Origin of the sequence: Kitasatospora sp. NPDC057595 (genome assembly GCF_042800875.1) — a bacterium.
Classification (GTDB): Bacteria; Actinomycetota; Actinomycetes; order Streptomycetales; family Streptomycetaceae; genus Kitasatospora.
On the sequence record NZ_JBHVGL010000004.1, the window covers coordinates 1 to 40,955 of the forward strand.

Annotated in this window: 30 protein-coding genes; 23 read left to right on the forward strand and 7 right to left on the reverse strand. The window is 73.2% G+C overall.

The features are described from left to right. Positions 1–135 precede the first annotated feature (135 nt). The 4 genes from ACFU9E_RS08345 to ACFU9E_RS08360 form a co-directional block, all read right to left on the reverse strand. Complete coding sequence (locus ACFU9E_RS08345; protein WP_380681244.1) at positions 136–2,592, reverse strand: transglutaminaseTgpA domain-containing protein; 2,457 nt, start codon at positions 2,590–2,592, stop codon at positions 136–138. After that, positions 2,589–3,911 carry a DUF58 domain-containing protein gene (locus ACFU9E_RS08350; protein WP_380681247.1) on the reverse strand — a complete coding sequence of 441 codons (1,323 nt, stop codon included), beginning with the start codon at positions 3,909–3,911 and terminating at the stop codon, positions 2,589–2,591. Before ACFU9E_RS08350 ends, ACFU9E_RS08345 begins: the two co-directional genes overlap by 4 nt. A gap of 1 nt (position 3,912) precedes the next feature. Further along, positions 3,913–4,962, reverse strand: a complete 1,050-nt coding sequence (locus ACFU9E_RS08355) for an AAA family ATPase (RefSeq protein ID WP_380681249.1) — start codon at positions 4,960–4,962, stop codon at positions 3,913–3,915. 308 nt (positions 4,963–5,270) lie between these two features. Further along, positions 5,271–5,810, reverse strand: coding sequence for a beta-class carbonic anhydrase (locus tag ACFU9E_RS08360; RefSeq protein ID WP_380681251.1), 540 nt, complete (start codon positions 5,808–5,810; stop codon positions 5,271–5,273). Positions 5,811–6,316: 506 nt separating this feature from the next. Between ACFU9E_RS08360 and rsmH the strand changes: the two genes are divergently transcribed. The 16 genes from rsmH to ACFU9E_RS08440 all read left to right on the forward strand — a co-directional run bounded on the left by rsmH (position 6,317) and on the right by ACFU9E_RS08440 (position 24,806). Then, positions 6,317–7,291 (forward strand): 16S rRNA (cytosine(1402)-N(4))-methyltransferase RsmH, encoded by a 975-nt coding sequence (gene rsmH, locus ACFU9E_RS08365; protein ID WP_380681253.1) that lies wholly within the window; start codon positions 6,317–6,319, stop codon positions 7,289–7,291. A gap of 154 nt (positions 7,292–7,445) precedes the next feature. Then, positions 7,446–7,982: a hypothetical protein gene (locus tag ACFU9E_RS08370; RefSeq protein ID WP_380681255.1), complete on the forward strand. Its 537-nt coding sequence runs from the start codon at positions 7,446–7,448 to the stop codon at positions 7,980–7,982. After that, positions 7,979–10,192: a penicillin-binding transpeptidase domain-containing protein gene (locus ACFU9E_RS08375; RefSeq protein ID WP_380681257.1), complete on the forward strand. Its 2,214-nt coding sequence runs from the start codon at positions 7,979–7,981 to the stop codon at positions 10,190–10,192. Before ACFU9E_RS08370 ends, ACFU9E_RS08375 begins: the two co-directional genes overlap by 4 nt. A gap of 6 nt (positions 10,193–10,198) precedes the next feature. Next, complete coding sequence (locus ACFU9E_RS08380) at positions 10,199–11,851, forward strand: UDP-N-acetylmuramoyl-L-alanyl-D-glutamate--2,6-diaminopimelate ligase (protein ID WP_380681259.1); 1,653 nt, start codon at positions 10,199–10,201, stop codon at positions 11,849–11,851. Continuing rightward, the gene (gene murF, locus ACFU9E_RS08385; RefSeq protein WP_380681262.1) at positions 11,848–13,248 is read left to right on the forward strand and encodes a UDP-N-acetylmuramoyl-tripeptide--D-alanyl-D-alanine ligase; all 1,401 of its coding nucleotides are present in this window, start codon (positions 11,848–11,850) and stop codon (positions 13,246–13,248) included. The genes ACFU9E_RS08380 and murF overlap by 4 nt, the downstream gene beginning before the upstream one ends. Continuing rightward, positions 13,248–14,309: a phospho-N-acetylmuramoyl-pentapeptide-transferase gene (gene mraY / locus ACFU9E_RS08390; protein ID WP_350544130.1), complete on the forward strand. Its 1,062-nt coding sequence runs from the start codon at positions 13,248–13,250 to the stop codon at positions 14,307–14,309. The genes murF and mraY overlap by 1 nt, the downstream gene beginning before the upstream one ends. Further along, entirely contained in the window at positions 14,306–15,754 is a 1,449-nt protein-coding gene (gene murD, locus ACFU9E_RS08395) for a UDP-N-acetylmuramoyl-L-alanine--D-glutamate ligase (RefSeq protein WP_380681266.1), read from the forward strand. The genes mraY and murD overlap by 4 nt, the downstream gene beginning before the upstream one ends. Positions 15,755–15,800: 46 nt before the next feature. Next, entirely contained in the window at positions 15,801–17,177 is a 1,377-nt protein-coding gene (ftsW, locus tag ACFU9E_RS08400; protein ID WP_380681269.1) for a putative lipid II flippase FtsW, read from the forward strand. 6 nt (positions 17,178–17,183) lie between these two features. Beyond that, positions 17,184–18,290 (forward strand): undecaprenyldiphospho-muramoylpentapeptide beta-N-acetylglucosaminyltransferase, encoded by a 1,107-nt coding sequence (gene murG, locus ACFU9E_RS08405; RefSeq protein ID WP_355361699.1) that lies wholly within the window; start codon positions 17,184–17,186, stop codon positions 18,288–18,290. After that, positions 18,283–19,056 carry a cell division protein FtsQ/DivIB gene (locus tag ACFU9E_RS08410; protein ID WP_380681271.1) on the forward strand — a complete coding sequence of 258 codons (774 nt, stop codon included), beginning with the start codon at positions 18,283–18,285 and terminating at the stop codon, positions 19,054–19,056. Before murG ends, ACFU9E_RS08410 begins: the two co-directional genes overlap by 8 nt. 366 nt (positions 19,057–19,422) lie before the next feature. Continuing rightward, positions 19,423–20,664 (forward strand): cell division protein FtsZ, encoded by a 1,242-nt coding sequence (gene ftsZ / locus ACFU9E_RS08415; RefSeq protein ID WP_380681273.1) that lies wholly within the window; start codon positions 19,423–19,425, stop codon positions 20,662–20,664. After that, complete coding sequence (gene pgeF, locus ACFU9E_RS08420) at positions 20,661–21,392, forward strand: peptidoglycan editing factor PgeF (RefSeq protein WP_380681275.1); 732 nt, start codon at positions 20,661–20,663, stop codon at positions 21,390–21,392. Before ftsZ ends, pgeF begins: the two co-directional genes overlap by 4 nt. Next, positions 21,392–22,198: a YggS family pyridoxal phosphate-dependent enzyme gene (locus tag ACFU9E_RS08425; RefSeq protein WP_380681277.1), complete on the forward strand. Its 807-nt coding sequence runs from the start codon at positions 21,392–21,394 to the stop codon at positions 22,196–22,198. The genes pgeF and ACFU9E_RS08425 overlap by 1 nt, the downstream gene beginning before the upstream one ends. Positions 22,199–22,426: 228 nt before the next feature. After that, positions 22,427–23,029, forward strand: coding sequence for a cell division protein SepF (locus tag ACFU9E_RS08430; RefSeq protein WP_350544118.1), 603 nt, complete (start codon positions 22,427–22,429; stop codon positions 23,027–23,029). A gap of 92 nt (positions 23,030–23,121) precedes the next feature. After that, positions 23,122–23,403: a YggT family protein gene (locus tag ACFU9E_RS08435; RefSeq protein WP_030301231.1), complete on the forward strand. Its 282-nt coding sequence runs from the start codon at positions 23,122–23,124 to the stop codon at positions 23,401–23,403. Between the two features lie 59 nt (positions 23,404–23,462). Then, the gene (locus tag ACFU9E_RS08440; protein WP_380681280.1) at positions 23,463–24,806 is read left to right on the forward strand and encodes a DivIVA domain-containing protein; all 1,344 of its coding nucleotides are present in this window, start codon (positions 23,463–23,465) and stop codon (positions 24,804–24,806) included. A 145-nt stretch (positions 24,807–24,951) separates the two neighbouring features. Here ACFU9E_RS08440 and ileS read toward each other — a convergent pair whose 3' ends face one another. Then, on the reverse strand, positions 24,952–28,083 hold the full coding sequence (gene ileS, locus ACFU9E_RS08445) for an isoleucine--tRNA ligase (protein ID WP_380681282.1): 3,132 nt from the start codon (positions 28,081–28,083) through the stop codon (positions 24,952–24,954). A gap of 580 nt (positions 28,084–28,663) precedes the next feature. On the opposite strand from ileS, the gene ACFU9E_RS08450 reads away from it, so the two are divergent. The 6 genes from ACFU9E_RS08450 to ACFU9E_RS08475 all read left to right on the forward strand — a co-directional run bounded on the left by ACFU9E_RS08450 (position 28,664) and on the right by ACFU9E_RS08475 (position 35,342). Then, positions 28,664–29,182: a TraR/DksA family transcriptional regulator gene (locus tag ACFU9E_RS08450; protein ID WP_380681284.1), complete on the forward strand. Its 519-nt coding sequence runs from the start codon at positions 28,664–28,666 to the stop codon at positions 29,180–29,182. Positions 29,183–29,315: 133 nt separating this feature from the next. Further along, complete coding sequence (lspA, locus tag ACFU9E_RS08455) at positions 29,316–30,026, forward strand: signal peptidase II (RefSeq protein ID WP_380681292.1); 711 nt, start codon at positions 29,316–29,318, stop codon at positions 30,024–30,026. 79 nt (positions 30,027–30,105) lie between these two features. Further along, positions 30,106–31,044 (forward strand): RluA family pseudouridine synthase, encoded by a 939-nt coding sequence (locus tag ACFU9E_RS08460; protein WP_355361682.1) that lies wholly within the window; start codon positions 30,106–30,108, stop codon positions 31,042–31,044. An 11-nt stretch (positions 31,045–31,055) separates the two neighbouring features. After that, the gene (locus tag ACFU9E_RS08465; RefSeq protein ID WP_380681286.1) at positions 31,056–31,517 is read left to right on the forward strand and encodes a GNAT family N-acetyltransferase; all 462 of its coding nucleotides are present in this window, start codon (positions 31,056–31,058) and stop codon (positions 31,515–31,517) included. Between the two features lie 109 nt (positions 31,518–31,626). Next, entirely contained in the window at positions 31,627–34,479 is a 2,853-nt protein-coding gene (locus ACFU9E_RS08470) for an alpha/beta fold hydrolase (RefSeq protein WP_380681288.1), read from the forward strand. Further along, positions 34,476–35,342, forward strand: coding sequence for an ABC transporter permease (locus tag ACFU9E_RS08475; protein ID WP_380681290.1), 867 nt, complete (start codon positions 34,476–34,478; stop codon positions 35,340–35,342). The genes ACFU9E_RS08470 and ACFU9E_RS08475 overlap by 4 nt, the downstream gene beginning before the upstream one ends. Before the next feature lie 103 nt (positions 35,343–35,445). Here ACFU9E_RS08475 and ACFU9E_RS08480 read toward each other — a convergent pair whose 3' ends face one another. Then, positions 35,446–38,265, reverse strand: coding sequence for an LPXTG cell wall anchor domain-containing protein (locus ACFU9E_RS08480; protein ID WP_380688321.1), 2,820 nt, complete (start codon positions 38,263–38,265; stop codon positions 35,446–35,448). Positions 38,266–38,413: 148 nt separating this feature from the next. After that, positions 38,414–40,048, reverse strand: coding sequence for an alkaline phosphatase D family protein (locus ACFU9E_RS08485; protein WP_380688325.1), 1,635 nt, complete (start codon positions 40,046–40,048; stop codon positions 38,414–38,416). A 190-nt stretch (positions 40,049–40,238) separates the two neighbouring features. Between ACFU9E_RS08485 and ACFU9E_RS08490 the strand changes: the two genes are divergently transcribed. After that, entirely contained in the window at positions 40,239–40,823 is a 585-nt protein-coding gene (locus ACFU9E_RS08490; RefSeq protein ID WP_380688323.1) for a dienelactone hydrolase family protein, read from the forward strand. Positions 40,824–40,955 lie beyond the last annotated feature (132 nt).

Sequence of the window (40,955 nt, forward strand, 5' to 3'; positions counted from 1 at the left end):
GTTTTTTGTTTTATACCCCCCGGGGTTCGGCCCCCCACCCACCGGCACCCCCGGGCAAACCCCCCCACCACCCGCCGGGCGGGCCGGGGGGCGGGCAGTCGAACGACTGCCCGCCCTCGTCACGTCCGTACGCCGTCAGGACTCCTTGCCGCCGCCCCCGCGGCGCGACCGGCGCCGGCCCAGCACCCGGCGGACCGGGCCGGTGACCGCCCCGGCCGCCCGCGCCAGCCGCGCGCCGACCCCCAGCCGGGCGGTCAGCAGCGCGTCCGAGATCCGCCACCGCAGCTGGGCGGAGGACGGCGGCAGCAGCAGCGCTCTGATCCGCTCCCGCCGTCCGAGCCGCGCCCGCAGGCCGTCCCGGGCGGTCCGGACGTCCGCCGCCAGCGGCTCGCCGACCTGCGCGGACCGGGCGTAGAGCACCCGCTCGGTGGCCAGCGCCACCCGGCCCGCGGCGGCCGCCGAGGCCTCGTCCAGCTCGCCGGTCTCGGTGATCCGGCGGACGGCGGCACGCGGAGTGCGCGACTCGTCCGGCGGGATGCCGAGGTCCCAGGCGGAGTCGATCAGTTCGTCCCAGGCGGCCAGCACCTGCGCGTCGGTGAGCCCGCCGGGACCCGGTCCGCCGGGGTGCCGACGCCCGGCGGTGCCGAGCCGGCGCCGGCGCAGCAGCGCGCGCCAGACCATCGGGGTGAGCAGCAGCACCAGCAGCAGCACGGCGACGGCCAGGGCGGCCAGCGTCTTCCCGGAGGGCCAGACGGACTGCCCGCCGGCGCCGGCCGCGTGGTCGCTGCGGTCGCCGCAGTCGCCGGTGCGGCGCAGCTTCGCGTCGCAGTCGGCGCTGGTGGACGGCAGCGGAACCGGCGTGGTGGCCTGCGGCTGCGGGGCGGGCGCGGTGGTCGGCTGGGTGGCCGGGGAGGAGATCGGGTCCGAGTAGTCGGGCTGGACGCCGCGGTTCGGGGTGGGCTCGAAGCGCAGCCAGCCGTAGCCCTCGAAGTAGAGCTCGGGCCAGGCGTGGTACATCGCGTCGGTCACCGAGTAGACGTTGCCGCCCTTGGTGTTGCCGGGGGTGAAGCCGAGCGCGACCCGGGCGGGGACGCCCAGGGTGCGGGCCATCACCGCCATGGTGGAGGCGAAGTGGACGCAGTAGCCGCGCCGGCGGGCCAGGAAGTCCGCCATCGCGTCGCCGCCGTTGTCGGGCTTGATGGTGGTGTCGTAGGTGAAGTCCGGCCCGGTGAACCAGGTGCGCAGGGCGTCCATCTTGTCGTACGGGGTCGGCGCGTTCTTGGTGATGTTGGCCGCCGTCTGCCGGACCACCTCGGGCAGGTCGGAGGGCACGGCCAGGTACTGCCGGGTGATCCGCTCGGGTGCCTTGGGCGCGCTGCGCAGGCTGGAGGCGGTGGGCTGGACGTCCATCCCGGTGGCCGTGTACTTGAGGCCCTTGATCGCCTTCTCCTTGGCGGGGAGCACGCTGGCGGTGACCCGGTCGAGCTGCCAGGCGGAGTTGTCGCGCAGGTTGACGTTCCGTGCCGGGTAGGGCAGCGGCAGCCAGGCGTCCTCCAGCCGGTTGCCGATCATGACCTCGGTCTTGGCCTCGGGCACGTCGACCGATCCCAGCCCCTCGGGGGCGGGCAGGACGCCGGTGAACGGCTCGGTGTCCGAGGAACCGCGCTTCCAGGCGGTGCCGTCGAAGGCGTCCAGCGCGCCGGTGCGCAGGTAGGTGGAGCCGGCGGACGGGCTCTCCGTCGAGTACGTGAACAGCTCGACGTTGCGCGGGTTGGGCAGCGACCCGGTCAGCGCGACCATCGGGTCGAGGCTGCTCACGCCGCCCGCGCCGCCGTGCCGGCCGGAGGCCGCGGCGGGGCCGGTGTGCAGCAGTCCGGTGCTCCAGCGCGGCAGGAAGGCGGGCAGCAGCAGGGCGAGCACGAGGGCCACCACGCCGACCTGGCGGCCGTTCTGGCCGAGCGCGCCGAGGCCGTTGCCGCCCTCGCCGCGTTCGGCGCCGCGGAAGACCCGGCCCCAGCGGGAGACCCGGTCCTGGCCCTCGGCGAAGAGCAGCACCAGGTAGCCGGTGGCGGCGGTGGCGAACCAGAGCCAGCTGCCCTGCCCGCCGGCCAGGCCGTTGCCGACCGAGTAGAGCGCGAGCAGCGGCAGTCCGGCCAGGGCCGAGCGGCGGTAGGTGACCGCGACGGTGTCCACGGCGACGGCGATCAGACCGACCGAGGCGACCAGGATCAGCCGCAGGCCCGGGTTGGGCGGGGCGGGGATGGCGTAGTCGCGGACGTCGGCGAACCCCTGGCCGAGGACCCGGCCGAGGGCGCGGACCGACTCGGTGCCCGGCACGACGCCGCCGAAGACCGCCGAGGAGGAGGCGAAGCCGAGCAGCAGCATGACGAAGAGCGCCAGCAGCTGGCCGACCGGGACGGTCCACCGGTAGAACGGCGTGCGCCGCAGCCCGGCGCCGACGGCCGCGACCACCGTCACCACGAGCAGGGCGTGGCCGATCCAGCCCCTGCTGGTCAGCAGCGGGGTCAGGCAGAGCGCGGCCAGGAGGGTGGCCAGCGCCGAGTACACGGTCAGTTTGGCCCGGGTGGTCACGCGCCGGCCTCTTCTCGGTAGGGGGAGGGCGACTCGGTCCCCTCGGTGGCCCGCCACAGCTCGGGGACGGAGTCGCCGGCGCGGACGGTGAGCACCGTCCAGCCGGCCTCGCGCAGTCGGCGGGCCCGGTCGCGGAACTCCTCGCCGCCGGTGTCCGGGGCGAGCATGCGCAGGCCGGCCCAGGTGCCGGTGTCGAGCAGGAAGACGACGGCGCCGCCGGTGCGGCTGCGCAGCCGGGCGAGCCGGGCGGTCTGCTCCTCGTCGAGCTCGCCGAGGACGGCCACCAGCAGGCCCTCGCCGCCGGCCCGCAGCGGGTCCTCGGCGCGGGAGAGCCCGGCCCCGTCGGAGAGGTCGACGACGGCGAGCGCGTCCAGGATGACGCCGGAGGTGTCGGCGGCGCCGTGCCCGCCGTCCACGCCGAGGCCGGGGACGGCGTGGCCGGTGTCGGTGAGCAGGCGGGTCTGGTAGCCGCGCTCCAGCAGGTGCGCGGCGACGGAGGCGGCGCAGCTCACGGCCCATTCGAAGGAGGAGGCCGGGCCGCTGCCCCGGTGGGCGGTCTCGCGGGTGTCCAGCAGCACGGTGGCGCGGGCCCGGCGGGGCTGCTCCTCGCGCCGGACCATCAGTTCGCCGTAGCGGGCGGTGGACTTCCAGTGCACCCGGCGCAGGTCGTCGCCGGCCCGGTACTCGCGCAGGATGACGTCGTCGTCGCCGGCCAGCGCGAGGGAGCGGGTGTGGCTGTCGCCCTGCCCGGCCCATTCGCCGCTGAGCCGCACGTGCGGCAGCGCCAGCACCTGCGGGACGACGGTGAGCACGTCGGAGGCGGCGAAGGAGCGGTTCAGCTCGCACATCCCGAACGGGTCGGAGAGCCGCAGCTGGAGCGGGCCGAGCGGGTAGCGCCCGCGCAGGTCGGAGCGGACCCGGTAGGAGACCTCGCGGTGGCCGCGCGGCTCGACCCGGTCCAGGACGAACCGAGGGCGCGGCCCGAGCACGTACGGGACCTTGTCCTCCAGCAGCAGCAGACCGGTGGGGACCCGTGAGACGTTGTCCACCCGCAGGTGCACCCGGGCCTCCTGACCGGCCACCGCCCGGCGCGGGGAGAGCCGGCGGCCGCTGGCGACCCGGTAGCGGGTGTTGGCCAGCAGCAGCGCGGCGGCCAGCGGCAGCACGGCGAGCAGCACGCCGACGCGCAGCAGCGCGTCCTGGCCGAGCAGGTAGGCGCAGACCACCGCGGTCAGTCCGGCGGCGAGGAAGGAGCGGCCGCGGGTGGTGAGGCCGCGCAGGCCGGCGCGCAGGCCCGACGGTTCGTCGGACGGGCCCACCTCAGCCCCTCCGGACGGCCGTGCCGCCCTGCTGCGGGCGCGGCAGCGGCAGGCGGGCGACCAGGTCGGTGACGATCTGTTCGGCGGTGCGGCGGCTGAGCTGGGTCTCGGCGGTGGGCATCAGACGGTGGGCGAGCACCGGGACGGCGAGGCGCTGCACGTCGTCCGGGGTGACGTAGTCGCGGCCGTCCAGGGCGGCGGCGGCGCGGGCGGCCCGGACCAGGTGCAGGGTGGCGCGCGGCGAGGCGCCCAGCCGCAGCTCGTGGCTGCTGCGGGTGGCGGCGACCAGGTCGACGACGTAGCGGCGGACCGGGTCGGCGACGTGCACGGCGCGGACCAGCTCGACCAGCTTGAGGATGTCGGCGGCGTGCGCGACCGGCTGCAGGTCGTCCAGCGGGCTGGCGCCGGCGTGCACGTCGAGCATGGCGAACTCGGCCTCGGGGCTGGGGTAGCCCATCGAGATCCGGGCCATGAAGCGGTCCCGCTGGGCCTCCGGGAGGGGGTAGGTACCCTCCATCTCGACCGGGTTCTGGGTGGCGACCACCATGAACGGCGAGGGCAGCACGTAGCTGGTGCCGTCGATGGTGACCTGGCGCTCCTCCATCGACTCCAGCAGCGCGGACTGGGTCTTGGGCGAGGCCCGGTTGATCTCGTCGCCGACCACGATCTGGGCGAAGATCGCGCCGGGGCGGAACTCGAAGTCGCGCTGCTGCTGGTCGAAGATGTTGGTGCCGGTGACGTCCGAGGGCAGCAGGTCCGGGGTGAACTGGATGCGCCGCACGGTGCAGTCGACGGACCGGGCGAGCGCCTTGGCCAGCATGGTCTTGCCGACGCCGGGAACGTCCTCCAGCAGCAGATGGCCCTCGGCGAGCAGCACGGTCAGGGCGATCCGCACGGCCTCCGGCTTGCCCTCGATCACGCTCTCGATGTTGGCCCGGACCCGGTCGACGACGGCGGCGAGTTCCGACAGGCCGACCGGGCCGTACCCGGCTGCGCCCTGGTCGCTCCCCGCACGACCGTCGAGACCGGCCTGATCGCTGTAGCTCGTCACCCGTTCGCTCCCTGGCACACCACGACCGGCTCCGTCCGAGCCCGGCCCCACCCCATGCTGGACGCGGCCCCTCCGGGAGCGGTTCCGTGTGCGGGAGCCGGTGCCGGGGTACGGCCTGCGGCTGGCCGCCCCAGGTGGTTCGAGGTCAGACCGGCAGGCGCATTCTCCCCCCTGGGGAGGTCAGAAGTCACCACTTGGAAGGGCTGCCCAGGTCGGAAGGGGCACCGCGGGTGCCCGGCGCGCCCGGACGGCGTCGGCCGGGCCGCTCGGGCGGGCTGCTCGGCCGGGCCGTTCGGCGGGGCGGGAGATCAGTCGATCTCGCGCAGCAGACCGGTGTGGACGTCGAAGACGAATCCGCGCACGTCGTCGGTGTGGAGCAGGAAGGGCGAGGTGCGCACCCGCTGCATCGACTGCCGGACGTCGCCGTCCAGGTCGACGAAGGCCTCGACGGCCCACTGCGGGCGCTGGCCGACCTCGGCCTCCAGCTCGCGGCGGAAGTCCTCGGTGAGGCCGAGCAGGCCGCAGCCGGTGTGGTGGATCAGCGCGATCGAGCGGGTGCCCAGGGCGCGCTGGCTGATGGTCAGGGAGCGGATGGTGTCGTCGGTGACCACGCCGCCCGCGTTGCGGATGACGTGGGCGTCGCCGAGTTCGAGGCCGAGTGCGGCGAAGAGGTCGAGACGGGCGTCCATGCACGCGACCACGGCGATCCTCTGCACCGGGCGGGCGTCCATGCCGCCGTCGCGGAAGGTCAGCGCGTACTCGCGGTTGGCGGCGACGAAGCGGTCGATGATGGTCGGGATGGGGTCGGCAGCGGCGGTCGGCGTGGGCCGGTCGGGAGTCACTGTCATGGGGAAGACGTTAGTGCGATTCATCCGCTCGCGGTGGGGCTGTTTGCGACAGAGCGGACGCCTGTGGCCGAAGGCGTTTCCACAATGCGGGAGTGATGGGCGATCGGCCGTCCGGGTGCCCCGCCGGGCCTCTGGCATGTGCCACGAGCACCGTCGCGACCTGCGGTGATCCTTTCCGCCGCCCGGGTGGTGCGCCGGAGCGGGCCATTGACTGACGGGGCGTGCGCGATAGAGTTGCGGCGCAGTGGAGCACACCCGCCGGGGCCCGTCAACCGGGCCTTTCCGGCCGTGCGGTGACCGACGCGGCCCGTGGCCTCCACCCGCTCTCCGTGCCACCTGGCGCACCTTCCCCGGCGCCGGGCGGTCACGACCTTCCCCAGGAGCGGGCGGGGACCACGGGTCGCGCGGCCCGGCCCGCGGGACGGCTGCGCGGCGTGGTGGGAGAGAATGGTCGGAGCTCCCCGGACGTCGGGCGGCTTTCGCACCGAGGAAGGGCGCCACAGCGCATGACCACCAACGATCCGGCACCCAAGCACGTCCCGGTGATGCTGCAGCGGTGCATGGACGCGCTGGCCCCGGCGATCTCCCGGCCCGGCGCGGTGGTGGTGGACGCCACCCTGGGCCTCGGCGGCCACAGCGAGGCCCTGCTCACCCAGTTCCCGGACGTCCGGCTGATCGCGGTGGACCGCGACCCGGCGGCGCTCAAGCTCTCCGGCGAGCGGCTGGCCCGCTTCGGCGACCGGGCCACCCTGGTGCACGCCGTCTACGACGAGATCCCCGAGGTGCTGGAGCGCCTGGGCGTCCCCAGGATCGACGGCGTCCTGTTCGACCTCGGGGTCTCCTCGATGCAGCTGGACGAGGCCGACCGCGGCTTCGCCTACGCCCAGGACGCGCCGCTGGACATGCGGATGGACCAGACCCGGGGGATCAGCGCGGCCGAGGTGCTGAACACCTACAGCCACGGCGAGCTGGCCCGGATCCTCAAGTTCTACGGCGAGGAGCGGTTCGCCGGCAAGATCGCCTCGGTCATCGTCCGGGAGCGTGAGAAGGAACCGTTCACCACCAGCGCGCGTCTGGTCGATCTGGTGCGCAACGCCATCCCGGCCGCCACCCGCCGCACCGGCGGGAACCCGGCCAAGCGGACCTTCCAGGCGCTGCGGATCGAGGTCAACGGCGAACTGGAGGTCCTCGACCGGGCGATCCCCGGAGCGCTGGACGTGCTGGCGCTCGGCGGGCGGATCGTCGTGATGTCCTACCAGTCGCTGGAGGACCGCCTGGTCAAGCAGTACTTCGCGGCCGGTGCGACCAGTACCGCCCCGCCGGGGCTGCCGTTCGTACCCGAGGAGCACCAGCCCTGGCTGAAGCTGATCACTCGCGGTGCCGAACTGGCCACGGAGGAGGAGATCGAGGAGAACCGGCGCGCCGCGCCCGTGCGGCTGCGGGTGGCGGAGAGGATCAGGGACCGAAGCACCCGGCGCTGACCGGCACCGGGGCGGTCCGAAGGGCGGAGGAACAACAGTGGTGGGGCCGGTGGCCGGAGGCGGGGCGGGGAGTCGTTTGCTCCCCGGGCAGAGCGGCAGGGCGCGGATCACCGTGCGTCCGGGGCGGCCGGTACGGGGGCGGACACCGTTCGCCGTGCTGGTGGTGGTGCTGCTCGGAGCCGGGCTGCTCGGGCTGCTGGCGCTGAACACCGCGCTCAACGAGGGCTCCTTCGAGCTGTCCCGGCTGCAGCGGCAGACCACCGTGCTGACCGACGAGCAGCAGGGGCTGCAGCGCCAGATCGACCAGAACTCCGCTCCGGACGCGCTGGCCCGCCGGGCCGGCGAGCTGGGCATGGTGCCGGGTGGCGGGATGGCCTTCCTCGACCTGCCGAACGGCGGCGCCGTGGTCGGCACGCCCAAGGCGGCCCAGGACAGCCCTCCGGTGAAACGGTCCACCGCGGAACCGTGGCCCGCGAAGCAGCCCGCGCCGGGCACCCAGCCGACCGCTCAGCCGAGTGCGCAGCCGACCGCCCAGCCGACCGCGGGCGGGACCACCCCGGCCGCCCCGCCGCCGCCGTCCACCGCCGCCGCGTCGCCGACCGGCCCGGTGTCGGGCGGTGACGTCACCGTCCAGGTCAACCCGGGCACGGCGCAGCCGTCGCCGCACGCGGGCGGGGGTACCGGCCGATGAGCACACCCCGCCAGCCCTCCGGTGGCGCCGGCGCGGGCGGTCGCCGCCCCGTCAAGGGCGCCGCGCCGCGTCCGGCCGCCCCGCGCGGGCAGTCCGCCGGCCGCGCCCAGACCCCCAAGGCGCAGACCCCCAAGGCGCAGAGTCCCAAGGCACCGGGCCCGAAGCCGCAGAGTCCCAAGGCCCAGCCCGCCAAGCCGTCGGCCGCCAAGGAGCAGCCCGGCCGTCCGCGCCCGGCGCGCGCGCCCCAGCAGCGCCGCTCCGACGGGCGCCCCCCGGCACCCCGGCCGCGCCCCCAGCGCCGCCCGCCGACCCGTCGCCCCGCCTCCCGCGGCATCCGGCTGGCCGACCCGCGCCGCCGGCTGCGGGTGATCACCATCGTGCTCTCGGTGGTGTTCTCGATCTTCGCCGGACGGCTGGTCCAGCTGCAGCTGCTGGACTCCGACGCGCTGGCCGCCGACGCCAACACCAACCGCTACCTGAACATCCCGATCACCGCCGAACGGGGCTCGATAACGTCCTCCGACGGGGTGTCGCTGGCCACCACCGTCGACGCCTACGACATCACCGCCGACCCGGCGATGTTCACCCCCGAGGCGACCGGTCTGCCCGACGCCCCCGAGCAGGCCGCCGCGCTGCTGGCGCCGATCCTCGGCGTGCCCAAGGAGAAGATCGCGGCCGACCTGCACACCCCCAAGACCCGCTACAAGCGGCTCGCCGCCCAGCAGAGCCCGGACGTCAAGAACCAGATCAGCGACCTCAAGTCCGGTCTGGAGAAGCAGGCGGGATCGCGCGCCTGCCAGGCGCAGAAGCGGCTGCTGAACAAGCCCGCCGAGGAGGGCGGCCGCACCCGGCTGGACAACGAGTGCGTCAACCCGCTGGCCGGCGTCTTCAACCGGGACACCCAGAAGCGGGTCTACCCGTCCGACGGGCTGGCCGCCAACCTGGTCGGCTTCGTCAACGCCGAGGGCGAGGGCGCCGGCGGGCTGGAGCAGCAGTACCAGAAGCTGCTGGCCGGCAAGGACGGCCACAGCAGCTACGCCCAGGCCGGCGGCCGCCTGGTGCCGACCGCGGGCGGCTCGCTGGACCCCGCCGTGCCCGGCACCGACCTGCGGCTGACCATCAACCGCGACATCCAGTGGGCCGCCCAGCGGGCCATCACCGACCAGGTCACCAACGCCGGGGCGGAGAAGGGCTACGTGATCGTCCAGGACGTGCGGAACGGCCAGGTGCTGGCGATGGCCACCTCGCCCGGCTTCAACCCGAACGACCTGAGCACCGCCAAGAACTCGCAGCTCGGCAACGCCGCCCTGCAGGACGCCTACGAGCCCGGCTCCACCGCCAAGCTGATGACCATGGCGGCCGTCCTGGACACCGGCAAGGCCACCTGGGACACCAAGGTCACCGTGCCGTACCCGCTGGTCCGCGGCGACGTCGCGTTCAAGGACGACATCGAGCACGACACCTGGTACCTCACCCTGGCCGGCGTGCTCGCCAAGTCCTCCAACATCGGCACCATCGAGGCCGCCCAGACCCTCGGCGACACCCAGCCCGAGGCCAACCGGGTGCTCTACGACTACCTGCGGAAGTTCGGCATCGGCCAGCAGACCGGCCTCGGCTTCCCCGGCGAGACCGCCGGGCTGCTCGACAAGCCGGAGGACTGGAAGGCGTCCAAGCAGTACACCATCCCGTTCGGCCAGGGCCTGTCGGTCAACGCGCTGCAGGCGACCTCGGTCTTCTCGACCATCGCCAACGGCGGGGTCCGGGTGGCGCCCAGCGTCGTCCAGGGCACCACCGCGCCGGACGGCAAGTACAGCGCGGCCCCGGCCTCGGAGCAGTCCCGGGTGGTCAGCGAGCAGACCGCCAAGACCCTCACCGAGATGCTGGAGTCCGTCGTCTCCGACGAGCAGGGCACCGGCGGCAGGGCCGCGATCCCGGGCTACCGGGTCGCCGGCAAGACCGGCACCGCCAACCGGGTGGACCCGAAGGCCGGCGGCTACCGCGGGTACACCGCTTCCTTCATCGGCTTCGCCCCGGCCGACCAGCCCCGGGTCACCGTCTCCTGCGTGATCCAGGACCCGGTCAACGGCCACTTCGGCGGCCAGCTGTGCGGCCCGGTGTTCAAGCAGGTGATGGAGTTCACCCTCAAGACCCTCCAGGTCCCGCCGAGCGGCAGCGAGGCGCCCAACCTGCCCGTCGAGTGGAAGCCGTGATCGACCATGAGCAACAACCTGGCGGGTGCGGCCGCCGGTGCGGAAAAGGGCCGGTTTGGCCCTGGACGCCCTTCGGCGGATAGCCTCTCCGCCGTGCCGAAACCCGATCAAATCACCGTGAGCCCGCCCCGCCCCGCCCGGACCGGCGCCCGGCCGCTCGCCGAGGTCGCCCGCCTGCTGGGCCTGGACCCCGTCGAGGGGCCCGAGGTCACCGGCGTCACCCACAACGCCCGCGAGGTCCGCCCCGGCGACGTGTACGTGGCGTTCCCCGGCGCCAACCACCACGGCGCCTCCTTCGCCGGGCAGGCCGCCGAGGCCGGCGCGGTCGCGGTGCTCACCGACCCGGCCGGCGCCGAGCTGGCGGCGGGCACCGGCCTGCCGCTGCTGGTCGTCGACCGGCCCCGGGCCCGGATGGGCGAGCTCGCGGCCGCGGTCTACGACCGGCCCTCCGAGCGGCTGCTGATGATCGGGCTCACTGGCACCAACGGCAAGACCACCACCTCCTACCTGGTCGAGGGCGGCCTGCGCGGCGCCGACCGCCACCCCGGGGTGATCGGCACCGTCGAGATGCGGGTCGGCGACGAGCGGATCAAGAGCGAGCGCACCACCCCCGAGGCCACCGACCTGCACGCGATCCTCGCCGTGATGGGCGAGCGCGGCGCGGACGCGGTGACCATGGAGGTCTCCAGCCACGCCCTGGTCTACGGCCGCACCGACGGCGTGTCCTACGACGTCGCGCTGTTCAACAACCTCACTCCCGAGCACCTCGACTTCCACCCGGACATGGAGGACTACTTCCAGGCGAAGGCCCGGCTCTTCCAGCCCGGCAAGTCCCGCGCCGGAGTGGTCAACGTGGACGACGCCTACGGCCGCCGGCTCGCCGCCGAGGCGAAGATCCCGGTCGCCACCTTCTCCGCCACCGGGGCCCCGGGGGCGGACTGGCGCGCGGTGGACGTCCAGCTCGGCCCGATCGGCTCGACCTTCCGGGTGCTGGGCCCCGGCGGCGCCGAGGCGGACGCCTCCGTCCCGCTGCCCGGCCCGTTCAACGTCGCCAACGCGCTGGCCGCGATCGCCGTGCTCGCCACTGCCGGGATCCCGCTGGAGCGGGCGGTGGCCGGCGTCGCCGCCGTCCCCGGCGTCCCCGGCCGGCTGGAGCGGGTGGACGCCGGCCAGCCGTACGTCGCGGTGGTCGACTACGCGCACAAGCCGGACGCCCTGGAGGCCGTCCTCGGCTCGCTGCGCGAGGTCACCAAGGGCCGGCTGCACGTGGTGATCGGCTGCGGCGGCGACCGCGACCCGCACAAGCGGGCCCCGATGGGCGGCATCGCCGCCCGGCTGGCCGACACCGCCCTGCTGACCAGCGACAACCCGCGCAGCGAGGACCCGCTGACGATCCTCGCCACCATGCTGAACGGCGCCGCCGCGGTGCCCGAGGCCGAGCGCGGCGCCGTCCTGGTCGTGCCCGACCGCGCCGAGGCGATCGAGCTGGCGGTCGCCCGTGCCCAGGCCGGCGACACGGTGCTGGTGGCCGGCAAGGGCCACGAGCTCGGCCAGTACGTACGAGACGAGATCCGCCCCTTCGACGACCGGGAGGTGCTGCGCGAATCCATCGCGCGGACCACGGCCGCCCGGGGCACCGGAGGAGTAGAGCAGCCGTGATCGCACTGACCCTCGCCGAGGTGGCCGCCGCAGTCGGGGGAACCCTGGCCGGCGCCGACCCCGACGTCCTGGTGACCGCCCCGGTCGAGGTCGACTCCCGCAAGGTCCGCCCCGGCGGCCTGTTCGCGGCCTTCGTCGGCGAGCACGTGGACGGCCACGACTACGCGGTCACCGCCGTCGAGGCCGGCGCCGTCGCGGTGCTGGCCTCCCGCCCGGTCGGCGTGCCCGCCGTGCTGGTCGACAGCGTGGTGGACGCGCTCGGCAAGCTGGCCCGCACCGTCGTGGGCCGCTCCGACGCCGCCGTGGTCGCGCTGACCGGCTCGGCCGGCAAGACCAGCACCAAGGACCTGATCGCCCAGCTGCTCCAGCGCCTGGGCGACACCGTCTACCCGCCCGGCTCGCTCAACAACGAGATCGGCCACCCGATGACCGCCCTGCGGGTCGAGGACGCCACCCGGCACCTGGTGCTGGAGATGGGCGCCCGGCACAAGGGCGACATCGAGTACCTCACCTCGATCACCCCGCCGCGGATCGGCCTGGTGCTCAACGTCGGCACCGCGCACGTCGGCGAGTTCGGCTCCCAGGAGGCGATCGCCGAGGCCAAGGGCGAACTCGTCGAGGCCCTGCCGGCCGACGGCGCGGCGATCCTCAACGCGGACGACCGGCTGGTGCGCGCCATGGCCGCGCGCACCAAGGCCAAGGTGGTCTACTTCGGCGAGTCCGCGCAGGCCGACGTCCGGGCACAGGACGTTCGCCTGGACTCCACCGGACGTCCATCCTTCACGCTGAGCACCCCGGCCGGTTCCGCACCGGTGCAGCTGCGCCTGTACGGTGAGCACCACGTCTCGAACGCCCTCGCCGCCGCCGCGGTGGTGATGGAGCTCGGGATGACCGTCGACGACACCGCCGAAGCGCTGAGCCAGGCGGGTGCGCTGTCCCGCTGGCGCATGGAGGTCGTCGACCGGGCCGATGGTGTCACCGTCGTCAACGACGCCTACAACGCGAACCCCGACTCGATGCGGGCCGCGCTGCGGGCGCTCATCTCGATGGGGGGTCGCGGCCCGGAGCGCCGTCGCACCTGGGCGGTGCTCGGCGAGATGCGGGAGCTCGGCGAGGACAGCCTGGCCGAGCACGACGCCATCGGGCGGCTCGCCGTCCGGCTCGACGTCACCAAGCTGGTGGCGGTCGGCGGACGCGAGGCGGCCTGCATGGAACTGGGCGCGAGGAACGAAGGTTCGTGGGGTGAGGAGTCGGTGCTGGTGTCCGACGCGGACGCGGCGGTCGAGCTGCTGCGCAGTCAGCTGCGGCCGGGGGATGTGGTGCTGGTGAAGGCCTCCCGTTCGGTGGGGCTGGAGAAGGTGGCCGAGGCCCTCCTCGCGGACGGTGCGGCCGAGTAATGAAGCAGATCCTCTTCTCCGGCATGATCGGCCTGATCCTGTCGCTGGCCGGTACCCCCGCGCTGATCAAGCTGCTGGCCCGGCAGGGCTACGGCCAGTACATCCGCGACGACGGCCCCAAGGCGCACCACAGCAAGAAGGGCACGCCCACCATGGGCGGCATCGCCTTCATCCTGGCGACCCTGGTGGCCTACTTCGCGACCAAGGCGATAACGGGCGAGAGCCCGACCGCCTCCGGGCTGCTGGTGCTGTTCCTGACCACCGGTCTGGGCCTGGTGGGCTTCCTCGACGACTACATCAAGGTCGTCAAGCGCCGCTCCCTGGGCCTGCGGGCCAAGGCCAAGCTGGCCGGCCAGTCCATCGTCGGCCTGGCCTTCGCGGTCCTGGCCCTGCAGTTCCCCGACAACGCCGGCCGTCGCCCGGCCTCCGAGCACCTGTCCTTCGTCCGGGACTTCGAGTGGGCGATCGGCCCGGTGCTGTTCGTCATCTTCGCGTACTTCCTGATCGCCGCCACCTCCAACGGCGTCAACCTGACGGACGGTCTGGACGGCCTGGCCACCGGTGCCTCGGTGATGGCCTTCGGCGCCTACACCTTCATCGGCGTCTGGGAGTACGGCCAGAGCTGCGCCTACGTGGCCTCGGCCACCTCCAACTGCTACGACGTCCGCGACCCGCTGGACCTCGCGGTGGTCGCGGCCGCCCTGATGGGCTCCTGCTTCGGCTTCCTCTGGTGGAACACCTCGCCCGCCAAGATCTTCATGGGCGACACCGGCTCGCTGGCCCTCGGCGGCGCGCTGGCCGGTCTGGCGATCTGCTCGCGCACCGAGATCCTGCTCGTCCTGCTGGGCGGCCTCTTCGTGATCATCACCCTCTCGGTGATCATCCAGGTCGGCTCGTTCCGGATGACCGGCAAGCGCGTCTTCAAGATGGCCCCGCTGCAGCACCACTTCGAACTCAAGGGCTGGAGCGAGGTCCTGGTCGTGGTCCGGTTCTGGATCATCCAGGGCCTGTGCGTGGCCGTCGGCCTCGGCCTCTTCTACGCGGGATGGGTGACCGGATGACCGCCCCCGCACCGACCGGCCCCGACTGGGCCGGACTCCGGGTCGCCGTCGCCGGGCTCGGCGTCTCCGGCATCAGCGCCGCCCGCGTCCTGCGCGGCCTCGGCGCCGAGGTCACCGTCGTGGACGGCGGCTCCGGCGAGGGCCTGCGGGCCCGCGCCGCCGAGCTGGAGGCGCTGGGCGTCACCGTCCGCCTCGGCGACGGCGCCACCCTGCCCGAGAGCACCCGACTGGTCGTCACCTCGCCCGGCTGGCCGCCGGGCAGCCCGCTGTTCGCCGCCGCCGCCGAGGCCGGCGTCGAGGTCTGGGGCGACGTCGAGCTGGCCTGGCGCCTGCGCCGGCCGCTGCCCGCCACCGGCGAGCCGGCCCCCTGGCTGGCCGTCACCGGCACCAACGGCAAGACCACCACCGTCCAGATGCTCGCCTCGATCCTCACCGCCGCCGGCCGGCGCACCGCCGCCGTCGGCAACGTCGGGGTCTCGGTGCTGGACGCGGTGCTCGCCGAGGAGCCGTACGACGTGCTCGCCGTCGAACTCTCCAGCTACCAGCTGCACTGGGCGCCCTCGCTGCGCCCGTACGCGGCCGCCGTGCTCAACCTGGCGCCCGACCACCTCGACTGGCACGGCTCGATGGAGGCGTACGCCGCCGACAAGGGCCGGATCTACGAGGGCAACGTCGTCGCCTGCGTGTACAACCTGGCCGACCCGGCCACCGAGGCGCTGGTCCGCGAGGCCGACGTCGAGGAGGGCTGCCGGGCGATCGGCTTCGGCCTCGGCGCACCCGGCCCGTCGAACCTCGGCGTGGTCGACGGCCTGCTGGTGGACCGCGCGTTCGTGGCCGACCGGGCCAAGAACGCCGCCGAGCTGGGCTCGGTCGAGGACGTCAGGCCGCCGGCCCCGCACAACATCACCAACGCCCTGGCGGCCGCCGCGCTGGCCCGCGCCTACGGCGTGGAGCCGAAGGCCGTCCGGGAGGGCCTGCGGGCCTTCCGCCCGGACGCGCACCGGATCGCCGAGGTCGCGGTGGTCGACGGCGTCACGTACGTCGACGACTCCAAGGCGACCAACACCCACGCCGCCGCGGCCTCGCTCGCCGCGTACCGGCCGGTCGTCTGGATCGCCGGCGGCCTGGCCAAGGGCGCGACCTTCGACGAGCTGGTCGGGGGCGCGGCCGAGCGGCTGCGGGCCGCCGTGCTGATCGGCGAGGACCGCGCGCTGATCCGCGAGGCGCTGGCGCGACACGCCCCGGATGTCCCGGTGATCGAGGCGGCCGAGGGCCAGACTGGCGCGGTGGCGATGACCGAGGTGGTCCGCGCGGCCGCGTCGCTCGCCCGAACGGGTGACACGGTACTGCTGGCCCCGGCCTGCGCCTCGATGGACATGTTCACCAACTACGGCGAGCGCGGCGACCTGTTCGCCGCGGCCGTGCGGGAGCTGGCGGACCGGTAGCGGACATGGACGGGCTCCGGCCCTGAAGCACGAAAAGGGGAGCGGTGTGGCCGGGCAGGGCAGGGCGGGTGGTTCGAGCACGCCGGAGAGAGGCGGCCCGGCCGAGTCCCTGCGGGTGATCTCGGCCACCACCACCGCCTACAAGTCGGCCGGTCCGGTCGCCCGTCTGCAGGCCTTCCGGGGCCGCGTGCGGTACGCCCTGGACCGGCCGCTCACCCCCTACCTGCTGATCGCCGGAACGGCGCTGCTGCTGGTCGTGCTGGGGCTGATGATGGTCTTCTCGGCCTCCCAGATCCTGGCGCTGGGCCAGCACCGCTCCACCCAGTTCTACTTCTTCAAGCAGCTGCTCGCGGTGGTGCTCGGCCTCGTGCTGCTGCTCGGCTTCGCCCTGGTGCCGGTGGCCGTGCTGCGGGTGATCGTCTACCCGGTGATGCTCATCGTGATCGGCGCCCTGGTGCTGGTCGCGATCCCGGGCATCGGCATGGAGGTCAACGGCAACCGGAACTGGCTGGATTTCGGCGTGTTCCAGTTCCAGCCGTCGGAGTTCGCCAAGCTGGCCCTGGTGCTCTGGGGCGCCGACCTGCTGGCCCGCAAGCAGAAGACCGGCACGCTCGACCAGTGGAAGCACCTGCTGGTCCCGCTGGTGCCCGGCGCCCTGCTGCTGCTCGCGCTGATCATGCTCGGCGGCGACATGGGCACCTCGATGATCCTGGTCGCGATGCTGTTCGGCCTGCTGTGGATGGTCGGCGCGCCGCTGCGGCTGTTCGTGGCCACCCTCGGCGTGGCCGTGGTGGTCTGCACCGCCCTGGTGGTCACCGTCCCGCACCGGGCCGAGCGGCTCTCCTGCATCGGCGTGACCAAGCTCGACGCCGCCGGCACCTGCTTCCAGGCCCTGCACGGCGTGTACTCGTTCGGCCTCGGCGGTCTGTTCGGCTCCGGCCTCGGCGCCGGCGTGGAGAAGTGGGGCCAGCTCCCGGAGGCGCACACCGACTTCATCTTCGCCACCACGGGCGAGGAACTCGGTCTGGTGGGGACGCTGTCGGTGATCGGTCTCTTCGCGGCACTAGGCTACGCGGGTATCCGTGTGGCCATCGGCACGAAGGATCCCTTCGTCAGGTACGCCGCGGGAGCCGCCACCACCTGGATCATGGCGCAGGCCGTGATCAACCTGGGGTCGGCGCTGGGACTGCTGCCCATCGCGGGCGTCCCGCTCCCGCTGTTCTCCTACGGCGGTTCCGCCATGCTGTCGGCCATGTCCGCGATCGGGGTGCTGCTCTGCCTGGCACGCAGCAGCTCGGGAGCGAAGGCGGCCCTGGCCGCCCGGAGCAAGAACTCCCGGATCAGGAAGCAGCTGGCCCGGGTGCTGCCACGACGACGAACCACAGCGCGCCCGGCCAGCGGGCCGGCACGCAGGGAGCGGTGAATTTCGGTGCATGTCGTACTCGCCGGCGGGGGGACCGCCGGTCACATCGAGCCGGCCATGGCCCTCGCGGACGCCCTCCGCAGGCACGACCCGTCCATCGGGATCACCGCCCTCGGCACCGAGCGCGGCCTGGAGACCCGACTGGTGCCCGAGCGCGGCTACCAGCTGGAGCTGATCCCGGCCGTCCCGCTGCCCCGCAAGCCCACCCCCGAGCTGATCACCGTCCCGGGCCGGCTGCGCGGCACCGTCCGGGCCGCCCAGGAGATCATCGAGCGGGTCAAGGCGGACGCCGTGGTCGGCTTCGGCGGCTACGTCGCGATGCCCGCCTACCTGGCCGCCAAGCGGGCCGGTGTGCCGATCGTGGTGCACGAGGCCAACGCCCGGCCCGGCCTGGCCAACAAGATCGGCGCCCGGTACAGCGACTTCGTCGCCGTCTCCACGCCGGACAGCAAGCTGCGCGACTCCCGGTACATCGGCATCCCGCTGCGCCGCACCATCGCGACCCTGGACCGGGGCGCCGCGCGCCCGGACGCCCGGCACTACTTCGGCCTCGACCAGCGGCTGCCCACCCTGCTGGTCACCGGCGGCTCGCAGGGCGCCCGCCGGCTGAACGAGACGATCACCGCGATCGCCCCCCGGCTCCAGCAGTACGGGGTGCAGATCCTGCACGCGGTCGGCCCGAAGAACGAGCTGCCGCAGGTGGACGAGATCCCCGGGATGCCGCCGTACCGCCCGGTGCCGTACCTGGACCGGATGGACCTCGCCTACGCCGCGGCCGACATGATGCTCTGCCGCGCCGGCGCCATGACGGTGGCCGAGCTGGCCGCGGTCGGTCTGCCCGCCGCCTTCGTGCCGCTGCCGATCGGCAACGGCGAGCAGCGGCTGAACGCCCAGCCGATGGTCAAGGCCGGCGGCGGCCTGCTGGTCGACGACGCCGAGCTGAGCCCGGACTGGGTGCTGCAGAACGTGCTGCCGGTGCTCACCGACCCGCAGCGGCTCTGGGACATGAGCCGGGCCGCCGCCGAGTTCGGCCGCCGGGACGCCGACGAGCTGCTGGTCGGCATGGTCTACGAGGCCATCGAGGCCGCCCGGGGCGGCCGTCGTCGTGGCTGACGCCCGGCTCGCCGATCCCCTCGACGAGGAGTTCGAGGCCGAGGAGTACGCTCCTCGGCTCCGGCTCTCCCGGCGGGGGGCGCTGGTGCTGGGCGGTCTGACCGCGGTACTCCTGGGCGTCCTGTCCTGGCTGGTGTTCTTCTCCTCGGTGCTGGAGGTGCGCTCGGTCTCCGTGCAGGGGATGCGGGACGACCGGCTGACGGCCGACGAGGTCCGCTCGGCGATCGGCGGTGTCGGTTCCGGCCCGCTGGCCCGGGTGGACCTCGACGACGCCCGGCGACGGGTGGAGGCGATCCCCCGGGTGGCGAAGGCGGAGGTCTGGCGGGGCTGGCCGAACACCCTGCGGGTGAAGGTCACCCAGCGCACGGCGGTCGCCGCCGTCAAGGGCGAGGACGGCCAGTTCACCCAGGTCGACGCCGGCGGCGTGAGCTTCGCCACCGAGCCGGCCGCCCCGGAGGGGGTGCCGGTGGTGGAGCTGAAGCTCAGCCAGCAGGCCCTCGACGTGGAGTCGGTGATCGGCCGTGGGCAGCTGGTGCAGGGCGCGGTGGCGGTGGCCGCCGGCCTGCCGGCGGACGTCCGGCAGCGGGCCGGGGCCGTGCTGGTGCACTCGTACGACGACATCCAGTTGCAGCTCGACGGGGGAGCGACGGTGCGCTGGGGGAGCTCCGAGCAGACCGATCGAAAAGCCCGGGTGCTGGTGGCGCTGCTGAATCAGAAGGGTACGAACTTCGACGTGAGCGCCCCGGACTCGCCTGCGGTGTCGTGATGATCCGGTAGGTTTTCTACGACAAGGTGGGCTTGACGCGGTTTCGCGTCGGCCCGAACCTTGGTGGTCACCCCGGTTTCATCCGGCGGTCGATGATCACATAGGCTCAAAAGAAAAAGGGAAGCTCGGCGTGTTCGTTGAAACGCGTGCCAGGAGCCACCTAGTGTCCTGTGTCACCAGACTGTGTTTCCTGGTGATGTGACAGAGGCACAGCACTAACCCTAAAGGTCAAGTTTAGGGTTGGGGTCGGCGGTCGGCATTTCGGACATTACGTCAGAAACCAGGCTCCCTACCCATCGACATCCGTCGGTTCGGCCCCACCGGGTATCGGGCCGACCCGGAAATTCGAGGCGAGAGGCCTTCGACGTGGCAGCACCGCAGAACTACCTCGCAGTCATCAAGGTCGTCGGTATCGGCGGCGGTGGTGTCAACGCCATCAACCGGATGATCGAGGTCGGTCTCAAGGGCGTCGAGTTCATCGCGATCAACACCGATGCGCAGGCCCTCCTCATGAGCGACGCCGACGTCAAGCTCGATGTGGGCCGTGAACTCACCCGGGGCCTCGGCGCCGGCGCCAACCCCGAGGTCGGCCGCAAGGCCGCCGAGGACCACCGCGAGGAGATCGAGGAGGTCCTCAAGGGGGCCGACATGGTCTTCGTCACCGCCGGTGAGGGCGGCGGCACCGGCACGGGCGGCGCACCGGTCGTCGCCAACATCGCCCGCTCGCTGGGCGCGCTCACCATCGGCGTGGTCACCCGCCCGTTCACCTTCGAGGGCCGGCGCCGCGCCAACCAGGCCGAGGACGGCATCGCCTCCCTGCGCGAAGAGGTCGACACCCTCATCGTGATCCCCAACGACCGGCTGCTGTCCATTTCGGACCGCCAGGTCAGCGTTCTGGACGCGTTCCGCTCGGCCGACCAGGTCCTGCTCTCCGGTGTCCAGGGCATCACCGACCTGATCACCACCCCGGGTCTGATCAACCTCGACTTCGCCGACGTCAAGTCCGTCATGTCGGACGCCGGCTCGGCGCTCATGGGCATCGGCTCGGCCCGCGGCGAGGACCGCGCCAAGGCCGCCGCCGTGATGGCGATCTCCTCGCCGCTGCTGGAGGCCTCGATCGACGGCGCCCGCGGTGTGCTGCTCTCGATCTCCGGCGGATCCGACCTCGGTCTGTTCGAGATCAACGAGTCCGCCCAGCTGGTCAGCGAGGCGGCCCACCCCGAGGCCAACATCATCTTCGGTGCCGTCATCGACGACGCCCTCGGCGACGAGGTCCGGGTCACCGTCATCGCGGCCGGCTTCGACGGCGGTCAGCCGCCGGCCATCGTCCGCGAGCCGGTGGTCAAGGCGAGCGCGGCCACGGCCGGCTCGTCGTCCTCCTCGGCGTCCGGCGGCAGCGCCCCCGAGCGTCCGGCCGGCCGGCCGTCGTACGGCGGCATCGGCTCGGTGACCTCCCGTCCGGAGGGCGAGGGCGCCGCCCCGGCCCGTCCGACCGAGGCCCCGGCCACCGCGACCGCCGCCCCGGTGCCGCCGCAGGTGCAGCCGGCCCGCCAGCCGTTCGTGGAGAGCCCGGCCGAGGAGCTCGACGTTCCGGACTTCCTTAAGTGATCGACCACGCGGTCCGCGACGGTGCTCACTTCGCCTTCACCACCCGGTGGGGCGGGGTGAGCACTTCGCCGTACGGGGAGCTGAACCTCGGCGGCGCGGTGGGGGACGACCCGGTGGCCGTCCGGGAGAACCGGGCGATCGCGGCCCGCGCGCTCGGCCTCGACCCGGCCGACGTGGTCTGGATGAACCAGGTGCACGGGGCCGAGGTGGCCGTGGTGACGGAGCGGCAGCCGGCCGGGCAGGCCCCGGCCGTCGACGCCGTGGTCACCGACCGGCCGCTGGCGCTGGCGGTGCTCACCGCCGACTGCACCCCGGTGCTGCTGGCCGACCCGGTCGCGGGTGTGGCGGGCGCCGCCCACGCCGGACGGCCCGGCCTCGCCGCCGGGGTGGTCCCGGCGGTGGTCCGGGCGATGGTGGAGCTCGGCGCCGAGCCCGGGCGGATCGTCGCCGCCACCGGCCCGGCCGTCTGCGGCCGCTGCTACGAGGTGCCCGCGCAGTTGCGCGCCGAGGTCGCCGACCGGGTGCCGGCCGCGTACGCGCAGACCTCCTGGGGGACCCCGGCGCTGGACGTGCCGGAGGGAGTCGCGGCCCAGCTGGCCGCCGTGGGTGTCACCGAGCTGGTGCGATCATCGGTCTGCACCCTCGAATCCGCCGATCATTACTCCTACCGCCGCGAGCAGCGCACGGGCCGGCTCGCGAGCTACGTCTGGTTGGGCTCTGAACACTGATGACGAACGACATCTACGGACCGTTCCCGAGCGGTTCCGACCGGTTTCCGGACAAGGACTGGCTGGACGCGCTGACGGAGGGTCAGCGCGCCCGGTACGAGGAACTGGGCACCAACCTGGAGGTCGTCGAGCGCCGGATCGCCGACGCCTGCGCCGCCGCCGGACGGGCCCGTGACGAGGTCCGGCTGATCGTGGTCACCAAGACCTATCCCGCCGAGGACACCGCGCTGCTGGCCGGTCTGGGCGTCACCGACGTCGCGGAGAACCGCGACCAGGACGCCGCGCCCAAGGCGGAGCAGTGCAGAAACCTTCCGCTGGCCTGGCACTTCGTCGGCCAGCTGCAGACCAACAAGGTCCGCTCGGTCGTCCGCTACTCCGACCACGTCCACTCGGTGGACCGGCCGCGGCTGGTGGAGTCGCTCGGTGCGGCGGTCCGCAAGGCCGGGCGCGCCGATCTCGGCTGCCTGGTGCAGATCGCGCTCGACAAGGAGCACGGCGAGGGCGAGCACCGCGCCGGCGTCGCCCCGGCGGACGTCGCGGCGCTGGCCGACGCGATCGCCGACACGCCCGGGCTGCGCCTGGACGGTGTGATGACCGTCGCTCCGCTGGCCGGTCCGCTGGCCGGCGACCCGGCGGCGGCCTTCGATCGGCTGGCGGAAATCGCAAGCGCCGTACGGACCGCCCATCCGGCTGCCACCATGGTGTCGGCAGGGATGAGCGGTGACCTTGAGCAGGCCATTGCCGCCGGAGCGACACATGTGCGCGTCGGAACGGCGGTACTCGGAGTGCGGTCACCCCTCGGGTAACGTCACCGGGTAGTAGATCAGACTGCAGGACAAAATAGGACAGAAGCTAGCAGCTTATCTGAGCGCTAGCCAACCGTGGATCGCAGCTCCGCGGCCCTCATCCACGAACTTTGACCGGCCGTCGGCCTGACGAAGCGTCGTGGGCGGACCGCGGAATCCGCAAGGCGGGGCCGCTCGGCCCGGCCGCCGGGACGGAGCCGGTCCACCACAAGCGGAGGAGACAGGAGCATGGCCGGCGCGATGCGCAAGATGGCGGTCTACCTCGGCCTCGTGGAGGACGAGACGTACGACGGCCAGGGGTACGACCCCGATGACGACTACGACGCGGACCCCGAGCCGATCCGGACCGGACGGACCGAGGACATCCCCCGGCCGGCCGCGCCGGCGCCCGCGCCGGTCTCCTCGATCACCCCGCAGCCGGTGCCGGCCGCCGTCCCGATCCGTCAGGAGACCCCGAGGATGGCCCCAGTGTCGTCCATCACACCCGAACGCCGCCACAACCTGGAGAAGAGCGCCCCGGTGATCATGCCCAAGGTCGTGAACGAACGAGAGCCCTACCGCATCACCACGCTGCACCCTAGGACCTACAACGAGGCCCGTACCATCGGCGAACAGTTCCGTGGCGGGACCCCCGTGATCATGAATCTCACGGAGATGGACGACACCGACGCGAAGCGGCTCGTAGACTTCGCCGCTGGACTCGTCTTCGGTCTGCACGGCAGTATCGAGCGCGTGACGCAGAAGGTGTTCCTCCTGTCTCCTGCTAACGTCGATGTCACGGCGGAGGACAAGGCTCGGATCGCCGAGGGTGGGTTCTTCAACCAGAGCTGACCCGGCCACGACTTTACGTGTGGATCTGATCGACAGTGAGTTAGCGACAGGCGAGCGGCCCCAGGGCCGGGAATCGGGGAGAGGGAAGCGCGATGGAGATCGTGTGGGCAGTGCTCTACTACGCACTGACCGTCTTCCTGGTGTTCCTGCTCGTGCGGCTGGTGATGGACTGGGTGTTCCAGTTCGCGCGTTCGTGGCGGCCCGGCAAGGCCATGGTTCTGGTCCTGGAGGCCACGTACACTGTCACGGATCCGCCGCTCAAGCTTCTGCGGCGGTTCATTCCGCCGCTGCGTCTCGGGGGCGTGGCGCTCGACCTGTCCTTCTTCGTACTGATGATCATTGTGTATGTCCTGATCTCGCTTGTGCGGCCCTAGTCGTAGGTGAGCGATGCGACAGGATGCCGGTGTGCCGACGATCACGTTGAGGTGAAGAGATGCCATTGACCCCCGAGGACGTTCGGAACAAGCAGTTCACGACCGTCCGCCTGCGCGAAGGCTATGACGAGGACGAGGTCGATGCCTTCCTCGACGAGGTCGAGGCGGAGCTGACCCGTCTCCTCCGCGAGAACGAGGACCTGCGCGCCAAGCTGGCCGCCGCGACCCGGGCCGCCGCGCAGAACCAGGCCAACATGCGCAAGGAGCCGCCGCAGGACGCGCGTCCCGGCGCCCCGGTGCCGGCGGCCATATCCGGCCCGCCGGTCCCCGGGCAGCAGGGTGGCCCCGGTGGCCCGCAGCAGATGGGCCCGGGCGGTCCGCAGCAGCAGATGGGTCCCGGCCCGCAGCAGCAGCAGATGGGCAACCAGCCGCTCGGCCTGCCGTCCGGCGCCCCGCAGCTGCCCGCCGGCCAGGGCGGTCCGATGGGCCCCGGCCCGCAGCAGCAGCAGATGGGCCAGACCATGGGCGGCCAGCAGCAGCTGGTCCAGCCGATGGGCGGTCAGATGCTCCAGCCGATGGGCGGCCCCGGCGGCCCGCAGGGCATGGGCAACCCCATGGGCCAGGGCATGGGCCAGCAGCAGATGCAGCAGATGGGCGGCCCCATGGGCGGTCCGCAGCAGCAGATGGGCGGCCCGCTCGGCGCCCCGATGCAGCAGCAGGGCCCCGGTGGCGACAGCGCCGCCCGCGTGCTGGCGCTCGCTCAGCAGACCGCCGACCAGGCGATCTCCGAGGCGCGTTCCGAGGCCAACAAGATCGTCGGCGAGGCGCGCAGCCGTGCCGAGGGTCTGGAGCGGGACGCCCGTGCCAAGGCCGACGCGCTGGAGCGGGACGCCCAGGAGAAGCACCGGGTCGCGATGGGCTCGCTGGAGTCCGCCCGCGCCACGCTGGAGCGCAAGGTCGAGGACCTGCGCGCGTTCGAGCGTGAGTACCGGACGCGTCTGAAGTCCTACCTGGAGACCCAGCTGCGCCAGCTGGAGTCGCAGGCGGACGACTCGCTCGCCCCGCCGCGGATCCCGGCCACCGCGTCGCTGCCGCCGGCCGCGTCGTCGATGGCTCCGGCCGGTGCCGGCGCGATGAGCAGCCCGTCGCCGAGCTTCGGCGGCAGCCAGCCCTCGTTCGGCGGGAACCAGCCCTCCTTCGGCGGGCAGAGCTCCTTCGGCGGGAACTCGGGTGCACCGGGCTTCGGCGGGCAGGCCTCGGGCGGGAACTCGGGCGCGCCGCAGATGCAGCCGGCCGGGATGACTCAGCCGATGGCGGCGGTCCGGCCGCAGCCGCCGCAGCCGATGCAGCAGGCTCCCGCGCCGATGCGGGGCTTCCTGATCGACGAGGACGGCGACAACTAGCGGTAGCCGTTCGGCGGAGCGCCCCCTTCTCGACCCTTCGGGGTCGGGGAGGGGGCGCTTCTTTCTGCGCCGTGAACGGCCGGACGGGAGCAGAGGAGGAACCGCCGCCGCCTCCGGGGAGGCGACGGCGGTCACCGGGGGCCGGTCAGGCCTTGCGGAGCTGGAAGGCGAGGCCGAGCGAGTCGTCGGAGAAGGTGTCGGACTGCCAGTCGGCGGCGCCGGCGGCGAAGTCGGTGGCGAGGACCTCCTCGGCGACGAGGGCACCGTGCTCGGCGATGGCCTCCGCGGTCTCGTCGCTGGTGGCCCGCCAGCGCAGGACGATGCGGTCGGCGACGTCCAGGCCGGAGTTCTTGCGGGCCTCCTGGATCTGGCGGATCGCGTCGCGGGCGATGCCGAGGCGCTTCAGCTCGGGGGTGATCGCCAGGTCGAGGGCCACGGTGGCGCCGGACTCGTTGGCGACGGCCCAGCCCTCGCGCGGGGTCTCGGTGATGATCACCTCGTCGGGGGAGAGGGCGACGCTCTCGCCGTTCAGCTCCACCGAGGTGGTGCCCTGGGCCCGCAGTTCGGCGGCGAGCCCGGCGGCGTCCGCGGCGGCGACCGCCTTGGCGACGTCCTGCACGCCCTTGCCGAAGCGCTTGCCCAGCGCGCGGAAGTTGGCCTTGGCGGTGGTGTCGACCAGCGAGCTGCCGACCTCGGCCAGCGACTCCAGGCCGGAGACGTTGAGCTCCTCGGCGATCTGCGCGCGCAGGTCGGCGGGCAGCTCGTCCCAGCCCTGGGCGGCGACCAGGGCGCGGGACAGCGGCTGACGGGTCTTCACCCCGGACTCGGCGCGGGTGGCCCGGCCCAGTTCGACCAGGCGGCGGACCAGCGCCATGTGGCGGGAGAGGTCGGCGTCGACCAGCGACTCGTCCGCCTGCGGCCAGCTCGCCAGGTGCACCGAGGCCGGCGCGTCCGGGACGACCGGGACGACCAGGTCCTGCCAGACCTGCTCGGTGATGAACGGGGTGAGCGGGGCCATCAGCCGGGTGACGGTCTCCAGCGCCTCGTGCAGGGTGGCGAGCGCGGCGGCGTCGCCCTGCCAGAAGCGGCGGCGGCCGCGGCGGACGTACCAGTTGGAGAGGTCGTCGACGAAGCCGGAGAGCAGCTTGCCGGCGCGCTGGGTGTCGTACGCCTCGAAGGCCGCGTCGACCTCGCGGACCAGGGTGTTCAGCTCGGAGAGCACCCAGCGGTCCAGCTGCGGACGGTCGGCCGGGGCCGGGTCGGCCGCGGACGGCGCCCAGCCGGCGGTGCGGGCGTAGAGGGCCTGGAAGGCGACGGTGTTCCAGTAGGTGAGGAGGGTCTTGCGGACCACCTCCTGGATGGTGCCGTGGCCGACCCGGCGGGCCGACCAGGGCGAGCCGCCGGCGGCCATGAACCAGCGGACGGCGTCGGCGCCGTGCTGGTCCATCAGCGGGATGGGCTGCAGGATGTTGCCCAGGTGCTTGGACATCTTGCGGCCGTCCTCGGCCAGGATGTGGCCCAGGCAGACGACGTTCTCGTAGCTGTTCTTGTCGAACACCAGGGTGCCGACGGCCATCAGGGTGTAGAACCAGCCGCGGGTCTGGTCGATCGCCTCGGAGATGAACTGCGCCGGGTAGCGCTTCTCGAACAGCTCCTTGTTCTCGTACGGGTAGCCGTACTGGGCGAAGGGCATCGAGCCCGAGTCGTACCAGGCGTCGATGACCTCGGGGACCCGGGTGGCGGTGCCGCCGCAGTCGCGGCAGGCGAAGGTGACCTCGTCGATGTACGGGCGGTGCGGGTCGAGGCCGCTCTGGTCGGTGCCGGTCAGCTCGGTGAGCTCGGCCAGCGAGCCGACGCAGGTGAGGTGGCCCTCCTCGCAGCGCCAGATCGGCAGCGGGGTGCCCCAGTAGCGGTTGCGGCTGAGCGCCCAGTCGATGTTGTTGTTCAGCCAGTCGCCGAAGCGGCCGTGCTTGACGTTCTCGGGGAACCAGTTGGTGGCCTCGTTCTCCCGGATCAGGGCGTCCTTGACCGCGGTGGTGCGGATGTACCAGGACGGCTGCGCGTAGTAGAGCAGCGCGGTGTGGCAGCGCCAGCAGTGCGGGTAGCTGTGCTCGTACGGCAGGTGGCGGAAGAGCAGGCCGCGCGCCTGGAGGTCCTTGACCAGGGCCTCGTCGGCCTTCTTGAAGAACTGGCCGCCGACCAGCGGGACCTCGGGGGCGAAGGTGCCGTCGGCCAGCACCGGGTTGACCACCGGCAGGCCGTACTTGCGGCAGGTCGCGAGGTCGTCCGCGCCGAAGGCGGGCGACTGGTGGACGATGCCGGTGCCGTCCTCGGTGGTGACGTAGTCGGCGTTGAGGACGTAGTGCGCGTTCTCGATCTCGACCAGGTCGAACGGGCGGCGGTAGGCCCAGCGCTCCATCTCGGCGCCGGTGAAGGACTCGCCGGTCGGCTCCCAGCCCTCGCCGAGGGCCTTGGCCAGCAGCGGCTCGGCGACCACCAGCTGCTCGGTGCCGTCGGTGGCCACCACGTAGGTGACCTCGGGGTGCACGGCGGCGGCGGTGTTGGAGACCAGGGTCCACGGGGTGGTGGTCCACACCAGCAGGGCGGCGCGGTCGGCCAGCGGGCCGCTGGTCAGCGGGAAGCGGACGAAGACCGAGGGGTCGACGACGGTCTCGTAGCCCTGGGCCAGCTCGTGGTCCGAGAGGCCGGTGCCGCAGCGCGGGCACCAGGGGGCGACCCGGTGGTCCTGGACCAGCAGGCCCTTGTCGAAGATCTGCTTGAGCGACCACCACACGGACTGCACGTAGGACGGGTCCATGGTGCGGTAGGCCTCGTCGAGGTCGACCCAGTAGCCCATCCGGGTGGTCAGCTCGGTGAAGGCGTCGGTGTGGCGGGTCACCGACTCGCGGCACTTGGCGTTGAACTCGGCGATGCCGAACGCCTCGATGTCCTGCTTGCCGGAGAAGCCCAGCTCCTTCTCGACGGCCAGCTCGACCGGGAGGCCGTGGCAGTCCCAGCCGGCCTTGCGGGCGACGTGGTAGCCCTTCATCGTCCGGTAGCGGGGGAAGACGTCCTTGAAGACGCGGGCCTCGATGTGGTGGGCGCCGGGCATGCCGTTGGCGGTGGGCGGGCCCTCGTAGAAGACCCACTCCGGGCGGCCCTCGGACTGCTCCAGGCTGCGCTGGAAGACCTTGTTGTCCTGCCAGAAGGAGAGGATCTGGTGTTCGAGGGCGGGCAGGTCGACCTGCGCGGGGACGGGGTTGTAGGTGGTGGCCATCGCGGGCGTCTACCTCCGGCGGATGCGTGGACGGGATCCGACGGAGGGACGAGACGGCGTGCCGTCCCGCGGTACCACCCTCCTTGGCCGCGGTCCTGACTGCGGCCCTCTTGTTTGGGCTTGCGGCCGGTTCTACTGGGTCGACGAGCGTCGTCGCGGACCGTTCTTCCGGCGGCTCCGGGGTGATCTTCGCGCGGTGCACACCCCCGGGCTCGCACCGTCCCCGGGTCGCTGGTGGCTGCGTACTGCGGTACTCGTCCCCATCTGTGCCTTGCAGGCCCAGTGTATCGGCCGTCGCAAGTCGGTTTCGGCGCGCCGGGGCGAGGGGCACAACTCTGTTCGGCGTGCTGGGCGTGGCGGCTGTGACGTCTGCCCGGGTGGGATCATTGTGAGGCGTCGGTATGTCATGTTGTGACCGTTTTTGATCGGGATTATCGTTCCGGCACTGGAGGCCGCCGGGAACCGGCGGCTCGATTCGTTCGTAGATGGGGTCGAAGCCATGGCTGAGAAGGCAACCGGCGCGGGTACCGCCACCAAGCGGGCACGCAAGGCCGTGGCAGGCGACCCAGGGGAGGGGACCGTGACCACTACCGCACGGCGCAAGAACACCACCGACACCGCCCTCGTGGCCCCGGGCCTTACCCGTACCCCGGCCACGGCCGGGACCGCCGCCCGGTCCGTCGGCGGCGCCGAATCGGTCGACCCGGCCGAGCTACCGGTCCGGCCCGGCGAGGATCCGTGGACCTCCGAGGAGGTGCACGAGCTGCACGCCGAGCTGATCAGCGAACTGGAACGGCTCCAGCACGAGATCGGCGCGGCCGAGGCCGCCATCACCGGTCTGATGCGCGACTCCAACGACGGGGCCGGTGACGACCAGGTGGACGCCGGGACGAAGAACATCTCGCGGGAGAGCGAGCTCGCGCTGGCCAACAACGCCCGGGACAGCCTCGCCCAGACCGAGCACGCGCTGGCCCGGCTGGAGGGCGTCGGCTTCGGCACGTGCGAGTCCTGCGGCCAGGCCATCGGCAAGGCGCGGATGCAGGCCTTCCCGCGGGCGACGCTCTGTGTCCAGTGCAAGGCCAAGCAGGAACGCCGCTGACCACTCCGGGCGACCCACCGGGGCGACGCGGGGGGTCGGGCTTGCCGTAGGCTCGACCCCGTAACGTCGCCCGATCCCTCGCTGGACCGGGCTTCCACCGGCCCTCGGCCCCCACGTCACGGCAGCGGAGCGGATCATCAGTACGCAAGGTTCCCCCCAGACCCGGGACGACGCCGTCCCGACGCCCGCCGACGCCGTGGCCGGGACCCCGGACGACCGGGAGGCGCCCGCTGCTCAGCCGCAGGCGCCCGCGCAGCCGGAGGCACCCGTGCAGACCGAGCGTCCGGCCCCGACCGGGGAGCCCGCGCAGACCGAGGAGCCCAAGGGGCCCCGGCGGGTCGGCGTACTGATGGTCGTCGCCCTGCTCGCCTTCCTGATCGACCTCAGCAGCAAGCTGCTGGTCGTGGCCCGGCTGGAGAACCACGCGGCGATCAAGGTGATCGGCGACGTGGTGACCTTCCAGGTGATCCGCAACTCCGGCGCCGCCTTCGGCATGGGGCAGGCGCTGACCGTCGTCTTCACCGTGATCGCCTCGTCCGTCATCGTGGTGATCTGGCGGATCGCCCGGCGGCTGTACAGCCTGCCCTGGGCGATCGCGCTCGGCCTGCTGCTCGGCGGGGCGCTCGGCAACCTCACCGACCGGCTGTTCCGCTCGCCCGGCGTCTTCCGCGGGCACGTGGTGGACTTCATCTCCGTCCAGCACTTCGCGGTCTTCAACCTCGCCGACTCGGCGATCGTCTGCGGCGGCATCCTCGTCGTCCTGCTCTCCTTCCGCGGCAGCAACCCGGACGGCACCGTGCACCAGCAGGCGGAGAAGGGCGAGAAGGCCGGCAAGGCCGAGTAGCGCCCGCCCGGGGCCGGTGGCCCTGGGCCCGGAACGGCGGCGGACGGTGGGGCGGCCCGCGTCCGGCATACTCGTACGGGTGAGTACCGCAGCGCAGATCCGCAGCCTCCCCGTTCCCGACGGCCTGGAGGGCGAACGCCTCGACGCCGCCCTGGCCCGGATGTTCGGCTTCTCCCGGACCAAGGCCGCCGAGCTGGCCGCCGACGGGAAGGTGACGCTCGACGGCGCCGTCGCCGGCAAGTCCGACCGGGTCACCGCCGGCTCCTGGCTGGAGGTCGAGATCCCGGCGCCCGCCGCGCCGGTGCAGATCGTCGCCGAGCCGGTCGAGGGCATGCGGATCGTCCACGACGACGAGGACATCGTGCTCGTCGACAAGCCGGTCGGCGTCGCCGCCCACCCCAGCCCCGGCTGGACCGGTCCCACCGTGATCGGCGGGCTCGCCGCGGCCGGCTACCGGATCTCCACCTCCGGCGCCGCCGAGCGCCAGGGCGTCGTGCACCGGCTCGACGTCGGCACCTCCGGGCTGATGGTGGTGGCCAAGTCGGAACGCGCCTACACCGACCTCAAGCGGCAGTTCCACGACCGGGTGACCGAGAAGAAGTACCACACGCTGGTCCAGGGCCACCCGGACCCGCTCAGCGGCACCGTCGACGCGCCGATCGGGCGGCACCCCAGCTCGGACTGGAAGTGGGCCGTCACCCGCGAGGGCAAGCCGTCGGTCACCCACTACGACCTCATCGAGGCCTACCGGGCCGCCTCGCTGCTGGACATCAAGCTGGAGACCGGCCGCACCCACCAGATCCGTGTCCACATGTCGGCGCTGCGCCACCCCTGCGTCGGCGACCTCACCTACGGGGCCGACCCGACGCTCGCCAAGCGGCTGGGCCTGACCCGGCAGTGGCTGCACGCCGTGTCGCTCGGTTTCGAGCACCCGGCGGACGGCGAGTGGGTGCAGTTCGCCAGCGAGTACCCCGCGGACCTGCGGAAGGCGCTGGACATCATCGCTTCGGAGAGCTGAGGGCGACGGGGATGGCGGCGACGATCCGGGTGGCGCGCGGCGAGGCCGACCTCGCGCTGGTGCACGAGGTCCGGCGGGAGGTCTTCATCGTCGAGCAGGGGATCGCCGAGGAGGAGGAGTGGGACGACCTCGACCCCACCTCGGAGCACCTGCTGGCGATCGGCCCGGACGGCGGGCCGGTCGGGACCGCGCGGCTGATCTTCGGCGAGCAGGCGCTGAAGATCACCGGCGGGATCGAGGGCCGGGTGCTGCTCGGCCGGCTCGCGGTGCTGGCGGCGGCCCGGGGGACCGGGCTCGGCGCGGAGCTGGTGCGGGCGGTGGAGGCCGCCGGGCTGGCGCGCGGGGCGCGCGAGGTGGAGCTGCACGCGCAGGTGCAGGCGCTCGGGTTCTACGAGCGCCTGGGGTACCTTGCCGAGGGACCGGTGTACGACGACGCCGGGATCCCGCACCGGACGATGACCCGGGTGCTGTAGAGGGACCGCTGCGGCCGGACCGGCCGGCCGGCCCGGCCGCGGCGATCGGCCCGGTGGGCGCCGGTGGTTTTATCGGACGCCTACTCCGCATGCGGCTACGATCACCGCCATGGAGCTCGGTGGGGCGTGGCGCCGGTGGCGAGGCCGTGGGACGGCCGCCGGACGGAGACTGGTGGCCGGGGCGGTGGCCCTGGTGGCCGTGGCCGGGGCCGGGACGGCGGTGGCCGTCGCGGCCGGGGGCGAGCAGTCCGTCCGTCAGGAGGATCGTTTCCTCGCGATGCCCGAGACGCCCGGCAGCGCCCAGGTCGTCCAACTGGACACCTCCTTCTTCACCACCGGCGACGGCCCGCGACCGGCGGTGCTGCTCGGGCACGGCTTCGGCGGCTCCAAGGAGGGCGAGCGGGAACGCGCCCGGGAACTGGCCCGGCAGGGGTACGCGGTGCTGACCTGGTCGGCGCGCGGCTTCGGGCGCTCCGGCGGCAGGATCGGGCTGAACGCCCCGGACCGCGAGGTCGAGGACGTCAAGCACCTGGTCGACTGGCTGGCGCAGCGCCCCGAGGTACAGCTGGACGGTCCCGGCGACCCCCGGGTGGGGATCACCGGCGCCTCGTACGGCGGCGCGGTGGCGCTGCTCGGCTCGGCCTACGACAGCCGGATCGACGCCGTGGCCAGCGCGATCACCTGGTGGAACCTGGCCGACGCGCTGTTCCCGCAGGGGGTGCGCGGCTCGGGCGCCGTGGACGGCGTGTTCAAGAAGCTGTGGGCCGGGATCTTCTTCACCACCGGCTCGGTGGGCGAGCTCGGACCCTCCGGCGGTGCGGCCCGGCCGGCCCTGGCACCCGATCAGGGCGGCGGGCAGGTCGGCTGCGGCCGGTTCCTGGACGAGCTGTGCCGGATGTACGACCGGGTGGCGGCCTCCGGGCACGCCGACCCGGAGGCCGTCGCGCTGCTCGAACGCTCCAGCCCGTCCTCGGTCGCCGCGCGGCTGAAGGCACCCACCCTGGTGATCCAGGGTCAGCAGGACTCGCTGTTCCCGCTCGACCAGGGCGACGCGATCGCCCGGGCGGTGGCCGCCAACGGCGCCCCGGTGGCGGTGGACTGGTTCGCCGGCGGGCACGACGGCGCGACCGACACCAGTGACCGGGTGGACACCCGGACGACGGAGTGGTTCGACCGCTTCCTGAAGGGCGGCGGTCCGAAGGGCGGCGCCGCCGAGGGCGATGCCGCGAAGGCCGGGGGGACCGGCCCGGCCTTCCGGGTGACCCGGACCGGCGGGGTCGACTCGACGGGCTTCCAGGCGGTGCTGCGCGGGGCCACCGCGGACGCCTACCCGGGCCTCGGCGGCACCGGCTCCCGGCAGTTCGAGCTGAAGGCCCCCACCGGCGAGCCGGAGCAGGCCTTCGCCAACCCGCCGGGCGGCGCGCCGCCGAACATCTCCGCACTGCCGGGCTTCGGCGGCGCGCTCAGCCAGGCGTCCTCGCTGGGCGCCGGGCTGTCGCTGGACTTCCCCGGCCAGTTCGCCGCCTTCGAGTCGGAGCCGCTGGACTCCTCGGTGCACCTGACCGGACAGCCGACCGTGCCGGTCCGGGTGCGGGCCGACCGGCCGGACGCGGTGCTCTTCGCCAAGCTGTACGACGTCGCCCCGGACGGCAAGCAGAGCCTGCCGCAGCAGCTGTCCGCGCCGCTGCGGGTGACCGGCGCCGACGCGCCCGAGGGCAGGGACGTCACGGTGGCGCTGCCCACCGTCGACCACACCTTCGACGCCGGGCACCGGCTGCGGCTGGTGCTCGCCTCCACCGACCTCGCGTACGCCTCGCCCGTCGAGCCCGCCACCTACCGGGCGGCCGTCACCGGGCCGGTGACCCTGCCGACCGTGGACGGGCTGGTCACCGAGGCGGCGCCGCTGCCGTCCCGGACCTGGGTGCTGCCGCTGGTCGCGCTCGCGCTGGCCGCCGCACTGGTGCTGGTGCCGGGGCTGCGCGCGGCCAGGAGCACGCGCCGGGCGCACGGACCGGCGTACGACCCGGCGCTCGCCGGGGTTCCGCTGCAGATCACCGGTTTGAGCAAGCGCTACAAGGGCGCCGCCGACCGCTACGCCGTCCGCGACCTGGGCTTCCGGGTGGAACAGGGCCAGGTGCTCGGTCTGCTGGGACCCAACGGCGCGGGCAAGACCACCACGCTGCGGATGCTGATGGGCCTGATCCGGCCGGACGCCGGTGAGATCCGGATCTTCGGCCACCTGGTGCGGCCCGGCGCGCCGGTCCTCTCCCGGGTCGGCGCGTTCGTCGAGGGCGCGGGTTTCCTGCCGCACCTCACCGGGCGGGCCAATCTGCGGCTGTACTGGCAGGCCACCGGCCGTCCGGAGCAGGACGCGCACCTGGAGGAGGCGCTGGCCATCGCGGGGCTCGGCGAGGCGCTGGACCGGGCGGTGCGCACCTACTCGCAGGGCATGCGGCAGCGTCTGGCGATCGCCCAGGCCATGCTCGGCCTGCCGGACCTGCTGATCCTCGACGAGCCGACCAACGGGCTCGACCCGCCGCAGATCCGAGAGATGCGCGAGGTGATGATCCGGTACGCGGCGGCCGGGAGGACCGTCATCGTCTCCAGCCACCTGCTGGCCGAGGTCGAGCAGAGCTGCAGCGACCTGGTGGTGATGGACCGGGGCCGGCTGGTCACCACCGGAGCGGTCGCGGAGATCGTCGGCGCGGGCGCTCAGCTGCTGGTCGGCACCGACGCCTCGTTCGGGGCGGCCGAGCTGGCGGCGGCGGCCGACAAGGTGGCCGCGCTGGCCGGGGTCGGCTCGGCCGAGGCCGTCGAGGGCGGGCTGCTCGTCCGGCTGGACGGCATGGCGGGCAGTCAGCTGCTCGCCGAGCTGGTGCGGCTCGGTGTGCCGGTGGAGTCGGCCGGGCCGCAGCGCCGGCTGGAGGACGCGTTCCTGTCGCTGATCGGAGGTGCGGCGTGAGCGCCGTGGGTGCTGAGGTGTCGGCCGATCACGCGGTCGGCTACCGGGCCGGGCGGACGCTGCCGTTCCGGGTCGAGGTGGTCCGTCAGCTGCGGCGGCGCCGGACGCTGGTGATCGGCGGGGTGCTGGCCGCGATGCCGCTGCTGGTGCTGGCGGCGTTCGCGGTCGCGGGTACCCCCGGGCGGACCGACCGGACGACGTTCATCGAGCTCGCCACCTCCTCCGGGCCGAACTTCGCGGCGACCATGCTCTTCATGGGCACCGGCTTCATGCTGGTGATCCCGGTCGCGCTGTTCTGCGGGGACACGGTGGCCTCGGAGGCCAGCTGGTCCTCGCTGCGCTACCTGCTGGCGGCGCCGGTGCCGCGGGCGCGGCTGCTGGTGCGCAAGTTCCTGGTGGGGCTGCTCTTCTCGGCGGCGGCCGTGACGCTGCTGCCGCTGGTCGGGCTGCTGGTCGGCACCGCCGCGTACGGCTGGGGGGACCTCCGGCTGCCGGCCGGGGCCAGTCTGACCGCCGGGGAGGCGCTGCCGCGGCTGGCGGTCGCGGTGGCCTACGTGTTCCTGAGCGAGATCGTGATCGCCGCGGTGGCGTTCTGGCTCTCCACCGCCACGGACGCGCCGCTGGGGGCGGTCGGCGGGGCGGTGTTCGGCTCGATCATCACCGGGGTGCTGGACGCCATCACGGCGCTCGGGGACCTGCGGGCCTGGCTTCCGGCGCACTGGCAGTACGCGTGGGCGGACGCCCTGCAGCCGCGGATGGAGTGGGGCGGCATGGTGCAGGGCGTCTCGCTGTCGCTGTCCTACGCGGTGGTGCTGCTGGCGCTGGCCTTTCGGGGGTTCACTCGCAAGGACGTGGTGTCGTAGGCGCGGTGTCGTAGACATGGCGCGGTACCGGTTCGTGTGACGGCCCCGCCCCCGGCGTCCCTCGCGGGGGCCGGGGGCGGGGCCGATCGGCTCTGGTACGGGGTCAGCTCTCGTACGGGGTGGTGGGGGCGGCGGCCGTCGCGCGGCGCCGGGTCCGCTGGACCAGGAGGCCGCCCGCGGCGATCAGCAGGCCGCCGGCCGCGAGCAGACCGCCGACCGGTGCGCCGGTCTCGGGCAGGTGACCGCCGCTGTTCGGCGGCTCCGGGTGCGGGCCGGGGCCGTTGGCCGGGGGCTTTCCGTGGTCACCGCCGTTGGCCGGGGGCTTTCCGTGGTCACCGCCGTGGCCCGGGTGCTTGGGGCAGCCCTTGTGGTCGTGGTCCTTCGGGGGGCAGAACAGGACGGTGACGCGCAGCTTCACATCGGGACTGCGGACCTCGCCGCCCTGGGGGTCGGTGGCGGTGGCGTGGGCGGTGTTGGTCACCTCGCCGGCTTTGGCGTCGGCTTCGGTGACGGTGTAGAGGGCCTGGCAGGTGGTGCTCTCACCCGGCTTGAGGGTGATGCGGTCGCAGGTGATGGTGCCGACGCGGTCGTCGGTCACGGTGAGGTTCTTCAGCGCGGCCGTGCCGGTGTTGGTGACGGTGTACGTGTAGGTGATGGTCTCGCCGACGTGCAACAAGCCGGAGGGGTTGGCCTTCTTGGTGATGGTGAGCGCGGTGGCCCCGGTGGTGACGGGCAGGGTGACCTGTGCGTCGGGGCTGCGGACCGCGCCGCCCTGGGGGTCGGTGGCGGTGGCGTGGGCGGTGTTGGTCACCTGGCCGGTCCTGGCGTCGGCTTCGGTGACGGTGTAGCCGGCGTGGCAGGTGGTGCTCTCGCCGGGGTTGAGGGTGGTGCGGTCGCAGGTGACGTTGGTGGCGCGGTCGTCGGTGACGGTGAGGTTCTTCAGCGCGGCCGTGCCGGTGTTGGTGACGGTGTAGGTGTAGGTGACGGTCTCGCCCACGTGCACCGGTCCGGCGGTGTCCGCCTGCTTGCGCAGGTCGAGCCCGAAGGCCCCGTTGATCCGGATCGTCGCCTCGGCCTCCGGCGAGGTGAGCGGGTGGCCGTCCGAGGTCCCGGTGGCGTGGGCGTGGTTGGTGACCGAGCCGGCCCCGCCGTCGGCCGCGGTGATGACGTAGCTGCCGTGGCAGGTGGTGCTGTCGCCGGGGCTGCCGGCCGGGGCGAGCGTGCCGGCGGCGCAGGTGATGCCGGTGACCTTGTCGTCCGTGATGCCGACGGCGTCGACCCGGGTGCCGCCGGTGTTGGTGACGACGTAGCTGTAGGGCACGGTGTCGCCGACGGCGAACGGGCCGGGGGCGTCGACGTGCTTGGTCAGGTGGAGGCCGGGCGGGGCCACGACCGGGACGTTCTCCGAGGCCGGCGGGGACTCGACCGGGGTGCCGTCGGCGGTGCCGGTGGCCACGGCGGTGTTGGCGATCTGGCCGGACTGGGTGTCGGCGGCGGTCACCAGGTAGGTGGCCGTGCAGGTGACGGTCGCGCCGGGGGCGAGCGTGGACACCGGGCAGCTGACCGGTCCGACCTTGGGGTCGTTGACGCCCAGGTTGTCGATCGGCACGGTCCCGGCGTTGGTGACCACGAAGTCGTAGGGCACCGGCGTGCCGACCGTGATGAGCCCGGGCAGCGGCTCGTGGACCTGCTTGACCAGGTTCAGCTCGGGCAGCGGCTGGTCCGTGCTCACCGTGACGTTGCGGATCAGGTGCACGTCGGTGAACAGGCCGGTGGAGCCGGCGAAGCCGAACTTGTAGGTGGAGGGGACGGGCGTCGGGGCGGGGGTGGACAGCACCTGGTGCGGGCCGGTGCCGTCGTTGAAGTCGACGCCGACCGTCAGCACCGGGGAGGGGGCGGGCGTCAGGTGCACGTTCACCCGGCGGCGGGACGGCTCCAGCAGGGTCTGGGCCTCGTCGGGGGTCACCGCGGGCGGCAGCGAGGTGAGCGGGCCCTGCAGGGTGCCCGGCAGGGTGGAGGGCCAGGGGCCGGTGGTGGTGAAGTTGCTGGTCGTCGCGGTCAGGAAGCAGTAGCCGGTGGTGCCGTCGCCGGGGCCGCGGACGGTGACCATGTTGGCGCCGGGCGCGGGGACGTGGAACCCGGTGCCGGCCGGCGAGCGGGTCGCGCAGCCGTTGCCGCGCTGTTCCCAGTCGCCGAAGTAGTTGCCGAGGACGTCGAGACCGACGCCCAGGTAGCCGCGGTCGACGCCGGGCAGGAAGGTGAGGTTCGGGTTGTCGTCGGGGAGCTTCTGGGCGTAACCGAGGCTGCCGCCGAAGGCCCCGGGGTGGGCGAGCGAGGTGTCGCCGTTGACCAGGAAGAAGGAGATGCCGTCGGCCGGGGTGTTGGGCGTGGTGCTGCCGTACTGCCACTGGTCGAAGGTGACGTCCAGACCGTTGCCGGCCGGCAGCGCCTGGTCGAACAGGACGGCGCCGCTCTGGTCGTTCGCGGCGTCGGTGATCCGCAGGTAGCCGAGCGGCGCGCTGTTCAGCGGCGGTACCGGTCCGGTCTCGGCGGTCGGGCAGCCGCCGAGCGGGTGGTTGCCCGGGACCAGCGGGGCGGGCGCGGCGCCGGTGAGGCAGGCGGAGCCGACGCCGAGGAAGCGCGGGTCGGCGGTCGCGTTGGTGAAGGCCTCGTCGAGCAGGACGCTGCCGCCCGCCCGGACGCGTTCAGGGGCGGCAGCGACGGGGGCAGCGGCAGCGGTGGGAGCGGGGGCCGAGGAGGCGGGAGCGGAGGGTCCGGCCGGGGCGGCCGGATGCGGTGGTGCGGCGGCCCGGGCGGTGGCGCCGGTCAGGCCGGTGCCGAGGATTCCCAGTGCCGCGATGGTGGTGACGAGGCGGGCCGTTCGGGCGCGGAGCCACGGGGGACCCCCGGTTTCTCTGGTCATGTCGTCACTATGTGCGACAAGCGCACAGTGTGACGAAATGAATGCTCTGAGTGCGTCCGAATGATCGCCCGGACGAAGGAGGGGGCCCGGAAGGATGGGGCCCCGCCCTCCGGGGGCGGCCGGAGGGCGGGGCCCGGTGCGGTGGTGGCTACTTGACGGGGGAGTAGACCCGCTCGATCTGCTGGGTGCCGGACTTGGTGCGGTAGGAGCGCGTCCACTTGCTGGTCGCGTCCTTGCGGGTCCGGTCGGAGAGCACGTAGTAGTCCATCTGGGTCTGGGCGGGGGTGACCTCCAGCACGCCGTAGCCGTGCGAGTCCAGGTCGACCCACTTGACGTGCGGGTTGGCGCCCTTGATCGCGGCGGCGGCGACCAGCGAGAGGGTCTGCGGCGCGACCTTGAGGAAGTCGTCGATGTTGTCCGAGGTGACCGAGGTGACCACGAACTCGGTGGCGGCGCTGCCCGACAGCGGGTAGGTGGCGGCCTCGTTCGGGACGTCCGAGGCCCAGGCCGAGTGGATGTCGCCGGTGAGGAAGACGGTGTTGGTGATGCCGTTCGCCTTGAGGTGGCCGAGCAGCTCGCGGCGGTCGTGGGTGTAGCCGTCCCACTGGTCGGTGTTGATCGCCAGGCCCTCGCCGGGCAGGCCCAGCAGCTTGGCCAGCGGGCGCAGCAGGTAGTCCGGCAGCGAGAAGAGCGCGACCGGGGAGATCATCACCTCGTTGCCGATCAGCCGCCAGGCGGTGTCGGAGGCGGAGAGGCCGGCCTTCAGCCAGTCCATCTGGGCGCGGCCGGTGATGGTGCGGTCGGCCGAGTCGACGTCGCCGTTGCCGACCTTGACCTGCTGGGAGCGGAACGAGCGCTGGTCCATCAGGTGCAGGTCGGCGAGCTTGCCGTAGCGCAGCCGGCGGTAGGTGGTGCCGGCGATGGACGGGCGGACCGGCATCCACTCGAAGTAGGCCTGCTTGGCGGCGGCGACCCGGGCCGCCCAGTCGCCCTCGGTGCCGGGGGTGTGGTTCTCGGCGCCGCCGGACCAGGCGTCGTTGGCGAACTCGTGGTCGTCCCAGATCGCGATGGTCGGGACCTGGGCGTGCAGCGCCTGGAGGTCCTCGTCCGTCTTGTACCGGCCGTGGCGGGTGCGGTAGTCGGCGAGGGTGAGGATCTCGTGGGCCGGCGCGTGCGGGCGGACCACGGAGCCGGCGGCGCAGAACTCGCCGGTCTTGTACTCGTAGATGTAGTCGCCGAGGAAGAGGAAGGCGTCGAGGTCGCCGCGGGCCGCCAGGTGGCGGTAGGCGGAGAAGTAGCCGGCCTCCCAGTTGGCGCAGGACGCCACGCCGAAGCGGAGCCGGTCGAGGGCGGCGTCGGTGGCCGGGGTGGTGTGGGTGCGGCCGACCGGGGAGGTGGTGGCGCCGGCGGTGAAGCGGTACCAGTAGGCGGTGGCCGGGGTGAGGCCGCGGACGTCCGCCTTGACGGTGTGGTCGGTGTCGGCGGAGGTGGTCACGGTGCCGCTCGCCACGATCCGGGTGAAGCCCTTGTCGGCGGCGAGCTCCCAGCGGACCTCGGTGTCGGTGCCCAGGCCGGAGCCGGGGGCGGCCTCGGGGGCCGGGGTGACGCGGGTCCAGAGCAGGATCCCGTCGGGCAGCGGGTCGCCCGAGGCGACGCCGTGCAGGAACTGGGGCGCGGCGGCGGCCTGGGCCGCGGCGCCGAGGGTCAGCGGCAGGGCGGCGGCGCCCGCGACGACGGCGGTGGCCTTGAGCACCTGGCGACGGTGCGGGCGGGCGGAGGTCATGTCATTGACAAGGTCGGTCACGGCGACAGGCTACCCGTGGGTAATGATGTGTTCCATATGACGAACTGACTGTTTGTCGGTGATTCACCGGTGCGTGACGTCCCGCCATCCCGCCGGGTGGGCGCGGCCACCTGGCGGCCATGAGCGATGATGGGGAGGTTCCCCGCCCGCTGCAAGGAAGTTCCCCGACGTGGCCCAGATCCTGCTCCTGCACTCCGCGTACGGCCTGCGCCCCGCCGTCCACGCCGCCGCCGACCGCCTGCGCGACGCCGGCCACACCGTGCACACCCCCGACCTCTACGACGGCCGGACCTTCGACGACATCGAGGAGGGCATGGCGTACAAGGAGGAGCTGGGCAGCGACGAACTGCTTCGCCGGGCCGTGGGCGCGGCCGCCCCGCTGCTGACCTCCGGCGACGCCCTGGTCTACGCCGGCTTCTCGCTCGGCGGCTCGCTCGCCCAGAACCTCGCCCTCGCCGACGAGAACGCGCGCGGGCTGCTCCTCCTGCACGGCACCTCCGACATCCGCGAGGACGCGGCCACCGCCGTCCCCGTCCAGCTGCACGTGGCCGAGCCGGACCCGTTCGAGCCGGAGGACTGGCTGAACGCCTGGTACCTCAACATGCGCAGGGCCGGCGCCGACGTCGAGATCCACCGCTACCACGGCGCCGGTCACCTCTTCACCGACCCCGGCCTCCCCGACCACGACGCCGAGGCGGCCGAGCGCACCTGGGCCGTGGCCCTGGACTTCCTCGCCGAGCTGGACGCCGCGTAGTCCTGTTCGCCGGCGCGGGGGGCCGGCCCCGCCCGCCGCCCCCCCCCCCGGGGGGGGTGGGGGCGGGGGGAGGGTGTGTGTCGGCCGCGCCGCGCCCGGGGGGGGGGTGGTAGGGCGGGTTGAGGGGGGGCG

Coding starts and splice junctions, on each gene's coding strand:
- ACFU9E_RS08480 (WP_380688321.1), bottom strand. CDS start 38,265: ATGACCAGAGAAACCGGGGGTCCCCCGTGGCTCCGCGCCCGAACGGCC.
- rsmH (WP_380681253.1), top strand. CDS start 6,317: ATGACCACCAACGATCCGGCACCCAAGCACGTCCCGGTGATGCTGCAG.
- ACFU9E_RS08380 (WP_380681259.1), top strand. CDS start 10,199: ATGAGCAACAACCTGGCGGGTGCGGCCGCCGGTGCGGAAAAGGGCCGG.
- ACFU9E_RS08465 (WP_380681286.1), top strand. CDS start 31,056: ATGGCGGCGACGATCCGGGTGGCGCGCGGCGAGGCCGACCTCGCGCTG.
- ACFU9E_RS08425 (WP_380681277.1), top strand. CDS start 21,392: ATGACGAACGACATCTACGGACCGTTCCCGAGCGGTTCCGACCGGTTT.
- ACFU9E_RS08435 (WP_030301231.1), top strand. CDS start 23,122: ATGGAGATCGTGTGGGCAGTGCTCTACTACGCACTGACCGTCTTCCTG.
- mraY (WP_350544130.1), top strand. CDS start 13,248: ATGAAGCAGATCCTCTTCTCCGGCATGATCGGCCTGATCCTGTCGCTG.
- ileS (WP_380681282.1), bottom strand. CDS start 28,083: ATGGCCACCACCTACAACCCCGTCCCCGCGCAGGTCGACCTGCCCGCC.
- ACFU9E_RS08470 (WP_380681288.1), top strand. CDS start 31,627: ATGGAGCTCGGTGGGGCGTGGCGCCGGTGGCGAGGCCGTGGGACGGCC.
- ACFU9E_RS08360 (WP_380681251.1), bottom strand. CDS start 5,810: ATGACAGTGACTCCCGACCGGCCCACGCCGACCGCCGCTGCCGACCCC.
- ACFU9E_RS08375 (WP_380681257.1), top strand. CDS start 7,979: ATGAGCACACCCCGCCAGCCCTCCGGTGGCGCCGGCGCGGGCGGTCGC.
- ACFU9E_RS08430 (WP_350544118.1), top strand. CDS start 22,427: ATGGCCGGCGCGATGCGCAAGATGGCGGTCTACCTCGGCCTCGTGGAG.
- ACFU9E_RS08440 (WP_380681280.1), top strand. CDS start 23,463: ATGCCATTGACCCCCGAGGACGTTCGGAACAAGCAGTTCACGACCGTC.
- murD (WP_380681266.1), top strand. CDS start 14,306: ATGACCGCCCCCGCACCGACCGGCCCCGACTGGGCCGGACTCCGGGTC.
- ACFU9E_RS08485 (WP_380688325.1), bottom strand. CDS start 40,048: ATGACCTCCGCCCGCCCGCACCGTCGCCAGGTGCTCAAGGCCACCGCC.